Source organism: Acinetobacter sp. FB, assembly GCF_056033405.1.
Genome location: NZ_CM148502.1, coordinates 2536691 through 2594361 on the forward strand (window position 1 = coordinate 2536691; position 57671 = coordinate 2594361).

General features: G+C 37.4%; 58 protein-coding genes, 2 tRNA genes and 1 other RNA gene (2 of these 61 running past the window's edge). 23 read left to right on the forward strand and 38 right to left on the reverse strand.

The features are described 5' to 3' along the window. The 3 genes from AC0JIQ_RS12005 to AC0JIQ_RS12015 all read left to right on the forward strand — a co-directional run. On the forward strand, positions 1-2419 hold the 3' portion of the coding sequence (locus tag AC0JIQ_RS12005) for an AAA family ATPase (RefSeq protein WP_474201803.1). 1178 nt of this gene lie to the left of the window's left edge; the window shows 2419 of its 3597 coding nt (coding positions 1179-3597); its start codon lies beyond the left edge, outside the window; its stop codon occupies positions 2417-2419. Between the two features lie 27 nt (positions 2420-2446). Further along, entirely contained in the window at positions 2447-2719 is a 273-nt protein-coding gene (locus tag AC0JIQ_RS12010) for a hypothetical protein (RefSeq protein ID WP_474201804.1), read from the forward strand. A gap of 237 nt (positions 2720-2956) precedes the next feature. Further along, positions 2957-3529: a hypothetical protein gene (locus AC0JIQ_RS12015; RefSeq protein ID WP_474201805.1), complete on the forward strand. Its 573-nt coding sequence runs from the start codon at positions 2957-2959 to the stop codon at positions 3527-3529. Positions 3530-3553: 24 nt separating this feature from the next. Here AC0JIQ_RS12015 and AC0JIQ_RS12020 read toward each other — a convergent pair whose 3' ends face one another. Both AC0JIQ_RS12020 and AC0JIQ_RS12025 read right to left on the reverse strand, forming a co-directional pair. Then, positions 3554-4273, reverse strand: a complete 720-nt coding sequence (locus AC0JIQ_RS12020; RefSeq protein WP_474201806.1) for a hypothetical protein — start codon at positions 4271-4273, stop codon at positions 3554-3556. 183 nt (positions 4274-4456) lie between these two features. Continuing rightward, positions 4457-5149 carry a YggS family pyridoxal phosphate-dependent enzyme gene (locus tag AC0JIQ_RS12025; protein ID WP_474201807.1) on the reverse strand — a complete coding sequence of 231 codons (693 nt, stop codon included), beginning with the start codon at positions 5147-5149 and terminating at the stop codon, positions 4457-4459. Positions 5150-5273: 124 nt separating this feature from the next. On the opposite strand from AC0JIQ_RS12025, the gene AC0JIQ_RS12030 reads away from it, so the two are divergent. Together AC0JIQ_RS12030 and AC0JIQ_RS12035 are read left to right on the forward strand one after the other, a co-directional pair. Beyond that, the gene (locus tag AC0JIQ_RS12030; RefSeq protein ID WP_034601609.1) at positions 5274-6311 is read left to right on the forward strand and encodes a type IV pilus twitching motility protein PilT; all 1038 of its coding nucleotides are present in this window, start codon (positions 5274-5276) and stop codon (positions 6309-6311) included. A gap of 24 nt (positions 6312-6335) precedes the next feature. Then, positions 6336-7454 (forward strand): PilT/PilU family type 4a pilus ATPase, encoded by a 1119-nt coding sequence (locus tag AC0JIQ_RS12035; RefSeq protein ID WP_004663427.1) that lies wholly within the window; start codon positions 6336-6338, stop codon positions 7452-7454. A 94-nt stretch (positions 7455-7548) separates the two neighbouring features. Here AC0JIQ_RS12035 and fur read toward each other — a convergent pair whose 3' ends face one another. Next, positions 7549-7986, reverse strand: a complete 438-nt coding sequence (gene fur, locus AC0JIQ_RS12040; protein ID WP_004663428.1) for a ferric iron uptake transcriptional regulator — start codon at positions 7984-7986, stop codon at positions 7549-7551. A 111-nt stretch (positions 7987-8097) separates the two neighbouring features. Between fur and AC0JIQ_RS12045 the strand changes: the two genes are divergently transcribed. Further along, positions 8098-8496, forward strand: a complete 399-nt coding sequence (locus AC0JIQ_RS12045; RefSeq protein WP_004663429.1) for an outer membrane protein assembly factor BamE — start codon at positions 8098-8100, stop codon at positions 8494-8496. A 53-nt stretch (positions 8497-8549) separates the two neighbouring features. Here AC0JIQ_RS12045 and AC0JIQ_RS12050 read toward each other — a convergent pair whose 3' ends face one another. From AC0JIQ_RS12050 to AC0JIQ_RS12095, 10 genes are all read right to left on the reverse strand, one after another. Next, positions 8550-8870: an RnfH family protein gene (locus AC0JIQ_RS12050; RefSeq protein WP_474201808.1), complete on the reverse strand. Its 321-nt coding sequence runs from the start codon at positions 8868-8870 to the stop codon at positions 8550-8552. Then, entirely contained in the window at positions 8870-9952 is a 1083-nt protein-coding gene (locus AC0JIQ_RS12055) for a hypothetical protein (protein WP_474201809.1), read from the reverse strand. The genes AC0JIQ_RS12050 and AC0JIQ_RS12055 overlap by 1 nt, the downstream gene beginning before the upstream one ends. 247 nt (positions 9953-10199) lie before the next feature. Continuing rightward, the gene (locus AC0JIQ_RS12060; protein WP_004663432.1) at positions 10200-10655 is read right to left on the reverse strand and encodes a bacteriohemerythrin; all 456 of its coding nucleotides are present in this window, start codon (positions 10653-10655) and stop codon (positions 10200-10202) included. A gap of 277 nt (positions 10656-10932) precedes the next feature. After that, entirely contained in the window at positions 10933-11781 is an 849-nt protein-coding gene (locus tag AC0JIQ_RS12065) for a class II glutamine amidotransferase (protein ID WP_474201810.1), read from the reverse strand. Positions 11782-11878: 97 nt separating this feature from the next. Beyond that, positions 11879-12655 carry a GNAT family N-acetyltransferase gene (locus AC0JIQ_RS12070; RefSeq protein ID WP_474201811.1) on the reverse strand — a complete coding sequence of 259 codons (777 nt, stop codon included), beginning with the start codon at positions 12653-12655 and terminating at the stop codon, positions 11879-11881. Between the two features lie 114 nt (positions 12656-12769). Beyond that, positions 12770-13669, reverse strand: coding sequence for an acetylglutamate kinase (argB, locus tag AC0JIQ_RS12075; protein WP_004663435.1), 900 nt, complete (start codon positions 13667-13669; stop codon positions 12770-12772). A 13-nt stretch (positions 13670-13682) separates the two neighbouring features. Continuing rightward, positions 13683-15104, reverse strand: a complete 1422-nt coding sequence (locus tag AC0JIQ_RS12080; RefSeq protein ID WP_474201812.1) for a phosphomannomutase/phosphoglucomutase — start codon at positions 15102-15104, stop codon at positions 13683-13685. Between the two features lie 192 nt (positions 15105-15296). Next, positions 15297-15749 (reverse strand): dUTP diphosphatase, encoded by a 453-nt coding sequence (dut, locus tag AC0JIQ_RS12085; protein ID WP_004663437.1) that lies wholly within the window; start codon positions 15747-15749, stop codon positions 15297-15299. A gap of 23 nt (positions 15750-15772) precedes the next feature. After that, positions 15773-17812, reverse strand: coding sequence for a DNA helicase Rep (gene rep, locus AC0JIQ_RS12090; protein ID WP_004663438.1), 2040 nt, complete (start codon positions 17810-17812; stop codon positions 15773-15775). A 183-nt stretch (positions 17813-17995) separates the two neighbouring features. Further along, positions 17996-18661: a YiaD family glycine zipper/OmpA-like lipoprotein gene (locus AC0JIQ_RS12095; RefSeq protein ID WP_004663439.1), complete on the reverse strand. Its 666-nt coding sequence runs from the start codon at positions 18659-18661 to the stop codon at positions 17996-17998. A 389-nt stretch (positions 18662-19050) separates the two neighbouring features. Between AC0JIQ_RS12095 and AC0JIQ_RS12100 the strand changes: the two genes are divergently transcribed. The 6 genes from AC0JIQ_RS12100 to AC0JIQ_RS12125 all read left to right on the forward strand — a co-directional run bounded on the left by AC0JIQ_RS12100 (position 19051) and on the right by AC0JIQ_RS12125 (position 23455). Then, positions 19051-19968 (forward strand): acyltransferase, encoded by a 918-nt coding sequence (locus AC0JIQ_RS12100; RefSeq protein WP_046739530.1) that lies wholly within the window; start codon positions 19051-19053, stop codon positions 19966-19968. 24 nt (positions 19969-19992) lie between these two features. Next, positions 19993-21051: a hypothetical protein gene (locus tag AC0JIQ_RS12105; protein WP_005217838.1), complete on the forward strand. Its 1059-nt coding sequence runs from the start codon at positions 19993-19995 to the stop codon at positions 21049-21051. Positions 21052-21169: 118 nt separating this feature from the next. Then, positions 21170-21889 (forward strand): septum site-determining protein MinC, encoded by a 720-nt coding sequence (minC, locus tag AC0JIQ_RS12110; protein WP_474201813.1) that lies wholly within the window; start codon positions 21170-21172, stop codon positions 21887-21889. Between the two features lie 65 nt (positions 21890-21954). Beyond that, positions 21955-22767: a septum site-determining protein MinD gene (gene minD, locus AC0JIQ_RS12115; protein ID WP_004663447.1), complete on the forward strand. Its 813-nt coding sequence runs from the start codon at positions 21955-21957 to the stop codon at positions 22765-22767. Between the two features lie 2 nt (positions 22768-22769). Beyond that, positions 22770-23042, forward strand: coding sequence for a cell division topological specificity factor MinE (gene minE, locus AC0JIQ_RS12120; RefSeq protein WP_004663449.1), 273 nt, complete (start codon positions 22770-22772; stop codon positions 23040-23042). Between the two features lie 125 nt (positions 23043-23167). Then, positions 23168-23455, forward strand: a complete 288-nt coding sequence (locus tag AC0JIQ_RS12125) for a PA4642 family protein (protein WP_474201814.1) — start codon at positions 23168-23170, stop codon at positions 23453-23455. Positions 23456-23498: 43 nt separating this feature from the next. On the opposite strand, the gene rhtC is transcribed toward AC0JIQ_RS12125, so the two are convergent. Both rhtC and AC0JIQ_RS12135 read right to left on the reverse strand, forming a co-directional pair. Further along, positions 23499-24116: a threonine export protein RhtC gene (rhtC, locus tag AC0JIQ_RS12130; RefSeq protein WP_004663452.1), complete on the reverse strand. Its 618-nt coding sequence runs from the start codon at positions 24114-24116 to the stop codon at positions 23499-23501. 128 nt (positions 24117-24244) lie between these two features. After that, positions 24245-27337 carry a DNA translocase FtsK gene (locus AC0JIQ_RS12135; protein ID WP_474201815.1) on the reverse strand — a complete coding sequence of 1031 codons (3093 nt, stop codon included), beginning with the start codon at positions 27335-27337 and terminating at the stop codon, positions 24245-24247. A gap of 282 nt (positions 27338-27619) precedes the next feature. Between AC0JIQ_RS12135 and trxB the strand changes: the two genes are divergently transcribed. From trxB to AC0JIQ_RS12155, 4 genes are all read left to right on the forward strand, one after another. Further along, complete coding sequence (gene trxB / locus AC0JIQ_RS12140) at positions 27620-28570, forward strand: thioredoxin-disulfide reductase (protein WP_474201816.1); 951 nt, start codon at positions 27620-27622, stop codon at positions 28568-28570. A gap of 102 nt (positions 28571-28672) precedes the next feature. Further along, complete coding sequence (locus tag AC0JIQ_RS12145) at positions 28673-30229, forward strand: methyltransferase regulatory domain-containing protein (RefSeq protein ID WP_474201817.1); 1557 nt, start codon at positions 28673-28675, stop codon at positions 30227-30229. A gap of 87 nt (positions 30230-30316) precedes the next feature. Then, a complete protein-coding gene (gene aat, locus AC0JIQ_RS12150) occupies positions 30317-31048 on the forward strand; it encodes a leucyl/phenylalanyl-tRNA--protein transferase (RefSeq protein ID WP_474201818.1) in 732 nt (243 codons plus the stop codon). Between the two features lie 26 nt (positions 31049-31074). Continuing rightward, the gene (locus tag AC0JIQ_RS12155) at positions 31075-31890 is read left to right on the forward strand and encodes an arginyltransferase (protein ID WP_087537153.1); all 816 of its coding nucleotides are present in this window, start codon (positions 31075-31077) and stop codon (positions 31888-31890) included. Here the strand turns inward: AC0JIQ_RS12155 and rimI are convergent. From rimI to AC0JIQ_RS12195, 8 genes are all read right to left on the reverse strand, one after another. Next, on the reverse strand, positions 31876-32337 hold the full coding sequence (gene rimI, locus AC0JIQ_RS12160) for a ribosomal protein S18-alanine N-acetyltransferase (RefSeq protein WP_208727734.1): 462 nt from the start codon (positions 32335-32337) through the stop codon (positions 31876-31878). The two genes, AC0JIQ_RS12155 and rimI, sit on opposite strands and share 15 nt — an antisense overlap. A gap of 95 nt (positions 32338-32432) precedes the next feature. After that, positions 32433-33317, reverse strand: a complete 885-nt coding sequence (locus AC0JIQ_RS12165; protein ID WP_004663465.1) for a metal-dependent hydrolase — start codon at positions 33315-33317, stop codon at positions 32433-32435. Between the two features lie 222 nt (positions 33318-33539). Next, positions 33540-34421: a metal-dependent hydrolase gene (locus AC0JIQ_RS12170; RefSeq protein WP_346509445.1), complete on the reverse strand. Its 882-nt coding sequence runs from the start codon at positions 34419-34421 to the stop codon at positions 33540-33542. Positions 34422-34622: 201 nt separating this feature from the next. Next, entirely contained in the window at positions 34623-35813 is a 1191-nt protein-coding gene (gene tuf / locus AC0JIQ_RS12175; protein WP_004913952.1) for an elongation factor Tu, read from the reverse strand. A gap of 92 nt (positions 35814-35905) precedes the next feature. Continuing rightward, complete coding sequence (fusA, locus tag AC0JIQ_RS12180) at positions 35906-38044, reverse strand: elongation factor G (protein WP_075696218.1); 2139 nt, start codon at positions 38042-38044, stop codon at positions 35906-35908. A 178-nt stretch (positions 38045-38222) separates the two neighbouring features. Continuing rightward, entirely contained in the window at positions 38223-38693 is a 471-nt protein-coding gene (gene rpsG / locus AC0JIQ_RS12185; protein WP_004638185.1) for a 30S ribosomal protein S7, read from the reverse strand. A 173-nt stretch (positions 38694-38866) separates the two neighbouring features. Then, entirely contained in the window at positions 38867-39241 is a 375-nt protein-coding gene (gene rpsL, locus AC0JIQ_RS12190) for a 30S ribosomal protein S12 (protein ID WP_004638184.1), read from the reverse strand. Positions 39242-39411: 170 nt separating this feature from the next. Continuing rightward, complete coding sequence (locus AC0JIQ_RS12195; RefSeq protein ID WP_474201819.1) at positions 39412-40761, reverse strand: EcsC family protein; 1350 nt, start codon at positions 40759-40761, stop codon at positions 39412-39414. Between the two features lie 289 nt (positions 40762-41050). Between AC0JIQ_RS12195 and AC0JIQ_RS12200 the strand changes: the two genes are divergently transcribed. Continuing rightward, positions 41051-42280, forward strand: coding sequence for a beta-ketoacyl synthase N-terminal-like domain-containing protein (locus AC0JIQ_RS12200; protein WP_004663471.1), 1230 nt, complete (start codon positions 41051-41053; stop codon positions 42278-42280). 18 nt (positions 42281-42298) lie between these two features. After that, positions 42299-42751: a protoporphyrinogen oxidase HemJ gene (gene hemJ, locus AC0JIQ_RS12205; protein WP_004805133.1), complete on the forward strand. Its 453-nt coding sequence runs from the start codon at positions 42299-42301 to the stop codon at positions 42749-42751. Positions 42752-42824: 73 nt separating this feature from the next. On the opposite strand, the gene AC0JIQ_RS12210 is transcribed toward hemJ, so the two are convergent. Beyond that, positions 42825-44060 (reverse strand): diguanylate cyclase, encoded by a 1236-nt coding sequence (locus AC0JIQ_RS12210; protein WP_474201820.1) that lies wholly within the window; start codon positions 44058-44060, stop codon positions 42825-42827. Between the two features lie 460 nt (positions 44061-44520). On the opposite strand from AC0JIQ_RS12210, the gene AC0JIQ_RS12215 reads away from it, so the two are divergent. Beyond that, positions 44521-45039 carry a hypothetical protein gene (locus AC0JIQ_RS12215; protein ID WP_346511892.1) on the forward strand — a complete coding sequence of 173 codons (519 nt, stop codon included), beginning with the start codon at positions 44521-44523 and terminating at the stop codon, positions 45037-45039. A gap of 55 nt (positions 45040-45094) precedes the next feature. Here AC0JIQ_RS12215 and AC0JIQ_RS12220 read toward each other — a convergent pair whose 3' ends face one another. Continuing rightward, complete coding sequence (locus tag AC0JIQ_RS12220; RefSeq protein ID WP_171249221.1) at positions 45095-45265, reverse strand: hypothetical protein; 171 nt, start codon at positions 45263-45265, stop codon at positions 45095-45097. Between the two features lie 877 nt (positions 45266-46142). Between AC0JIQ_RS12220 and AC0JIQ_RS12225 the strand changes: the two genes are divergently transcribed. Then, positions 46143-47768, forward strand: a complete 1626-nt coding sequence (locus tag AC0JIQ_RS12225) for an NAD+ synthase (protein WP_336937731.1) — start codon at positions 46143-46145, stop codon at positions 47766-47768. After that, entirely contained in the window at positions 47761-48792 is a 1032-nt protein-coding gene (locus AC0JIQ_RS12230) for a hypothetical protein (protein WP_005217857.1), read from the forward strand. The genes AC0JIQ_RS12225 and AC0JIQ_RS12230 overlap by 8 nt, the downstream gene beginning before the upstream one ends. 218 nt (positions 48793-49010) lie before the next feature. Here the strand turns inward: AC0JIQ_RS12230 and AC0JIQ_RS12235 are convergent. The 5 genes from AC0JIQ_RS12235 to coaD form a co-directional block, all read right to left on the reverse strand. After that, positions 49011-49087: transfer RNA gene (locus AC0JIQ_RS12235), tRNA-Met, on the reverse strand. 194 nt (positions 49088-49281) lie between these two features. Continuing rightward, positions 49282-49358 (reverse strand) — tRNA-Met (locus AC0JIQ_RS12240). Positions 49359-49419: 61 nt separating this feature from the next. Continuing rightward, an RNA gene (gene rnpB, locus AC0JIQ_RS12245) (RNase P RNA component class A) lies at positions 49420-49775 on the reverse strand. 26 nt (positions 49776-49801) lie between these two features. After that, positions 49802-50065, reverse strand: a complete 264-nt coding sequence (locus AC0JIQ_RS12250; protein ID WP_004663486.1) for a YfhL family 4Fe-4S dicluster ferredoxin — start codon at positions 50063-50065, stop codon at positions 49802-49804. Next, the gene (gene coaD, locus AC0JIQ_RS12255) at positions 50066-50557 is read right to left on the reverse strand and encodes a pantetheine-phosphate adenylyltransferase (RefSeq protein ID WP_004663488.1); all 492 of its coding nucleotides are present in this window, start codon (positions 50555-50557) and stop codon (positions 50066-50068) included. A 128-nt stretch (positions 50558-50685) separates the two neighbouring features. Between coaD and smpB the strand changes: the two genes are divergently transcribed. After that, the gene (smpB, locus tag AC0JIQ_RS12260; protein WP_004663490.1) at positions 50686-51162 is read left to right on the forward strand and encodes an SsrA-binding protein SmpB; all 477 of its coding nucleotides are present in this window, start codon (positions 50686-50688) and stop codon (positions 51160-51162) included. A 51-nt stretch (positions 51163-51213) separates the two neighbouring features. Here smpB and AC0JIQ_RS12265 read toward each other — a convergent pair whose 3' ends face one another. The 8 genes from AC0JIQ_RS12265 to rluD form a co-directional block, all read right to left on the reverse strand. Continuing rightward, positions 51214-51894, reverse strand: a complete 681-nt coding sequence (locus AC0JIQ_RS12265; RefSeq protein ID WP_474201821.1) for a hypothetical protein — start codon at positions 51892-51894, stop codon at positions 51214-51216. 32 nt (positions 51895-51926) lie between these two features. Then, entirely contained in the window at positions 51927-52694 is a 768-nt protein-coding gene (locus tag AC0JIQ_RS12270) for a PDDEXK-like family protein (RefSeq protein ID WP_474201822.1), read from the reverse strand. 93 nt (positions 52695-52787) lie between these two features. Next, positions 52788-53444, reverse strand: a complete 657-nt coding sequence (locus AC0JIQ_RS12275) for a hypothetical protein (protein ID WP_474201823.1) — start codon at positions 53442-53444, stop codon at positions 52788-52790. Then, the gene (locus AC0JIQ_RS12280; protein WP_474201824.1) at positions 53437-54261 is read right to left on the reverse strand and encodes a WYL domain-containing protein; all 825 of its coding nucleotides are present in this window, start codon (positions 54259-54261) and stop codon (positions 53437-53439) included. The genes AC0JIQ_RS12275 and AC0JIQ_RS12280 overlap by 8 nt, the downstream gene beginning before the upstream one ends. 18 nt (positions 54262-54279) lie before the next feature. Continuing rightward, entirely contained in the window at positions 54280-54660 is a 381-nt protein-coding gene (locus AC0JIQ_RS12285) for a hypothetical protein (RefSeq protein ID WP_474201825.1), read from the reverse strand. 102 nt (positions 54661-54762) lie between these two features. Next, positions 54763-55329: a flavodoxin family protein gene (locus AC0JIQ_RS12290; protein ID WP_346511901.1), complete on the reverse strand. Its 567-nt coding sequence runs from the start codon at positions 55327-55329 to the stop codon at positions 54763-54765. An 83-nt stretch (positions 55330-55412) separates the two neighbouring features. After that, positions 55413-56153, reverse strand: coding sequence for a peptidoglycan editing factor PgeF (gene pgeF, locus AC0JIQ_RS12295; protein ID WP_474201826.1), 741 nt, complete (start codon positions 56151-56153; stop codon positions 55413-55415). 87 nt (positions 56154-56240) lie between these two features. Continuing rightward, positions 56241-57290: a 23S rRNA pseudouridine(1911/1915/1917) synthase RluD gene (gene rluD / locus AC0JIQ_RS12300; RefSeq protein ID WP_004663505.1), complete on the reverse strand. Its 1050-nt coding sequence runs from the start codon at positions 57288-57290 to the stop codon at positions 56241-56243. A 71-nt stretch (positions 57291-57361) separates the two neighbouring features. Between rluD and AC0JIQ_RS12305 the strand changes: the two genes are divergently transcribed. Continuing rightward, positions 57362-57671: the start of an outer membrane protein assembly factor BamD gene (locus AC0JIQ_RS12305; protein ID WP_004663507.1), read on the forward strand. 770 nt of this gene lie beyond the right edge of the window; 310 of the gene's 1080 nt are visible here — the first part of the coding sequence; the start codon lies at positions 57362-57364; the stop codon falls past the right edge of the window.

Consider the following 57671-nt stretch of genomic DNA (forward strand, 5'->3'; position numbering starts at 1 on the left):
AAACAAGAACGAAGCGCAACAACAGCCTTTGCTTGAGCAACAGCAACAGTTTGAACAAAGTCGCAACAGCCTATCCATACAACAACAAAGCTGTTCTGAACAACTGCAACAGAGCGCACAATTCTCCACTTTAGATAAAGGCTTGAATGCACATATTCAGCAGCTGCAGCAATTTATTCAGCAATACCAAAAAGTCGAACAGAATTTAGGTTCGATTCAACAGGCACAGTCCAAGCTTAAACAAGATCAGATCGTATTAAATGAGCTCATTCAAAAATTTGGCACACCACAACAGATTGAAAGCCAGCTTGAACAAAAACAAAAACTCAGAGAACAGCAACAAACCCGATTGAATCAACTGGATCTGATTCAGCAAAAGTTACAGCATTATTTTGAACTTAAAAAAGAACGTGATGAGCTAGGCGATAAGCTCAGTAGCACACAGCAACACCACCAGCAGCTTGAACAACAACTACAAACCAGCCACGTTGAGTTCCAGTCTGCCAAGAATGAACGAGAAAAATTGCAGCAGATGTTGCAACAACAACGTTTATTACATGCTGAAAATATTGAACATCTCCGTGCTGAACTCAAATACGGCGAAGCCTGTCTGGTCTGTGGCAGCACCGAACACCCCTACCGTGATGACGCCAGTCAGCTCTCCAAAGCCTTGTATGAGCTGCAACAACAGCAAGAGCAACAGGCGATTCAACAAGAGCAACAATGCTTTCAACTTTGGCAAAACACACAGCAGCAATTTACCCAGATTCGTACCGAACTGACGCAATTGCAATCTGCCATGCAACAAGCGGATAACAAATTCAAGCTGCAACATCAGGAATTAGTCAAACATGCAGCACAGTTCGAGAGCCAGTTAGATTTAACTCAGTCGCATGCGGAAATCAATACCATTCAACAGCAATACATCAGTGAGGCAACCCAGTTCAAACAGCAGATTGAAATTGAGTTACAGCAATTGCATCAGGCCAATAAAGACCACTATCACCTGACTCAAACGATTCAAAATATCCGCTATCAACTCGAAAGCGTACAGCAGTCACAGCAACAGATTCAGCATGTTGTGGATTGCCTGAGCAGCGATGAACAAAGCTTATGGCAACAGCAAACGCTGAGCTCTGCTCAACGGATAGCACAACGTTTTCAGCAACGTGTTCAACAGCTTGAACAAGCTGAAACACTCAACAAACAACAACAGCAGCTTGAACAGCAACTGAATCTATTAAAGTCCAATTTAACCAGCTTGATCACTCAACATACCGAGTTTAGCCAGCAACTTAAAGAGGTCGAGATTAAAGGCAAACAAAATACAGAGTCAGCGCATCAATTGATTGTGGCAATGACAGGTTTAACCGAACTCAAAGCCAATGAATGGTTAAACCAACACGATCAACAGCGTCAGCAACTCCAAAATCAATATCAGCAGATCAAGCAGCGTTTTGAACAGGCTCGTCAAAGTTTTGAACAGCAGAAAAATGAACTGGAACAGCTCAAAGCCCAACAGCAGCAACAACAATCTGCCCTTGCCCAATCTAAAACTGAAATTCGAGCCTGGTTAGACCAGCATCCTGAATTTGAAGAGCATCAATTAGCTGATTTACTTGCTATGCGAACTGAACAAGAACAGCACATTCGAACATCGCTACAACATGCAGAACGTTTGCTCAATGAGGCCACCTCTGCATTGAAAACGCTGCAACAGCAATTACAGATGCATCAGCAACAACAGCCATCCATCGAATATACCCAGTTGCTTGAGCATATCCATCTCAATCATGAAAACTTACAGCAGCAAGCTGAACTACGTGATCAGTTCAAACTAAAATTGGAACTACATCAGCAAAATGTTGCCAAGCAAAAGCAATTTGCCGATCAAATCCAGCAGATTCAGCAACAGGAACACCGTTGGAATAAAATTTCCAGTTTGATTGGTGATTCTAAAGGTAAGGATTTCCGTGATTTAGCACAGCAGTATAATTTGGATATTCTGCTTGAATATGCCAATCAACAATTAGCAATGCTATCGCAGCGTTATACCTTAAAACGTTTGGATAATTCGCTCAGTTTAGCAATTATCGACCACGATATGGATGGCGAAACCCGTTCGGTGGCTTCACTGTCTGGTGGAGAGTCCTTCCTCACTGCCCTTGCAATTTCGCTTGCAATTGCCAATATGGCTTCAGGTTCAATGAAAATTGAATCGCTATTTATTGATGAAGGCTTTGGCACATTGGATGCTTCTTCTTTACATATGGTGATGAATGCTTTAGATCAACTACAAAGCCAAGGGCGTAAAGTCATTTTAATTTCCCATATTCAAGAAATGCATGAACGTATTCCTGTACAAATTCAGGTACAACCACTTGGATCAGGTTCAAGTCGGATTGAAGTAGTGGGATAAATACAATCATGCTTATGGAAATGAAAAATGGAACAAAATGATCTCTTTCAACTTATACCAATATTCAAACGTATTTCCGATCAGCAACTTGCGGAATACGTTTGTATATATAACTTAGACACAAAACAATATGCTGTTCTATGCACTAATTTTTATAATTCTACTTCTTCAAATGATGATCATACTTATTTTAAAAAACTAACCATTGAGTTACTACTTGAGGAATCGCCTAAATCTCGTTGTAAATGGTTTTCTTCAATTCAAAAAGCGATTGAGCAACATGATTTAGATTTCAGCTAATTATTTTAATCAAATAACAAAAATCAGTTTCACTTCACATATTCATAAATATAATAACCGATCCAGCTACAAGTTATTATATCTTCTCATAAATCAACCAATAGCATTAGCACTGAATTAATTTAATTATTATTTTTAAAAACGACACCTCATGTCGTATTCACTTAGAAAGAGATTGTTATTTCTCATAATTTTGACTATTTTATCAAAAAACATCAATTTAATATGAGAATTTTTATGGCTGCAATTAAGCTGAGTGATGAGGAAGCTAGTCATTTTTTTACTGAACAAGTTGGTAAAAATCACCCTTTCACGATTCTTCATCCAGAAATATTAAAAGAACAAATTTATCAAGCTGCCCTATATTCCAAGCAAAACCAAGGTACTCATATCCCTGTGATTGTACGTTTTCGGATTGAATTTTCTTATTTTCAGCCTCGCTTAAAACGATATTTCAATATTCATTTATATATACGAGCTACGATAGATTATTATTGGAATAAAAAAAATAAAGGAGATGAAATCAGCCGGACTTATTTTACAACTGATTTTTATCTAAGAACCTATGATTTTTTTGATGTCCAAACTGAAAAAAAATATCATTTCTGTCTTAAAAACCCATTTGAAGTTCCAAATTTTTCCGCTACACCTACAATTTATCGCCAAGTGGATTCTTTGATTTATTTTTTAAAATATCGCTTACCAGACATTAATGAAAACTTGATTCATTTTATTGACAGTGAAAAATTCAAAACTACACTATTTCTTGATTTTGAACGTCCAATCAACCAACAAATTAATGCCTTGTAGGAACAAGGCATTATTGAAATTAAATTATTCTTTGTCCGCAGGAAAAGCTTTAGGTGGCGGTGCATATTTAGATGAATCTTTTATTTCATCTTTTGAATCGGGAGATTCAAGTTGATAAATTGCTGTTCCAATAATACCTGTATTCTGAGTTGAACCATGATCTGAATTTGTAGCATAAGCATCTTCTGGTGAACTGAATGTAAAAGAAGCAACCGCAGAATCACTCTTACGAAAACCTTCTATTTGAACTGTGCTATGTGGATGTAATACATAACCAGAATTATTGCGTGAAGCAATACTTCCATTTAGTACATCCATACCATCTACACTTGCGACCACTTCATAAGTGTTGTCGGTATGATTTTCATATTTTAATTGATAGCTCTGGCCATTTTTACCTGAAAGATAATAATTTTGACCATCTCTATATAAGGGAAGCTCTTGATTATTATCATTAACAACAGAAAAACTAATTTTCCCAGCTGCTAAAGAAATACTATTCACCATTTTGCCTTGATATTGTTTATTGGCATAACGAATTTCTGATTCAGCAATCGGCTGTTCAGATAAACGCGCCAAATTCACCTCAGTCACATGTGAAGTGACTTCATCTCCCCATTTTGTACCTAGTTTTTCATCTGCTGTAACTTGGGCATTCTGCTCTGTAACTACATCTTCTTTTTTACTGCAAGCAGCTAAAAATAAACATAAAATAAAAGATATTAAGAAATAGATTTTTTTCATTTTAAATTAACCCTAAATTGAGTTCTTATCATTATGAGCAAATAATTTTTAATCGCTTAATATGAGCATCATATAAGTGATCAAAGAATTATTTTAAATTAAGCCATTTTTTTCAACAGCGTATAAATTTTATATAATTGTAATTACCTCTCTATTCTCTGAACTAAAGAAGTAATTAACTCATTACTGAATATTTGAATAATCCCGTGCACCAAACAATGCCGTTCCTACTCTGACCATAGTTGAACCTGCTGCAATCGCAGCTTCAAGATCGGCAGACATCCCCATACTTAATGTATCCCAGTCTTGTGGCTGTGCATGCTGAGACTTAACTTCATCAAATAAGGCTTTGGCATCGATAAACGCAGCATAATTTTCAGGTGCCGGAATCACCATCAATCCACGTAAACGGATATTTGGAAGCTGACTGATTTGATGAACCAATTCTAAAACCTCATTTGGTTGGCAACCATCTTTAGAATTTTGCCTATCAATATTTACCTGAATACAGATATTTAACGGTTTTTGATTTTCTAAACGTTGATTGGATAAACGTTCTGCAATAATCAAACGATCGACTCCATGCACCCAATCAAATGTTTCTGCTAAATGCTTGGTTTTATTACGTTGTACATGACCAATAAAATGCCATTCAATATCTAAATCTTGTAATTCATCAATTTTAGTCAAGGCTTCTTGCAAATAATTTTCACCAAAACAACGCTGACCAACAGCATACATTTCTCGTAAGGTTTGGCTCGGATGAGTCTTTGAAACAGCCAACAATTGCACAGTCGAAGGATCACGTTTCACCTGCTGGCAGGCTTGCTCTATTTGATTTAAAACAGATTGACGGAATTGCTCAGATTTATTCATTGACACAGTTCTCACTTACAAAATCTTTTTTTCTCTTACATTCTATAATATGTTGGTAACACAGAGTGAAAGCCGTATATTATTCTATAAAAGAATGAGGCATTTTGATTGTTTCGGGGAAATCATGGATATTACAGAATTACTAGCATTTGCAGTTAAAAACGGTGCTTCAGACTTACATCTTTCATCAGGTATGCCACCAATGATTCGTGTAGATGGTGAAGTCCGTCGTATTAATTTACCAGCACTAGAACATAAAGATGTACACCGCTTAGTGTATGACATCATGAATGATAAACAACGTCGTGATTATGAAGAAGATCTAGAAACTGACTTTTCATTTGAAGTACCTAATATTGCACGTTTCCGTGTGAACGCATTCAACCAAAACCGTGGCGCTGGCGCGGTATTCCGTACCATTCCATCTAAAGTTTTAACCATGGAAGACCTTGGTTTAGGTTCAATTTTTAAAGAAATTTGTGATTATCCACGTGGTATCGTTTTGGTTACAGGACCTACGGGTTCTGGTAAATCAACTACGCTCGCCGCGATGATTGATTATATTAATGAAAACCGTTATGACCATATTTTAACAGTTGAAGACCCGATTGAATTTGTACACCAATCTAAAAAATGTTTGATTAACCAACGTGAAGTGCATCGTGATACTCATGGCTTTAACCAAGCACTTCGTTCTGCACTTCGTGAAGACCCTGACATTATTCTTGTCGGTGAGATGCGTGACTTAGAAACCATTCGACTTGCGTTAACTGCGGCTGAAACAGGTCACTTGGTTTTTGGTACACTGCATACTACCTCTGCAGCTAAAACGATTGACCGTGTCATCGACGTATTCCCTGCCGAAGAAAAAGATATGGTTCGTGCCATGCTTTCTGAATCACTACAAGCCGTTATTTCTCAAACATTATTGAAGAAAAATGGTGGTGGTCGTGTTGCAGCGCATGAAATCATGATTGGAATTCCAGCAATTCGTAACCTTGTACGTGAAAATAAAGTGGCTCAGATGTATTCTGCCATCCAAACGGGTGCAAACTACGGTATGACTACACTTGATCAAAGTCTTAAAACCTTGGTTTCAAAAGGTGTTATTAGTCCTCAAGTTGCCCGTACCGCAGCAAAACAACCTGAGTCATTCCTATAATAATAAACGGATTAGAGAAATATCATGGACTTTAATGATTTACTCAATTTAATGATTCAACAAAGTGCATCTGATTTATTTGTCACTGCAGATGTTGAACCCTCAATGAAGATCAACGGTCAAATTGTGCCTGTTTCAAAATCTAAACTCTCAGGTGAAGTCGTTGGTCAGTTACTTCATTCAATTATGTCAGATAAGCAGCGTAAAGAATTCGCTGAAACAAGAGAGTGTAATTTTGCGATCGTCAATCGTGAGAAAACAGCTCGTTTCCGTGTCAGTGCATTTCAACAACGTGATATGCCTGGAATGGTTTTACGCCGTATTGAAACTGTCATTCCAACCATGGATGAACTCAAGCTCCCTAGCGTGCTGAAAGAACTCGCCATGACCAAACGTGGTATCATTATATTTGTAGGCGCAACAGGTACAGGTAAATCAACCTCATTAGCTTCGATGATTGGTTATCGTAACCAAAATTCAAAGGGTCATATTATTACCATTGAAGACCCAATTGAATTTGTACATCAACATGCGGGTTGTATTGTCACTCAACGTGAAGTCGGGATTGATACAGATTCATTTGAAGTCGCACTAAAAAATACGCTTCGCCAAGCACCTGATGTGATCTTAATTGGTGAGATTCGTTCTCGTGAAACCATGGACTATGCAATTGCTTTTGCTGAAACAGGTCACTTAGTGCTAGCAACACTACACGCAAACAATGCAAACCAAGCACTTGATCGTATTATTCACTTCTTTGAAGCAGATCGCCATCCTCAATTGCATATGGATTTATCACTTAATCTCAAGGCGATGGTTGCTCAACAGTTGATCCCAACGCCAGATGGTAATTCACGTCGTGCAGCAATTGAGATTCTGATTAATACACCACTTTTGGCAGATTACATACGCAAAGGTGAAGTACACGAAATTAAAGATCTCATGAAGCGTTCTCGTGAGTTAGGTATGCAGACTTTTGACCAAGCATTATTTGATTTATACAAAGCAGGTGAAATTACGTATAAAGATGCACTGAAGCATGCTGACTCGCCAAATGACTTACGTCTCACAATTAAACTTTCAGAAGAAGGTACAGATCAGTTATTGAGTGCGAGCCGAAATATTACCTTTGATGGTCAATAATTCAAATTAAGCCATTAAAAAAGGAAGGTTTTTTATGACCTTCCTTTTTATTTGTTTAATTTTAGTAAAGTACTAAGCTTTAACTAAATCAAACTCATTTTTTACGATAAGCATCTTGGCATTCAGAATCACTACAATAGCCGTATAAGTTTAGTGAATGACCTGTTAAGGCAAAATTATGCTGATCTGCAACAGCATGTTGCTCTTTCTCAATAATATCATTTGTAAATTCAACAACTTTGTTGCAATTTAAGCAAACAAGGTGATCATGATGATCTTCTTGCATGATTTCAAAAACTGAATGATTATTTTCAAAATGATGACGTTGGATAATGCCAGCCGCTTCAAATTGTGTTAACACTCGGTAAACTGTTGCTAAACCAACATCTTCACCTTGTTCAAGCAAAGTTTTATAAATATCTTCAGCACTTAAATGATGTTGTTTTGAATTTTCTAACAATTCCAAAATCTTAATACGAGGAAGGGTGACTTTAAGTCCAGCTTTGCGTAAGTCTTGATTGGAAATAGGCATTTAAAAAGGTCTCTCAACAAATCTTAAGTTAGAATAGGCAATAGAGTTTAGATGCAGTATGATCTATCCTTGAACCAAATGCATCATCATTTATCAGGATAGTGTAGCAAAATGCAAAAAATCATGCTGGCGTTATTCGTCACTTCAGTACTTAGCGGTTGTTCAGTCTTTGGTGTTTATAAAGTCGATATTCCACAGGGAACACCATTAACTAAAGCACAAGCATCACAAGTACAAGTCGGCATGAGCTTTCAGCAAGTCCGTTTCTTACTGGGTAGTCCAACTGTTACAGATCCATTAAATCCATTACGTTGGGACTATATCTACAACTACACCCCAGGTACTTATGCTAAAAAAGCAAAAATACCAGCAGTGCGTGGTCAACACTTAAAAGTTTATTTCGATGCGAATGGCAATGTAGAACGTTTAGAAGGTTTAGATACGATTCCCGAATCACAACCTGGTTTACCAGCATCAAAAGAAGCAATTTTGACTGCGCCACCACTATAAATAGTTTCCAAAAAAAAGAAACCCCTCACCGAATCATTCGTGAGGGGTTTTATTTATGAACTTGATGGTCTAAAACGATTACCCTTAATAAAACGTCCTACGGGGTTCTTTGCGGCACGCTTGCGTCGAATATCTTTAGGATTAATCGTCAATGGACGATAAATCTCTACTCGATCACCCACTTGCAAAACAGTATCTACCTCAATCTTGCTACCAAATACACCAAGATTTAAAAGCTCTGGAAGTTTTACCTGTTCTGCTAAACCACTTGCATCAATCGCTTGTTGTGCAGTCATTCCTTCATAGAATGGAACGGCAATCATAAATTGCTGTTCAGGTGTCGCAAATGCAACCCAAACATGTTTCTGTTCCATTATAAAACTTGCCCAATAACTGCGACAATCGCAATCAAAATTGAAAGCGGTAAAACTAAACGTACCGCAATACGCCATACGTTATAAAATAATTCATTACTAAAACCCATTGCTTTACGAAGATGGCTAATCTTCATAATCCAGCCTGCAAAAACTGCATAAATCAAACAAATCACTAGTCCCCAAATCATCAGTAGAGTATTAAAAATTTGGTCAACTTGTGGCACAGCCCAAACTGCAATTGCCACGAGAATAATGCCCCATTGAATAATGATTGCAAGTTGGCGTTGTGCTAACTGCTCTTTAGCAAATTGGATCAATAATGCAGCAGACATTATGGCAGCAAAAACCCACGCTAGTGCTGGAAGTTGCGCTTGGATAGAAAAGAAACCAAATGCAATGACAGCAATAAGCTGCGCGGCCCAGATCGGAAATACTGAACTTGTGACCGCTTGTTGTTTTTTCACTGTCGCTAAGCTACTTTGCCAATACAATCCTAGACCTAGACCACTTGCGACTAAAGCAAGCACTGTAGCATTGCCCCACTCTTTAAACTCAATACCTGTCCAGTGCCAAGTCGTTAACTGAGTTCCCATCACATTTGCGCCAATGAAAGCAGCAATGACTCCAATTGTTGTAAGTCCAATTAAAAATTGGCGTGGTATAAAAGATAAACCGAGCGCTATAACGGCAAAAATAGCGAAAAGGATTTGAACAGGAAGACTTAATGCAAGCTGCTCAGTCACAATGTGAGCAGATGTATTTATCATACTTCCTGCAAAGAAAGGAACAAAAACAACAGCAAACCAACCTACTAAACGCCATTTCGGGGAAGCATCAGCATCACGTGTTAGAGTAGAAAGTGCTTGTAACGCGGTCATCTGTGAACGTTTTGCTAAGGCAATTTCAAGAAAACCTATCGGTAATGCTAATAAAAGCATGGTTCCTAGCCACAATAACCAAAAATCAAATTGACGATCAATTTGAATACCTACAGTTGGTGCTAATGTGCTAATCATGACAAAAGATAAGCAAAACGCCATCACTGGTGTAAGCCAGCGTGACAGAGTTGTGTCCTGCATACTGCATTCCTTAAAAAGCTTTGAACTCATTGTGCTTCTTTATGGAGCTTACAATGAAATATTCAATCTATTTTGCCTTTGTCACGTCTGAAAATCAAAACAAAAGATATCGAAAGAAAAAGGCAAATCACCATAAAGATGACTTGCCGCGCCTAGTTATTATTATATTAAGTTGACCTCTTATTTTTCACTCATACTCACCTTATTATTTTTTATAATAAGAGGTCTTATTATTTTTATTATTTCATTAAGCAAAGAATCTTGAGAACCAATTCTTTCCTTTTTTCTTTTCATTTTCTTTAATAATTCCAATCATATTTTCTCTTACTGCACCTACATAATCTGCATCATCATGTCGAATATGATTAATTAACCATTTAGAGAGAGCTTCATGCAATTCTTTATCAATTTCATGACCCAGTTCAAAGCGCTCACGATAAGCCTCTATTTTTTTAATAAATAAGTCATGCACACGCTTGTGAGGTACACGATACTTATAGTTTGCTTCTTCTTGTAAACTTTCTTCAAACGTAAAATGTGATTGTGTATAGTCAATAATATTATCTAACACACTTTTCATTTTTACACGATCATGGGAATATTTTAAATCAGCGATTTCATTAATATAATCCAGAATACGTCGATGTTGATCATCGATTACCTCTATTCCTGTATTATATTCGGTAGACCATTTCATGCCCATATCGATTCCTAAAACCAATGTGATTTATTGAATAAGGACATAATATCGACTAAGTAATTAAATAAAAACACAGCATTTTTGTCAGATTTTAAATATTTTCAATAAAATAAATTAACCTATTGTTTTATATTTATTTAAATATTTTACCCAATCAAAACACTCAAGTATTTTTTAACCAATTTTAAAACCAAATTCAAAATGGAATTTAAATATAAAAGTTAAGGAATTCATATTATAAAAAAGGTATATATCATGTATTAATTTTGATTATACCTAATTAATATTGATCTGCTTTGGTCATTCGTTTTAACAGCGGATTGTCTGCTTCTCGAATTAAACGTTCAACACGTGTGAGTGCATATTTAATGGGTTTCCCGTGCTGAAATAAAATCATTTCGCCTGGCTGATATGCAGTCCATGATTCATTATGTGTGAGCGGTTCCGTCGTGATAACAGCAACACGATCTTCAGGTGTCGTTACCTCGCTAAAATCCACTTTGACGTCTAAATCAATTAAATGCGCAGGTTGAAATGGATATTCTCTTACTAACCAATGCAGTTTAGTTGTCGCATAACTAAATAATGCTTGCCCATTGGATAGGCAAAAATTAAACGTACCATGCTCAGCAATTTCAGGAGAAATTCTTTCTAAAAGAGAAAAAACTTTCTCTATACACGGTTCTGTATATCCAAACGCTTCAACCATTTGATCTAATAAATAACAAAAAGCACGTTCGCTGTCTGTATTACCGACAGGTTCAAAGCGACCATTAAGCTGAGGATTAAAATCGTGTAGATCACCGTTATGCGCAAAAATCCAATGTCGCCCCCATAACTCACGTAAAAATGGATGTGAATTTTCTAGCGTAATTTTGCCTTGTGTTGCTTTTCGGATATGTGCAATCACATTACGAGATTTAATAGGATAATTACGAATTAAATCTGCAATTGGTGATTCAACTGCGGATTGATTATCAACAAATAACCGACATGCTTTGTCTTCAAAAAATGCGATACCAAAGCCATCACAATGATCAGACGTAACGCCAGCTCGTTGTGAAAATCCACGAAAGGAAAAAGTAATATCTGTTGGGGTCGCGCAATTCATTCCTAATAGCTGGCACATATCTTCTAACTGTCTAACATCTAAGCCTATTGTGCATGAGGTTTAGATATCTTGTAAATCTCAATATGTGCTCAGTATTAGCCTAACAATGATATAACTATCGCTGCACCATTTTATTCATGACAAAAGAAGTCGCGATCTTATTAATTTCTAAGAAAACAAAATAATCTAAACATTTGAAATCTTCATCATAAAATGCTTGTTTGGAGAGCTTAGATTGCATACCTAAATATGTATCAAATAATTTTGGCATCCGTTCATCTTGTGGGAAGCTATATTCTGGTCTCTCAGGTTCGAATGCACGTTTTGAGCGAATATCAATAATTTGATGATCACCTAATTGTTGAATCTGACGATGAGTGTAATAGGCACGCGCTAAATTATCTTCAAGATGAATACTGACACATCCCATAAGGTACTTAGCACGCATTGACCACAACACCTTTGGCACCAAATTTAACCAAAGCATTGATAAAGCTTTTCCAGAACGGAATTGTGGATGTACGCAGGTACGACCTATTTCTAGAATACTTGGCAAATGCGAAAAGTTAGGTACAACATCAAACTCTTTAGCGCTATAGCTTTGCCCAATCTCATGCCCCTGAAATAATTTAAGCCGTGTATAGGCAACAATTTCACCAGTCCATTTCTCACGTAATACAGCATGCTCGCAACCAAAGTCATAGAGATCTTGATCGAGACCATCTTCAAAAGAGATACCAAATTGATGAGAGAATTGATTTGCTCTAAATCTTTGTACTTCTTGTAATTCTTTTAGGTTGTCCACCCACCCAAAACGAAATTGATTTTGTGATGGTTTTTGGCGTAAAGGTGAAGTTAATGTCTGACGATATTGATTTAATTTTTCTAGCATAATGAAAGCTCCTTATGTCTAGAGTTAACTTAAATCGATTAAATGACATTGAAATGACTATAACGTGAACAGATCATGACGAAAAAAAAGACCTCAATGAGGTCTTTTTAATCTTTAGTGCTTTGCACGATTGGTAATCAGCGTTCCAACCCCATGGTCAGTAAAGATCTCTAATAATGTTGCATGAGGTACACGACCATCTACAATATGTGCACTCACGACACCACCTTTGACCGCGTCTAATGCACAACCGACTTTAGGAATCATGCCACCGTAGATAACGCCTGTTTCAATTAAACGATCTACTTCTTGTGTACTTAATCCAGTTAATAAGTTTTTATTTTCGTCTAATACACCTGTAATATTAGTCAAAAGAATCAATTTCTCAGCGCCTAATGCTTCTGCAACTTTTCCAGCGACGAGATCAGCATTGATATTATAAGTATTCCCTTCTTCATCAACACCTAATGGTGCGATCACAGGAATAAAATCCCCTTGGGTAAACATTTCCAGTACATCGGTTTTAACACCAGTCACTTCACCGACCATACCCAAATCAATTTGAGAAATTGAACCATCAGCTTCTTGTTTTTCCATAAGCAGTTTACGGGCACGAAGTAAATTACCATCTTTACCTGTTAAACCAATTGCACGACCACCATGTTGGTTAATCAGATTGACGATCGATTTATTGACACTACCACCCAACACCATTTCTACCACTTCCATCGTGGCTTGATCAGTAACGCGCATCCCATCAATACGATCGGACTCTTGTCCTAAACGTTTCAATAAAGAATCTACTTGTGGACCACCACCATGTACAACAATTGGATTTAAGCCCACGGTTTTTAATAGCACAATGTCACGCGCAAATGAGCTTTCAAGCTCTGGATCAGTCATTGCATTGCCACCATATTTTACAACCAACGTTTTACCTGCAAAACGCTGAATATACGGCAAAGCTTCAATCAAAATTTTTGCTTTATCAATGCCGATATGCTCATGTGGCATGCGTGTCTCCTTATTAAGCTTGTGCGAGTTCTTGTGCAATTTGCGGATATTGCTCTTGCATCATAGAAACAAATTCTTGGCGGATTTCACTTAATCGGCTTGGATTATCTGCATCAAAACGAACTGTGAAATACTCACCCGTATTAGATGCTCGAATAATGCCAAAACCATCATCAAAATCAAGTCTTACACCATCTATTTTACTTAAACGAGCACCTAAACGATGACTTTGAATTTCAATATCATTTAAAACTTGTTTAGGGTTTATATCATGGGTACTGATATAGGTATCTTCAGTACAATAACGTTCAGGGTAAATTGCTAATAAAGCAGAAAGGTTTGCTTTGTCTGATTGAGTTAGGTATTCCATGACTCTTAGCGCCGCATATAGACCATCGTCATAACCAAAACCACGACCATCATTAAATACATAATGACCTGCATACTCTCCACCAAATACGGCATTGCCTTTTGATTGAGATAAATATGCGCGCAAGAAACTACTTCCTGTACGAATCATTTTGGCTTGACCATGAAGCTTTTGTACCGTCTCAGCCACCATTTGTGAACATTTCACATCAAATACGATTTCTTTTTGAGGATGCTGTTTTAAACAAATTTGTGCGAATAAAGACAATAAGCGGTCTGGACTAATAATATGGGCAAGCTCATCCAGAATAACGACTCGATCGCCATCACCATCCAAGGCAATACCAATATCTGCTTTTTCCAAAAGGATAGCCGCTTGCAACTGTTTTAAATGTTCAGCATGTGATGGATCAGGTGCATGGTCTGGGAAAGCGCCATTTGCCTCACATCGAATCGCAATAACTTCGCAGCCTAACTTCTCTAAGACGAGTTTTGCACAACGACCTGCTGCACCATGTAAACCATCTAATGCAACTTTTAAAGGGCGTTTTAACTGAATATCAGCTAATAAGGATTGTTGATATTTTAAACAAAATTCAGGAATAATATGATGTGATAATTCTTGTAAATCACTATTTTTTTCAATTTTTCCTAACGCAAATTGAGCTGCTAAACCAACCTGTTGAATAATTTCAGGGCTAGGTGGTTCTCCTTGTAAAATCCATTTAATCCCATTATCAGATTTAGGATTATGGCTTGCAGTTACCATAATTCCGTTCCCACCAAAATCACGCGCAATATAGTACATCATGGGCGATGAACAACATCCAATGTTGGTGACTGTTAAACCCTGTGTTTGAAAAATTTGTTGAATAATATTGGCATAAGTCGGACTGGTTAGACGTGCGTCATACCCAATAACGACTTGATATTGCCCTGCATTTTTATATTGTTGTGCTAAAGCATAGCCAATTGAATGAATTACATGAGGTGTTAAATGATTTAATTTTCCGCGAATATCATAAGCACGAAAAATATTCAGAGGAAATGTATATTTTGTATTCACAGTGAACCCCTATTTTTATAATCATTAGCTGATTCAAAAAAACAGAACTATTAAGAAATTAGTTAACCCTTGTTCAGAAAAATTAAAATAATTTGTCAGCTGCTTTTTAATACAAATCCAAAGAACAATCAATATCAAAAATGCAATGCTTTTAAGCAAAGCATTGCATTTAAATTGATAATGGAAGCAGTATTAGTGTTGGCCTGTATGTCCAAAACCACCTGCACCACGTTCAGTCGCAACAAATTCTTGCACTTGTTCAAATTCAGCTTGTACCACAGGAACTAAAACGTATTGAGCCAAACGTTCACCCGGTTCTAATCGGAATGTACTTTGCCCACGATTCCAAACAGAAATCATCAATTCACCTTGATAATCGGAATCAATCAAACCGACCAAGTTTCCTAATACAATACCATGTTTATGACCAAGACCTGAACGCGGTAAAATTAAACCTGCAAAGTTTGGATCTTCGATATAAATTGCTAGACCTGTTTTGACTAAGACCGTTTCACCAGCCGCAATATCAATTGCAGTATCTAAACAGGCACGTAAATCTAAACCTGCTGAACCCGTTGTGGCATAAGAAGGCAATGCCCATTCTTGACCTAAACGAGCATCTAATACTTTAACTTGAACTTTCATTACAACTTCCTACTTACTATTTCTTAACGTTTCAATAATGCTTTTAAATTCGCAAGATATTGCTGAGCTTGCTCTTTTGGATCAACATTCGGTGCGAGTTTCTTTTTACGACCATGCCACTCTAGATCATCTTGTGGCAATTCGTCTAAAAAACGGCTTGGTGTCATTTGACGCATTTGACCACCGTTTTTACGCTGCTCAGCAAGTGTCAAGGTTAGCCCTTGTCGAGCACGGGTAATACCCACGTACATTAAACGGCGTTCTTCTTCGATGGTTTCTGAAGCAATCGAGTTTTTATGTGGTAATAGCTCTTCTTCCAAGCCAATCATATACACATAAGGAAATTCCAATCCTTTTGCAGCATGTAGCGTCAATAAGTTCACTTTATCCGTGTCCTCTTCTTCTTGCTGCTGCTCTAACATATCAAGCAATACCAGTTTACGAATTACACTTTCAATATTCTTTTCATCGACATCATCAGTACGATTAATCAAGTTTTGGATACTGGTATAGAGACTCTCAATATTATCGATTTTGGTTTTTTCTTGAGCAGGTGTTGCTGCTTGCTCACGCACGTAATCGATATAACCCGCTTCGTTGATCATTTGACGGACTTTAGGTACAGGCTCATCATCGTCTAACAATTCACGGGTAAATGTTGCGATAAAATCAGCAAACTCATGTAATTGAGTGGCAGCTTTCTTAGGCAATACCATCGACAATCGTTGATCTGAAGAAGCTGTTAATAACGATAAGGTATTTTCTTGTGCAAATAGTCCCAGTTTCTCTAAGGTGACAGGCCCAATTGCACGCTTCGGTGTATTAATAATTCGTAAGAAAGCACTATCATCTTCAGGATTAATAATGAGACGTAAATAGCTCATCACATCTTTAATCTCAGCACGAGCAAAGAATGATTGCCCACCCGATAATTTATAAGGGATTTGCATTTGACGTAGCTGCGTTTCTAATACGCGTGCTTGGAAATTACCACGATATAAAATCGCATAGTCTTTCCAATTTTTACCATTCATCAATTTATGCGTGATGAGATCTTTAACAACACGTTCCGCTTCATCATCATCATTCAAACATGTGATCACACGGATATTTTCACCATGTCCTTTATCACTCCACAATTTTTTATCAAAAATATGTGGATTATTTTCAATTACAGCATTAGCCGCTTTTAGAATACGACTGGTTGATCGGTAATTTTGCTCAAGTTTAATCACTTTTAAATTATGAAAATCTTCTTTTAATAAAGCCATATTCTCAGGCTTTGCACCACGCCATGCATAAATAGATTGATCATCATCACCTACGGCGGTGAATTGCCCCATCACACCAACGAGAAGTTTTACAAGGGTATATTGTGCAGTATTGGTATCTTGATATTCATCTACCAGTAAATAGCGAACCCGATTTTGCCATTTGTCTCTGACTTCAGCATTCTCTTGCAGCAAACGCGTTGGCATCACAATCAAATCATCAAAATCAACAGCGTTATAAGCGCGCAGATTACGTTCATAGAGTTGATATAAATGTGCTAACTGTACATCGTCAACTGTTTCACACGTTGAATGAGCTTGCTCTGGTAAAACTAAGTCATTTTTCCAATCAGAAATTTTCTTCATTGCTTTAGCGATGAGTTCTTTACTCTCTGCACCCGACATATTATCGCGCTGCATTAAGTCCATCAGAATTCGTTTGCAGTCGTCAGCATCTAAAATCGAAAAATTGGCTTTAAGTGGTAAGTTTTTTAATTCTAAACGCAATAAATTTAAGCCAAAGGTATGGAAAGTCGAAACTGAGAGTCCTTTTGCTTCTTCACGTGACAATAACTTACCGACACGCTCCTTCATTTCACGTGCGGCTTTATTGGTAAAGGTCATGGCAGTAATACGATGTGCTGGAATACCACATTGCTGTACTAAGAAAGCAACTTTTCGTGTAATAACTGAGGTTTTACCTGAACCCGCACCTGCGAGCACCAACAATGGCCCTTGAACATATTTCATCGCTTCAAGTTGCTTGTCATTGAGTTGACTGGCAGATGACATCTCGTAATACCTCTCACGTTTTCGAGCATGATTATAGACATCTCTGTTTTAGAATCCCAATAGTAAATCTTGGGATATGTATAAATTATGATGCCTTATACAAATGACACGCCATAGCTTGTCGCAAGCTGTTCGACACAATAAAAAAACCACCCGAAGGTGGTTTTTCTAAATCAGTAATAATTACTGTTTTGCATAAATGCTAATTTCTACACGACGGTTTTGTTCTTTACCAGCAGCTGTTGCATTTGAAGCGATTGGATTAGAAGAACCTAAACCTTGCGCATCAATACGGCTACCTGAAACACCTTGACCAGCTAAATAATTTTTAACTGACTGAGCGCGTGCTTGAGATAATGGAATATTGATTGAATCATTACCTGTATTATCTGTATAACCTGTTACAAGAATCGCACTCTTGTTATCTTCAGCCAACACTTGTGCAACTTTGTTTAAAGTACCGTAGAAGTTAGGTTTAATATTTGATTTATTGGTATCAAATGTAATGCTACCCGGCATGATCAATTGAACAGAACCATCTGGATTACGACCTACATCAACACCTGTACCTGCCATTTGCTCACGTAATTTTTTCTCTTTGTTATCGAGATATAAACCACTTGCACCACCAAGAATCGCACCGATTGCAATTGCACGGTTGTTTTGGCTGCTGCTACCGTTGTTAATACCTTTAGAAACACCGTAACCAGCTGCCGCACCAATTAAAGCACCTAGAGCAGATTTGTCGTATGAAACACCACCAATATCGTTACCTTGGCCACTCATTGTTTGGCAACCAGAAAGTACCAATCCAGCCCCTACTAATGTTGAAATTACTAATGCACGCATTGCGTAGCTCCTGTCTATGTATTTTGTTGTCTGAACAAATAATGAATGAGAAAATCAAGCCAGACCATTGATATTTTGTTAATAATAAACAGTTTATTTATATTTTTGTAATATTTTGATGCACTTTTCTTGATCTTATACTCACATTCTCTCCACTGTTTATTGTTTTACATAAAACCACGTTTATGAGATATGTGTCACATTATTGAAAATTAAGTAATCATCTAAGTCTTGTATGTTAAAAATTTTAATTTCCCAGATTCTGTATCTATAATTACTGGAATATATGAAAATTGTGAACATTTAAAAATATACAGTTGTATTTAAATATCTGTTGTTTATAGTTAAAAGGACTGTTTTATCGAAAATTAGCACTCAAGGTTTGATTTATGTCTACCACAAATAAAAAAGCATCGTTATTAGAAAGGGTAAGTAAAGGACTTACTGTTGGTTCTGTGATCACCGGAAGTACTTTTTTACATGGTCCTCCTGTTCTTGCTCTTGGTTTTACAAAATTATTTAAAAAATCAAAAAAAGTCGATGAAACCAATATTCAGTTGGCGAATAGTTGGATTGGCGTAAATAATCAACTGATTGAAAAAGTCTTACCAAATCTTAAATGGGAAATCAGTATTGATGAAAAGCTCGATCTGAATTTAAAAGGTCGTTATATAATGATTTGTAATCATCAAAGTTGGGTTGATACCACAGTAAATCAATATTTTGGTCTCACACGTATGCCACTCACCCGCTTCTTCACCAAGTGGGAACTCATCTTTATTCCTTTTGTTGGGCAAGCCTTTAAGATTTTGGGTTTCCCAATGATGAAACGTCACTCAAAGGAACAAGTGGCTAAAAACCCAGAACTGAAACATCGCGATATGTTAGAAGCACGTAAAGCCTGCGAACAGCTCTTAAGTCAGCCTTTTACACTACTCAATTATCTTGAAGGCACTCGCTTTACCGCAGAAAAACAAGCAAAACAGCAATCACCCTACCAAAACTTACTTAAGCCAAAAGCAGGTGGGTTGGCATTGGCTTTAAACATCTTAGGCGATAAGATTGATGCTTTGGTTGATATGACAATTGTCTATCCTGATGGTGCACCAGATTATGGTGATTTCTGGCTAGGCGATGTTTCACGTATTGCTGTGGATTTGCGTAAAATAGAAATTCCAGATTGGGTGCTTGGTGGAAATTATGAAGATGATCCAATCTACCGTGAACGCTTCCAGCAATGGGTCGACCAAATTTGGACAGAGAAAGACCAACTGATTTCACAGATGAAGTCTAAATATTATCAATAGTCTGATTAGGAATTGACTAACCACATGACTCAGCAGGACTCACAACAGAACTCTAAATATAGCCTTGTAAATCCAAACAGTAAGTTTTTCAAACTGTTTCTTGTTTATGACATTTTCATGGTTTTTATTATAGTTTTTAATTTGTTCTGCTTAGGCATGAACTTTTTTCTAATGAGTAATATTGGAGCGTGGTTTTTCAATACGATCCATTTAGCCAGTGTACTTGAATTCTATCGTAGCTATTTGCACCCTTGGGTGATTACCACCGAAGCATGGTTTATTATTTTTTTAATCACTGAACTTGCCGTGCGATGGGCAATTGCGATTGTGAATAAACACCATGCTCGTTGGTGGTTTTTTCCATTTATTCATTGGTACGAAATCTTAGCGATTATTCCCCATTTACGTTTTCTACGCTTATTCCGCGCAGGTATCATTGCCTATCGTTTACATGAATTAGGTTATAAAGTTGTTCCAGATAATATTCGAATTAAGGCACTTTTTTATTACAGTGTCGTTATGGAAGAATTGTCAGATCGTGTGGTGATTACAGTTATAGATGGCGTTCGACAGGAGTTGGAAACCAGTTCAAGTCATAAAGATATTATTCATGACTTAGTGGATCATCATCGTCAATTATTTACTGTCGCCCTTTCTTCCCTATTGCAAGAATCTTTAGCAAAAACGCTCCAAGCACAACAACCGATCATTACGCAAAAAGTAGGCATTATTGTTAATCAAGCAATTGAGGATACGCCTGAGCTGACTCAATTATTACGTCTAATCCCAATCGTAGGTGGGCGAATTGAACAGCAAATTCAAAGTATAGGCCAACGTTTGGGTGAAAATATCAGTGCAGGTTTAATTGAGCCGTTTACCAATGGATCTGTAAATCAACCCAATGAGAATTATTTATTTATTGCAGAAAAAGTCAGTGAATTGAATATTGATAATAAATACTTAGAAGAATTGGTCGAATCAGTAGTATTTGAAAGTCTTGCAGCCATACGAAAACAAGTCAAAGTCAAACAATGGCAACAAACTTTACGTGAATATGATCAATTGGATAAAAAAGCAGAATGATTACAAGAAAATTTACCAATCTAGCTAGAGAATTCCTGTAATTTGTTCTAGCATTTGCTTTTATTTACAACATGCTTTAACACAATAGAGTGCTTAAAAAAGCCCTTAAGGATAAATTATGGCTGATATACGGATTACGGGCAGAATGGTGAATTTTAGTCGATTAACATTCGACACAAATGACCATAATGCGATCCGCCAGCAACTTACAAGCACCCTCAATGAAGGTTTCTATCTGGGAACCTTAGTCATTATTGACAGTACCGTTGAACAAGAACTGATTGCCTTAATTCAATTGCTGATTGATCTTGGCTTACAGCCAATGGCGGTAATTGATGGAATTTTAGGTGATGAAGCTCGGGCGATCCAATTTCCTGTACTGCCTGCTGATCAACCTTTACAGCGTATCAAAGCATCAAAAGAGCAAGTTGTTGCTCAAGCACCTGAAACAAATACTGAAACTCCAGAAATACAAACACCACAAAAACAAACACCGACCACGCATATCACCTCGTATCATGATGAGATTTTGCGTACTGGACAATGTTTGGTACAGGATCAAGGTGATATTATCTTGAATGCAGGTATGAATAGTGGCTCTGAAGTCATTGCGTCTGGAAATATTCACATTTATGGCAATGCTCGTGGTAGAGTCATTGCAGGTGCAGGTGGACACACTTCAGCTCGAATTTTTTGTCATTCATTAGAAGCAGAGTTAATCTCGATCGCAGGGACATATTGTGTCGCAGATGATATTCCTAAAGATCTGATCAAAAAATCCGTACATATTTATTTAAATAACAAGCAAGAGCTTGAATTTGAAGCCTTACAGTTTTAATTTAACTTATTAAACACCCAAAAAGCCCTTTTAGGGCCGTATGACCATAAATAGGAGTGGATTCGGTGGCCAAAATTGTTGTCGTAACGTCAGGCAAAGGTGGTGTAGGTAAAACTACAACAAGCGCATCTTTTGCAACAGGTTTAGCCCTACGTGGTCATAAAACTGTTGTGATTGATTTCGATGTAGGTTTACGTAATCTTGATTTGATCATGGGCTGTGAACGCCGTGTCGTTTATGACTTTGTCAATGTCATCAATAATGAAGCTCGCTTACAACAAGCCCTGATTCGTGATAAAGAAATCGAAAACCTATACATTCTTCCAGCATCTCAAACACGTGATAAAGATGCTTTGAGTGATGAAGGTGTTGCACGTGTGATTGATGAACTATCTCAAGAGTTTGATTACATCATCTGTGACTCACCAGCAGGTATTGAACGTGGTGCAATTTTAGCAATGTACCATGCTGATGAAGCAATCATTGTGACAAACCCAGAAATTTCATCAGTTCGTGACTCTGATCGTATTATTGGTATGCTTGATAGCAAAACTAAAAAAGTAGAACACAATGAAGGGCGTATTCGTAAACATTTATGTATTACACGTTTCAATCCAGAACGTGCTGATAAACAAGAAATGTTAACGATTGATGATATTTCAAAAGATATTTTACGTGTTCCGACTTTGGGTGTTATTCCTGAGTGTCCAAGCGTACTTCAAGCATCGAACGAAGGTAAGCCTGTTATTCTTTATGACGAAGCAAAAGCTGGTCAAGCCTACGATGATTTAGTCGCTCGTTTCCTTGGCGAAGATCGTCCTTATCGACACATTGCAGTACAGCCAAAAGGTTGGTTAGCTAGACTATTTGGAGCGTAATTATGGCAGGATTCTGGAGTAAACTTTTTAGCAGTGATGAAAAACCATCAAGTGCACAAACTGCCAAAGATCGCTTAAAAGTTATTGTTGCATCTGAACAAGGTTTAGGTCGCCGCTTGAGCCAAGACAAAATTGACCAAATGAAAAAAGAAATCATGCAAGTGGTCAGTCGTTACGTTCGTGGTGTAGATGAACAGCACATTCAAATGCAAGTTCGTTCAGAAGCAAATATCGAAATGTTAGAAATGAATATCAATTTACCTGAAGATCGATAGAAGTTTTTTCATTAGCGATTTTTCGCAAATAAAGGCAAAATACATTGCGACTGAACAAAGCCATGCTTTGTTAATTATTCAGTCCCGTATTTTGCCTTTATTATTTTAAGACTGAGGAGATTGTCATGGCATTATCACAGCCAGCAACTTTCAATGAAGAATGGTCAGATGAGCGTGTTTTTGCCTACCTCAACCAACTTCCACCAGCAGATGTTAATGCTGACTTCCATGTACTCTATCATGCTTTCAAACATATGCGCCCTTTCGACTATGAGCGCTTGATTACCAAATTTTTAGCTGATGGTCGTGATTTACATGCGACTAATCCTGAAGGACAGCGTATTCATGATGTGATTGCTCAATTTCCACGTCAGAAAGATGGTTTCTTAGAAGTCTTAGCAAAATTTGCTTAAGATAAAAAAGCCTGCTTAAAGCAGGCTTTTTTATCTCTTTATTTTATCGACTACCAATCAAATAAACGCCCAGTAAGGTAAAAATCCCACCAGAAATACCATCAATCCATTTTGCAAAATTTTGATATGCGGTTCTGAATGTAGGTAATGAGAATACAAAGGCTACCACTAAGAACCATAGCAAGGTCTCTATCGCAATAATAATAAAAAGCAAAGAGTGATGCTGATCAAATAAAGGATTGGCTAAGAATAATGAAAATACACTACCAAAATAAATCACTGCTTTAGGATTCGATAAGTTAGTCAGTAGACCTTTCATAAAAAACAAATAAGGTGACTGTGGTAATACTATCTGTTTGATGCTTTGCTCACCTTTTGAAAAAGCTGAACGAAGCATTTGGTATCCCAACCAACATAGATATAAACCACCAGCAACTAAAAGGCCTTGTTTTAGCCAAGCCATCTTTTCAAAAATAATATTCAGTCCCATCAATGCTAAAAGTGACCAGACCATTGCCCCCAAGCAAATACCAAATGCAACCAATACCGCATCCTTACGAGAACGGCTGACAGCAGTTTGAGAGACTAAGAAGAAATCAGGTCCTGGAGTGATAAGCGCACAAAAATGAATAAAAATGAGTGTACATAATGCAACAAACATGGCTCACCCTTTAGCTTGAATTTTTAAACAATAAGCTTAAATAAAAAACGTGATTATTACCATATAAAATTGATAAACCTATAACAATAAAGCCCCTAAAGAGGGGCTTTATTAGTGGAATATTCTTATTAAACGAGAATATCACGTTTGCCGTTAGCTCCCATTGAACTTACGATCCCGTTCTCTTCCATTTGATCAATAATTCGTGCAGCTCGGTTATACCCCAAACTAAATTTACGTTGTAATGATGATGTTGAAGCCTTGCGCGTTTCAAGTACAAAAGAAACACACTGATCATAAAGTGCATCACGATTAGGATCACCATCACCATCTTCAAAACCACGTGAAGTCGGTTCTTCATCAAATGGGGTTAAGATTTCATCAACATAATCAGGCTCACCACGTTCACGCCAAGCGTCACAGATGCGGTTCACCTCATCATCACTAATAAACGCACCATGCACACGCTCAGGCTCAATTTTACCCGGCCCTAAGAATAGCATGTCACCGTGCCCTAATAGATCTTCTGCCCCGCCTGCATCAAGGATTGTTCGAGAGTCAATTTTACTATTTACACGTAATGCAACACGTGTTGGGATATTCGCTTTAATCAAACCTGTGATGACGTCAACTGAAGGACGTTGTGTTGCAAGTAGTAAATGAATACCTGCCGCACGAGATTTCTGTGCAAGCCGAGTAATCATCTCCTCAGCTTTTTTACCAACTTGCATAATCATGTCAGCGAATTCATCTGCAACAATCACAATCGATGGTAAAGGAGCTAATCGTGGTGCACGCTCCCCTACAACTGAATCACTGGCTTTCCAAGTTGGATCAATCAAATCGTCACCATTGGCAATCGCTTCTTCCACTTTGCGGTTATAGTCAGCCAATTTACGAATTTTTAGAAAAGACATTAGCTTATAACGACGTTCCATTTCATTTACACACCAATTCAATGCGCTTACAGCATCTTTCATATCAGTAACAACAGGTGTTAATAAATGTGGAATATCATTGTAGTTAGCTAATTCAAGCTGTTTTGGGTCGATTAGAATTAAACGCAATTGATCAGGCGTGTATTTTAACAACATCGATAAAATCATTGAGTTAACAGCTACTGATTTACCTGAACCAGTTGTTCCCGCAACTAACATATGCGGTGCTTTGCCCAAATCAGTAATCACAGGATTACCTGAAATGTCTTTTCCCATCGCCATCGAAAGTAAACCCGCTGGGTCTTCAAATGCAGGTGTCTTTAACAACTCAATCAGTCGAACCATTTCACGGCTGCTATTTGGGACTTCAATGCCGATATAAGGTTTTCCAGCAATCACCTCAACCACACGAACAGATGCCATTGACATTGAACGTGCTAGATCGCGTGAAATATTGGTCACTTTAGATGCTTTTACACCCGGTGCAAGATCTAGTTCAAAACGTGTCACGACAGGCCCTGGTTGAGCCTCTACCACTTGAGCTTTGACGTTAAACTCTTGTAATTTAATTTCTAGAAGTTCAGACAAACGAGCTAATTGTTCAGCTGTAAAGTTCACCTTTTTATTCGGATCTACCTCGTCCAATAATTCTAAACCTGGCAAAGTTGGTAAATCACGACGTTTTTGAGCCACTTGCATCGCACGAGACATTGGGCGACCAAATGAATCTGTTAACGGCGCGTCTAAATCAAAATCATCTTCGATATCAAAATTTTCTTCAACTTTACCCGCAGTTTCTTGCCATGCTTCAATAAATGCTTCTTTTGATAAACTTTCTTTAGGTGTTTCAATCTCAATAGGTGCTTTTACAAAAGCCGAAGACTGCGCGTAGCTCGAGCTCGGAGTTTGCAATACAGATTGCTGTTGTTTGTCTTCAATTAACAAATCATCAAATTCATCAAAACTTTCATCCAAAATACTTTGCTTATCATCAGAGATCATGTTTTTGATCATATGATGCGACTGAACTGCCGTTGCTTGCGGTACAGATTGAATTTCTGTTGAATCTAACTCAATATCAAAGTCAATTTCATCACTTTCAATTTTTGCCGTTGATCGCGTTTCTTGAATAAATGGCTTATGTACATCCGTAGCCGTTTTACTATTAGGAACAGCAGCCAATAATTCATCAAATATTTGGTCATCATTCCAATCGACTGGACTCTGATGAGGACGTTGTGCTGCCGCAGAAGAAACTTCCGTTGCTGCGTGTACATATTGAGATGAAGGATTTATAGCATCATCTGCCGCTCGCAAAAGTGCATCAATTTCTTGTTTATGGCTCGCATCATCATGTTGTAATGCACGCCATACTTCACCTGTTTGAATTAAACGCTGACTATCGGCTTCAAGTTGATGTGCTTGTTTTAAAGTTTGCTCAAAATCTTCTGTTGATAATACTTCTTGTGATTGAACACTTTGCTGCTCTTTGGCAACAACATCAGCAAATAGTTTTTCAGCTAATAATTGATGATGTACATTGTCTGTCGATGCTGTTTTAGCTGCAATGCTCTGCTGTGCATTTTGGGCTGTATCATTCGCCTCTAGAATATTTGAATCAGCCGCTTGGACTGGAGCTTTTTGCTTTATAGCTGGTGTTTCTGTTGAGGCTAATTGTTCAGTCAAATCATAAGCAGATTCGTGTTGAGGTATATTTTTATAGAACAAATCTTGTAAATATGCTGGCGTATTTTTTAATGTTGCCCAAGTTTTATTCCATTGAATACCAAAAGCTAAAGTGAATAATAAAATACTAAAAGCAAGTAAAAAAAATGTTGCACCATAAATGGTTAAAAGTTGAGAAAGACTCTGACCTAACTCATAACCAATAATGCCACCTGCTGCATTTTCTAAAGTATCTGCTGGAACATTCCAATGTAGATACAACAAACTAGAAATGGACAGAATCAAGAAGAACTGTGCTGCATAACGAAATGGACGATTTAGAAAACTTCTAGGCCACCACACTTGAATTGCTTCGATAAATAGAAATAAAGGAATGAACAAACTTGCCCACCCTAAAAAACCGAATAACAAGTCTGCGATCCAAGCACCAGCGATACCACTTGCATTTGAAACCTGTTGCGTATCACTGGAAATATGCATCCAACCTGGATCAAAAGGTGTGTAGGTTACTGTGGCAAGAAATAAATAAATGCCAAAAGAAATCAAAAATAATGTCATTAAAAAGCGTTGCGCATAAACACTTGACACCGCAGTCATATACAGTCCTGTAACCCAATTCGTTATTTGTTTGTATCTTTTAAGGCTTAAGCTACCTTAATCAATAAGTTTTACATTATGCACTCGTTCTTACAAAAAAGATGCACGATTGTTTACTGTTGTTGTTAACATCGACGGTTGATGCAAAACATCAATGAAAGATTAGTAAAAACTAATTATCATATAGCCCAATTCGATTAAGTATATCAATATTATCCAACCCACTCCCCTGTGGATTCACGTATAATTTTAACAGTTTCAATATAAAAAGGATGTTCTTTAATGAGCGCTCGTCACTCACGGTTAATTATTTTGGGTTCTGGTCCTGCAGGTTATAGCGCGGCAGTTTATGCAGCGCGTGCCAACCTTAAACCGACACTGATTGCAGGCTTGCAATTAGGTGGTCAATTAACAACGACCACTGAAGTTGATAACTGGCCTGGTGACCCTGAAGGATTAACTGGTCCTGTGTTAATGGAGCGTATGCAAGCTCATGCAGAACGTTTCGGTACAGAAATTGTCTATGATCACATCAACGAAGTAGATCTTAAAACTCGCCCATTTGTCTTAAAAGGCGATATGGAAGAGTACACGTGTGATGCGCTAATTATTGCTACAGGCGCAACAGCACAATATTTGGGTCTCGACTCTGAAGCTGCATTCATGGGGCAAGGTGTAAGTGCTTGTGCGACTTGTGATGGTTTCTTCTATAAAAACCAAAATGTCATGGTTGTAGGCGGCGGTAATACTGCTGTTGAGGAAGCGCTTTATTTATCGAATATCGCTGCTCACGTTACTTTGGTTCATCGCCGCGATAGCTTGCGTTCTGAAAAGATCTTACAAGATCATCTTTTTGCTAAAGAAAAAGAAGGTAAAATCAGTATTATTTGGAATCATCAAGTAGATGAAGTTCTAGGTGATAAAACGGGTGTAACTTCTGTTCGCATTAAGTCTACACAAGATGAAACAACACAAGATATTCAAGTACAAGGTCTATTTGTCGCAATTGGACATAAACCGAATACAGGAATGTTTGATGGTCAATTAAACCTACGTGATGGTTATATTCAGGTGCACAGTGGAACTGCTGGGAATGCTACAGCAGCTTCAATTGAAGGTGTATTTGCAGCTGGTGATGTAGCAGATAGTATCTATCGTCAAGCAATCACTTCAGCAGGATCAGGCTGTATGGCAGCGTTAGATGCTGAAAAATATCTCGACAATTTGAAGTAATTTTTAAGAAACAAAAAACCACCAATTCTTTGGTGGTTTTTTATAAAAACATCCATACAATCAAAAACATGATAATTTAATAATAAGATTGGTGGTTTTCGAATGACAACAACATGGACTAATGGCTATCAAACAGAAGTAAATTACACTTATGGTTATTACCGAGATCTCAGCCCTAATTTTCAAAAGTTTTGCTTACTCCTTAATGGAATAGAAAGTCCTGAAGCTCAAGAGAATCAAACGCATTGTGAACTTGGCTTTGGTCAGGGTGTCAGTATTAATATTCATGCTGCAAGTAATGAAGCGCTCTTTTACGGCACTGACTTCAATCCAGCGCACGCCGCCCATGCCAATCAACTCGCCGAAAAATGTAAAACTGAACATTATTTTTATGATGATAGTTTTGAGGAGCTACTCCATCGTTCAGATTTACCAATGTTTGACTCTATCAGTCTACATGGCATTTGGAGTTGGATTAGCTATGAAAATCAATATATTATTTTAAAGTTTATTCGAAAATTTTTAAAACCGAATGGTATCGTTTACATCAGTTATAACTGTGTTACAGGCTGGGCAGCAAATATGCCGATTCGTGAACTGTTTCATAGCCATTTTAAATTCAATAGTAAAAGTACCAACCCACTACAAAAGGTGAATGAAGCACTCAAATTTAGTGATGAGTTGCTTAAACAAAATCCTATTTTTGCACAAAGAAATCCAAATGCTCTACAAAAAGTCGCAGATTTAAAACAACAAAATCCAAACTACTTAATTCATGAATATTTAAATCAAGATTGGCAATGCTTCTCCTTTCAACAAATTGTCAGAATTTTAGATGAAATTAAGCTTTCTTATGCGGGTTCGACAGATCTCAGTACTCATCTTGATAACATTAATTTTTCCGAAGAACATCAACAATTTTTAGCTGAGATTGAACATCCTATTTTTAAAGAGCAATGCCGTGATTATTTTGCTAATACGCAATTTAGACGAGATCTTTTTATTCGAGGAAAAAACAATTTAACACCACTTCAAATACAAGAACGACTACGTAATAAAGCTTTTGTCTTATTGATAGCCAAAGAAAAATTACCGAGTAATATTACTGGGCTATTAGGTACCTTTAATTTAATTGAAGACATTTATCATCCAATTGGTAATAAGTTTGCGGAGAAAAATTATCATCCTTTAACAATTACTGAATTGGAACAGAGTTTTCCTGAATTAAGTTATGCAAAAATCCTGAATGCGTTAGTCATACTCTGCCATTTAGGTTTAGCTCAACCCTGTCAAACACTGACACCTAATCATGAAATCATATACAAATGCCATGAGATGAATCACTATTTATTAAGCCAAGCGAGTTTTCATCAAAATTATAGTGTGTTAGTAAGTCCACTAACCGGAATTGGAATTCCTACAGAACATTTTCATCAATTATTCTATCGTGCATATTTTGTAGATGGTTTAGAAACAGCTGCTGAATTTGCAGATTACGTTCAAAATGTAATTACTCAACTGGGTTGGCTGGTTTTGGATAAAGATGGCAATACCATTACAGATAAAGACCAAAGCATTCAAATGATTCAAACCAAAGCACAGCAATTTCTAGATAGCCAAAAACTTCAAATTGCAAAACAACTACGCTTATTCAATTAATGACAGTGTCAGGATGGGAATCGCTAGAGATTGCCATTCTGATGGAGTTCAGTTAGTTTAGAATTATTGTTATTTGCTCTTTTTGCTATGCAACAGCTTCCTTTATCACAATATATTTTTCCAAACCCTATCGAAGCTGATCCTGAAGGACATGGCTTTATTTGTATTGGTGCAGACTTATCACCTGCTACATTATTTGAGGCCTATACACATGGTCTCTTCCCTTGGTTTAACGAAGATGAACCGATTTGTTGGTGGAGTCCTGAACCACGCTGCATTATTGAGCCTCATGCATATAAACCCAGTAAATCACTAATTCGAAATATGAAAAAACATGATTATCGGATTACAGTAAATCATGCTTTTGAAGATGTAATACGCTCATGTTCACTCCCCCGCAGCTATGCCAATGAAACATGGATTAGTGAAGATATTATCGAAGGCTATTGTTCTCTATTTAAGGCGGGTTATGCCTATAGCATTGAAGTCTGGCAACAAGAAAGATTAGTTGGTGGACTATATGGCGTAACGATAGGTAAAGGCTGTTTTGGTGAATCGATGTTTAGTACAGAAACAGATGTCTCTAAAATGGCTTTCTATACACTTATGTTGATCGGTCAAGAAAATCAGCTTCCTTGGATTGATTGCCAACTAGTCAATGATCATCTTTTAAGCTTAGGTGCGCGTACACTTTCTCGCCAAGTCTACCTAAAATCGTTACAAGATGTAATTATTGCACCCTCTATCAATTGGAAAAGTTATCAAGAACGTGTATTTTCAAGTAAAACAATAGCAGTTTTTGCAAAATTAGACGGTTAATGGATTAACACCTTGGAGGGAGATTAATGAAATCATACCAACCCAAGTCCCTTTTAAATGACTTACAGTACTATATAACACCGCCACACGACTGCAGTTATCTCGATAACAAATCAGCTCGAATGGTATTTTTAGATCCAATTCACCGTATTGATGTGGTGACATTGTCTGAACTTTCACGTGTCGGTTTTCGACGTAGTGGCGATTTTGTCTATCGACCAGAATGCCATTTATGTCGCCAATGTTTATCTTGTCGCGTTCCAATTCAAGAATTTAAAATGAATAGTAGCCAGAAGAAGGCATGGAAACGTAATCAAGATTTAAAAATGAGTATTTTGCCAACTTCGCAAGCCACTCAACAGCATTATGATTTGTATGAGCGTTATATTAACGAGCGTCATGCAGATGGCGATATGTATCCAGCAACATTAGATCAGTTTGAAAAATTCCTCGTTCACAGTTGTACAGAAAGTTTTTTCATCGAACTTTGGGATGATCAGAAACTTATTGCCGTTTCTACTTGTGACTTAATGGATGATGGTCTCTCTGCTGTATATACTTTTTTTGATCCTCAAGAACAACGTCGTTCACTTGGTGTTTTTGCGATTCTTAAACAAATTGAATATGTCAGCACTTTAAATTTAGATTACTTATATTTAGGTTATTGGGTGCCTCACTCAGCTAAAATGAACTATAAATCACAATATACGCCACTGGAATTATTATTAGATGGACAATGGCGTCGCCTTAACCGCCCACTCTCAGAAAAAGAGATTCATCAACTTGGAAACTCATTAATGACGACACTACCATCGGAGTGGGATAACTTAATTATTAAATAAAGCAGCAAAATCATCAGTGCATGTTTTGACCATAATCACAGCATGCTCTTTTGTACCATCTAAATTTGGATAATAATTTTTGCGTAAGTCTATTTGATGAAAGTCCGTTTTTTCATACAAACGAATTGCAGCAAGATTGCTTTCACGTACTTCTAAAAAAATTTGAATCGGATTATTTTTTAAAAGTTGAATTGAATAATCTAGCAACTCGTATCCAAGACCTTTGCCCTGTTGGCTTGGATGAATCGCCATCAGTAATAAATTGGCCTCATCTAGAACAGGCTGCAAAATACAGAACCCAACGACCTGATTCGACTGCTCATAGACCGTGCACTGATACGAAGCTAAAGATTCTTGAAATTGTTGTTTCGACCAAGGATGTGTTTGTACTAAGCGCTCAATTGCAACAACACTCTCTACATCGCTCTCTTGCATCAATCGAATCACGATCTATCACTCTATAAAATATTGACGCAGATTATCAGCAATTTGATTGTAAATTTGAATAAAAAAAAATGGGCAATTTTAATTGCCCATTTTAGTTAACTCATATTAAAGCCTAATTCGGCGCGCCATTTATTCAATAATGCTGTTGTATCATCATCATTCGGATGGAATTTTGGTCTTAAAAATGCCAATAACGTTGGAATTTGACGTGTCATAAAACCTTTGTAGCCATACATGAACTTGAGCATATATTTGGTATCTCGCCATGTAAGTTTACCATCAGTTTTTAAAAGAGTCGCAGTGAAATATGACTGGGTAATAAAAATTAAACCCATTGCAATCACTAAAGCTAATGAACGCATAAAATAAGCTTTAAATCCTTGCCCATACATCGCTTCATAAACGTCAAATGCCACCGCTTTATGCTCATTTTCTTCAACTGCATGCCACATCCATAAATGGTACATGGTCTCATCCATAAACATGGATTGAATATCTGGGTTGGACAATAATTCTTCAGCAATCGTTGATGTAAAATGTTCCAAAGCACAAGTACCCGTTAAACCGATCATCTCTTTTGTAAAACCAAATGGTTTTAATAATTTAGTACTTATAGCAACTCCATACTGAATCACTTTACCTGTTTGCGCCTCCAATTTACGCACATCATAACCATAAGCTTGAGCAGCTGCATTAAAAGCCAAGTGTTCCTTTGAATGCATTGCTTCTTGTCCAATAAAAGCACTAATTTCTTTTTGTAATCTAGGATCAGCAAGTTTTGGATCATTTCTAACTGCACGGGTACTATTCACAAAAAATTGTTCACCCTCTGGAAACAGTGCTGAAAGTGCAGTCATAAAATGAGTTAAAGCAGCATCTCCATTTGCCCAATACCGTGGAACTTCGCCAAACTCAAAATCCATTCGGCGTACAGGAAAACTAGCGCCAGCGCGGTTTGAAATATTGACCTTAGCATTCATACCTTCTTCTCCTACCCAATGGATATATTTGCTTAAAAATTATCTATGGTTTATTTATACGCTTCTTTGAACGCATTAAATAAGTGCAGATAAGGTCAGAAAAGCATCATCTTAGGACATGTCAGTATGATTTTAAAAAGTCTATTCAATGTAATATTCAAAATAAAAAAAGAGCAATTTTATTGCTCTTTTTACATAGATTTAACTAATGGAGGTTTTAAGTTAAAAACCTAATTTCGCCTTCCAATCTTTAAGTAATTGTACGGTATCTAAATCATTTGGATGAAAACGTGGTCTAAAATAAGCCAACATTTCACCCGCCATACCTGTAATAATCCCTTTTGATGGGCTATAAGCATATTTGTAAATCATGCCTAATTCTTTCAGATTTAGTTTTTTATCTTGTTGAAGCAGACGTAAAGTAAAATAAGATTGAAGAATAAAGATCAAAGCCATAGCAAATACAAGTGCTGTAGTACGTAAACTATATGCTTTCAATCCAGTTCCAAATACTGACTCATAAACATCGTAAGCCACTGCTTTATGTTCATTTTCTTCAACTGCATGCCAGAACCACATATATGACATGGTCTCATCTGTCATTAAATCTTGGATGTGTTTATTGCGTAATAATTCAGAAGCAATCGTTGCAGTAAAATGTTCTAGCGCTGTTGTTGCCGTTAGATCAACCATCTCTCTGGTCATACCAAACGGTTTGACGATTTTTGAAAAATTCTTAAGCGCGAATTGGATATAACGTCCCGTAATCTGCTCTAAAGATCTAACATCATGACCATACTTTTGTGCAGAAGCATTAAAATTTACATGCTCTTGAGTGTGCATTGCTTCTTGACCAATAAAAGCACTGATTTCTTTTTGTAGTTCTGCATTATCTTTAATAGTTGGGTGATAACGTACAGCACGTACAGCATCAATAAATAATTTCTCGCCATCTGGGAATAATGCAGACAAACCAGTCATGAAATGAGTTAAGCCAGCCGAACCATTCATCCAATATTCTGGTACTTGATCAAAATCAAAATTCATACGACGTACTGGAAAACTTGCACCTGCACGATTTGAAATATTTACTTTAGCATTCATGCTGCTGACTCCTTTTAAATGGAAAATTTCCATTTAGTACTTTTGTTCATTTTCTTGTGTTTTATATTACGGTTTTATTGCGATGAATTAAGTGCAGTTTAGGACAGCAAGGTATCAGTTTAGGACACTATTAAGGATAGATTGTCGAACAATAGACATAAAAAAACACCCCAAAGGGTGTTTTTTTATCACTCTAAGCGATTATGCAGTTACTTTAGCAACAACACCAGCACCTACAGTACGACCACCTTCACGGATCGCAAAACGTAGACCTGGGTCCATTGCGATCGGGTGGATTAACTCTACTGACATCTCAACGTTGTCACCAGGCATAACCATTTCTACGCCATCTTGTAATTTGATCGCGCCAGTTACGTCAGTTGTACGGAAGTAGAACTGTGGACGGTAACCGTTAAGGAATGGAGTATGACGACCACCTTCTTCTTTAGAAAGTACGTATACTTCTGCATCGAATTTAGTGTGCGGCTTGATTGTACCTGGTTTAGCAAGTACTTGACCACGTTGTACGTCTTCACGCTTAGTACCACGAAGTAAGATACCACAGTTCTCACCCGCACGACCTTCGTCAAGAAGTTTACGGAACATTTCAACGCCAGTAACTGTAGTCGTTTGAGTATCACGGATACCAACGATTTCAACAGACTCACCAACTTTGATGATACCAGCTTCTACACGACCAGTTACTACTGTACCACGACCAGAGATAGAGAATACGTCTTCGATTGGCATCAAGAATGCTTTATCGATTGCACGCTCTGGTTCAGGGATGTAAGAGTCAAGCGCTTCTACAAGTGCAAGAACAGAAGCTTCGCCGTAAGGGCCGTCGTTACCGTTTAATGCTTGAAGAGCTGAACCACGGATGATTGGAGTGTCATCACCTGGGAAGTCATAAGTAGAAAGAAGTTCACGAACTTCCATTTCTACTAATTCAAGTAATTCTTCATCATCAACAAGGTCACACTTGTTTAAGAATACGATGATGTAAGGTACACCTACCTGACGAGAAAGAAGGATGTGTTCACGAGTTTGTGGCATTGGACCATCAGTCGCAGCACATACAAGGATCGCGCCGTCCATCTGAGCAGCACCAGTAATCATGTTTTTAACATAATCGGCGTGGCCCGGGCAGTCTACGTGAGCGTAGTGACGGATTGGAGAATCGTATTCTACGTGTGAAGTATTAATTGTAATACCACGTGCTTTTTCTTCAGGAGCAGAGTCGATTTGTGAGTAATCTTTCGCTTCACCGCCGTAAGTTTTTGCACAGATAGTTGCAATCGCAGCAGTTAAAGTTGTTTTACCATGGTCAACGTGACCAATTGTACCCACGTTTACGTGTGGTTTATTACGTTCAAACTTGGCTTTAGCCATGATGATCTTCCTTTATAAACTGCTCATGAGGGTCGCTCATGAGCGCTTGGTTTTTAACTAAATTTTAGTTGGGTAATATAGTAATCGAAAGATTACTCGTCGTCACCTTTTTTACCGCCAGCTTGGAACTTAGCGATGATGCCTTCAGCCACGTTACGTGGAGTTTCAGCGTACTTAGCGAATTCCATAGAATAAGTAGCACGACCTTGAGACATAGAACGCATTTGAGTAGCGTAACCAAACATCTCAGCTAATGGAACTTCTGCTTTAATTGCTTTTGTTCCACCAGGAAGATCGTCCATACCTTGAACCATACCACGACGACGGTTTAAGTCACCCATGATATCGCCCATGTAGTCTTCTGGAGTTTCTACTTCAACTTTCATGATAGGTTCAAGAAGAATTGGATCTGCTTTCATGAAACCATCACGGAACGCATAAGAACCAGCCATTTTGAACGACAATTCATCAGAGTCGACATCGTGGTAAGAACCGTCAAAAAGAACAGCTTTAACGCCTACAACTGGGTAACCAGCCAAGACACCATTCTTCATACGCTCTTGAATACCTTTATCAACTGCACCGAAGAATTCTTTTGGTACTACACCACCAACAACTTCTTCAGCGAATTCGTATTCTTTACCAGCAGCTTCAACATCAAGTGGCTCTAAACGAACATATACATGACCGAATTTACCTTTACCACCTGTTTGACGTACGAATTTACCTTCTTGCTCAATAGTTTTCTTAATCGTTTCACGATAAGCAACCATTGGTTTACCGATATTCGCTTCAACACCGAACTCACGTTTCATACGGTCAACGATGATGTCAAGGTGAAGCTCACCCATACCAGCAATAATTGTTTGACCAGATTCTTCGTCAGTACGTACACGGAACGATGGATCTTCTTTCGCCAAACGACCTAAAGCAATTGACATTTTTTCTTGGTCAGCTTTAGTTTTTGGTTCAACAGCCAATGAAATTACTGGCTCAGGGAATTCCATACGCTCAAGTGTAATGATGTTTTTCTCATCACATAATGTATCACCAGTTGTAACGTCTTTAAGACCTACACACGCTGCGATATCACCTGCACGGATTTCATCAAGATCTTGACGCTCGTTCGCATGCATTTGCACGATACGACCGATACGTTCACGCTTAGACTTAACTGGGTTATATACTGGGTCACCTTGTTTAAGAACACCAGAATAAACACGTACGAAAGTTAAGTTACCTACGAATTTGTCGTTCATGATTTTGAACGCAAGCGCAGAGAACGGAGCTTCGTCAGATGCTTCACGAGATGCTTTAGTTTCAGCTTTATCGTCAAGGATACCTTCGATTGCTTTAACTTCTGTTGGCGATGGTAAGAATTCAATCACAGCATCCAACATACGTTGAACACCTTTGTTTTTGAACGCTGAACCACAAAGCATAACTTGGATTTCAGATGCTAATGTACGAGCACGTAAACCTGCAACGATGTCTTCTTTAGAAAGATCACCCTCTTCAAGGTACTTGTCCATTAACTCTTCAGAAGCTTCAGCAGCCGCTTCAACCATGTTAGTACGCCATTCGTTAGCAGTATCAACTAGGTCAGCAGGAATCTCACCATATTCAAACTTCATACCTTGAGATGGTTCATCCCAGATAATCGCTTTCATTTCGATAAGGTCTACAACACCTGCAAATGTATCTTCTGCACCGATTGGTACAACGATAGGTACAGGGTTACCGCCTAAACGAGTTTTAACTTGCTCTACAGCACGGAAGAAGTTTGCACCAGTACGGTCCATCTTGTTCACGAATGCTAAACGAGGCACTTTATATTTGTTAGCTTGACGCCATACAGTTTCAGACTGAGGTTGTACACCACCTACAGCACAGTAAACCATGCAGGCACCGTCAAGAACACGCATAGAACGCTCAACTTCAATTGTGAAGTCAACGTGTCCCGGTGTATCAATTACGTTGATACGGTGTTGTTCGAATTGGTTGCCCATACCAGACCAGAAACAAGTCGTAGCAGCAGAAGTAATGGTAATACCACGCTCTTGCTCTTGTTCCATCCAGTCCATTGTTGCTGCACCGTCGTGTACTTCACCAATTTTGTGAGATACACCTGTGTAGAACAAGATACGTTCAGTTGTAGTTGTTTTACCTGCGTCAATGTGCGCAGAAATACCAATGTTACGGTAACGAGTAATCGGGGTTTGGCGAGCCATGATGTCTTACATTCCTAAATGTTATCTTTAAAACAGGACGCATCAATTAAATTGATGCGCACGAATATCCAAGCAGGCAACTTAAATACCCGCAAAGCTCCCACTTTGATAAAGAGCGATGTTGAATCGAGCTGCTGTACGCATGAATATTCTCCTGATTAGGGACTGTTTTATCCGTTTAGAAACGGTAGTGAGAGAAGGCTTTGTTGGCTTCAGCCATACGATGCACGTCTTCACGTTTTTTGATCGCTGCACCTTTACCTTCAGCTGCATCAAGCAACTCACCAGCAAGACGTAAAGCCATCGTTTTTTCAGAACGCTTAGCAGCAGCATCTACTAACCAACGCATTGCTAAGGCAGTACGACGGGATGGGCGTACTTCCATAGGTACTTGATAAGTAGCACCACCAACACGGCGTGCTTTTACTTCGACCATAGGACGAACTTTTTCAAGAGTAGTCTCGAAAAATTCAACTGGGTCTACTTTATTTTTTTCTTGAACACGCTCTAAAGCACCGTAAACGATACCTTCAGCTACAGATTTTTTACCATCTTGCATTACGTGATTCATGAATTTAGCGATTGTTTGGCTGCTAAATTTTGGATCTGGAAGGATCTCACGAGCAGCGACTACGCGACGTCTTGGCATTTTAATACACCTAATATTATGACACTTCAGGATGACCCAGCAGTTTGTACAAGTGCCATGTACGCTACGCTGGCCTTACTATACGTCGCTTGAATTACAAATCTATGAAGAATTCAAACAAGCGAAACGCTAAAGGGTTGTGGTGTTAATGTTTTCACATTAACTTCCTAGAATTACTTCTTAGGACGTTTAGCACCGTATTTAGAACGTGACTGGTTACGATCTTTAACGCCAGCACAGTCTAAAGAACCACGAACGGTATGGTAACGTACACCTGGTAAGTCTTTAACACGACCACCACGGATAAGCACAACACTGTGCTCTTGTAAGTTATGACCTTCACCACCGATATAGCTTGATACTTCAAAACCAGAAGTTAAGCGAACACGGCAAACCTTACGCATTGCTGAGTTAGGTTTTTTAGGAGTAGTCGTATATACACGTGTACATACACCACGACGTTGTGGACAAGCCTTCAACGCAGGAACTTTTGATTTTTCAATCAAAGTTGTACGACCCTTACGGATCAACTGATTTGTTGTTGCCATTTGGCAATTCTCCCGTTATTAAACAACCTTAAAAAGAAAAACACCTCTTTTTAAGGGCACATAATTGTAAGCTAAGAAGTAAAAATGGTCAACAATGCAAGATAAAGCAACTGTTGACCATTTCTATAATTTTGTTGTTTTATTGATGTCTAAATCACACCAATAAATAATTAACTGTGTTTCGTTGATGCGGGTTCTATATCAATTGTTTTTGGTTCAGTAGATAGTTCAGCTTCATCAGAACTGAGTAATTCATTTGATTGCTCTTTCAAAGCAGGCTGCTGTTCAGTATGTTCGTGCTTGACCACATGCCCTGATGCAAGCTGTTGAATACCCTGCTCAACGTTTTCATTCGTCTGAATTTCTTTGGCAGCATGATCCTTAGATTGCACAGAAACATTGGTAATCACATCATTTTTGCTTTCATCAACACTACTTATTGCATTTGTCGTAGTCTCTGTTGCATTTAACAATCGTGAATTTGGCTTTCTTAATAATGCTTCCGCTTTGTAATAGGCTTCTAAGGGTGAAAGATTTTCATTCGGATATTCATTCAAATAAAAACGAGCTGCCCCGAAAACAGATTGTGCCTTGTGCCCAACATCTTCGAGTAAACGCCAACTATAAAAACCACCTAAAGCAGCACCAGCAACTGGTGTTAATTTACCAATCACAGATGCTTGAGGGATATGATTTAACCACCCCCATTTAAACTGCCCTTCCTCATCAACTAACCATTTCTTTACAAGCTCAACATCGTTGCTCGATCCAAGCAACTGCTGAAACTGTTGTAAGTCATGGGTTTCTAACATCGACTTCAACGCTTTTAATGCAATCAATAATGTTTGTTTTTCAGCAATAATACCCAAATCAATTTCTTTAAAAATAAAGGCAACCACTTCTTGATCTGCCTCATCGGCTAAATCAAACCCGTGAGAGCGACCCGTTTGATAAATTGTTCTTAGTGCTAAAACAATCGAGGCAGGAATATCAACAGCTGCACCCCAAACTCCTGTAGCACCCGTGATAACGCCTTGCACAGCGGCTAATAATTTATTTTGTTCGATTAATGCCTGACTTAAACGTTGAGAACGCCCCGTATCTTGAGTGAGTTCGGTAATATCTTTTACCCCTGCTTCTTCCAGAATCTTTTCTGTAAGTGAAGTATTGGAACTAAATTCATTCAACCACTGAAATAAATAATCAGAAACTTTTTCGCCCATGTCAGGTGAAATGAAAGATGCAACATTATTTACTTTTGTGTAATGGCGACCCAAAAGTTGATGGGACAATTTAGGTAACTGTTGACGTAACATATGTTGTGGGCTTTCGTATTGCTCAATCTCAAATGGGCTTTTAAAACGCGCCTTCCCTTCGATCACATTAGATGAATCTGTAGATCCAGTTGCTAATGTTTTAGGAGCAGTTTGAAGTTTTTGTATTTCTGAACTGAGCTTTTTAGCCACTCCAAAGGCTTGGGTAAATAAACCTGAAGATTGCTTGTTTTTAGATTTTGTCATCAAGTACCTCTGTTCTATAATCTGTGCATCTCTAGGTAAATACTAGGTTGAATGCAAATTTATCTCAACTTTTATCTGTGTTCTTTCATTACCTTTTGTCTCAACTGCATTTATATTTACGAATATTTACACAACTAGAAATAGGCATAAAATTTGCCATAAGAAATAAAAAACCTTTCTGCTATGATGGTGTCATTCACTCATAAGCCATTTAAATCGTTATTTTCTCCTGATTTGTACTTATAGCGATATGCACAAGGCTTCGTATTACCATAAAAGGGATCTGTAAATGAAACGTGTTGTAATCACTGGTATGGGCATTAACTCATGTATCGGTAACTCTTTAGAAGATGTCACTCATTCTTTAAAAAATGGAATCTCAGGAACACGTTTTAATCCAACTTATGCCGAATTAAATTTTAAAAGTCATGTCAGCGCTGCTGCTGAACAGGATTTTGATGGTATTGATCGTAAAATCAAGCGTTTTATGGGTGTATGTGCAATGTATGCTTATAACGCAGCGATTGCAGCGGTAGAACATGCTGGTCTAAAACAAGAGGATCTAGCAAATAACCCTCGTTATGGTATTGCAGGTGGTAGCGGCGGTAACTCAACTGCATCAGTTGCAGAGATGGTTAAGCTATTAGAAGAAAAAGGCGCACGTAAAATTGGCCCTTTCTTTGTTCCCCGTAATATGAGTAATACCATTACTGCCAATGTCGGCGTTGCGCTAAAACTACAAGGTATTGCTCATTCAATTACCAGTGCCTGTGCAACTTCTGCTGATGCAATTGGTTATGCTTACAACTTAATTCAATTGGGTAAGCAAGATCTGATGCTTGCTGGTGGCGGTGAAGAAGATCACTGGTCGCAAAGCTTACTTTTTGATGCAATGGGTGCATTGTGTTCTAAATATAATGATACTCCCGAATCTGCATCTCGCCCTTACTCAGCGGATCGTGATGGTTTTGTTATCGCTGGTGGTGGTGGTTTCGTTATTCTTGAATCACTTGAACATGCACAAGCACGTGGTGCGAACATCTTAGCTGAAGTTGTTGCTTATGCAGCGAACAGCGACGGTGCAGATATGGTTGCACCAAGTGGTGAAGGTGCTACACGCTGTATCATCATGGCATTAGATGAAGCAAAACAACACGGTGTAGAACAAATCGATTATGTCAACACACATGGTACATCAACACCAGCAGGTGACGTGACTGAGCTTAAAGCAATGGAGCGCGCATTTGGTGAAGGACAAGTTCCACCACTTAGTTCAACCAAATCAATGACGGGTCACAGTTTAGGTGCTGCGGGTGTTCAAGAAGCGATTTATTCTGTATTGATGATGCAAAATGACTTTATTGCTCCAAACATCAACGTGACTGAGCTTGATGAAGGCGCACAAGGTTTCGATATTGTACTTGAAAAACGTGATGCAAAACTGAATACTGTGATGAGTAACAGTTTCGGCTTTGGCGGTGTAAACGCCTGCCTTATTTTCAAGAAGTGGGATGCATAATCCCACCTAGGATTATCGATGGATGCACCTTCTGATGCTTTCTTGTGGGTAAAAGCATTACATATTATTGCCGTGGTTTGCTGGTTCGCTGCATTGTTCTACTTACCCCGGCTTTATGTCTACCATGCTATGAGTGAAGATGCCGTTAGTCATCAACGCTTTGAAGTGATGGAACGTAAGTTATATCGAGGAATTATGTGGCCGTCTATGATTGCCACACTCATTACCGCCCACTTTCTAGTTGATTGGGGTGATGCAACCCGACACTACCATGAAGCTTTATGGTTCTATCTTAAAGTCGGTCTGGTGGGTTTATTGGTCATATACCACTTTGTTTGTGGTTATTATCGCAAAAAATTGATTGGTAATGCTCATTACAAATCACACAAGTTTTGGCGTTTTTTTAATGAAATGCCGACTCTCATCCTATTTGCAGTCGTGATCCTTGTTGTTGTGAAACCCCAGTTCTAATTGGGGTTTTTGCTTTTTAATGGATCATCAAATTAAGATTATATATTAGATTTAAAACTATGCTTTTTTAAAATTACCATCGCACTTGATGACGTCCCTTAAATTTTGCTTGATATAGTGCAGAATCTGCTGCTTTGATTAAATCTTCTGCCTGCATCGATTTCAAAGGAATACAGCTGGCAACACCTATACTAACTGAAATATTTTTTGCAACTAAAGAACCTTGATGCGGTATTGCAGCCTTATCAACTATTTTTAATATTTTTTCAGCAATATGGATTGCACCATGTAATCCTGTACTCGGTAATAAAACTATAAACTCTTCCCCACCATAACGAGCGACTAAGTCAGCAGGACGAACCACGGCGGAACATAATGCCAAACTTACTTTTTTGATACACTCGTCTCCAGCCAAATGCCCATAGGTATCGTTATAGAACTTAAAATAATCAATATCGATAAAAATGACAGATAAGCTTGTTTTTTCTCGTAGGCTACGCATCCATTCTTGTAGAAAAATCTGATCAAAATAACGGCGATTCGCTAACCCAGATAAACCATCAATTTGAGCAAGTAATGAAAGTTCATTATTCAGTTCCTCCTGTGCCCCAACCTGCTGTAAAAGTACAACTTGATGCAAAAACAATAATTTGTCCTGCCTTTCCATCAATAGAGAAATCGTTCCGCAAACAATTACTGTTGGGAAAAAATAAAGGTAAACATAAAGATCATAAGAACTTAAGGTTTTATATGCTGTCAGCCAAGCAAGAAAGCCACCCATGACACAAGAAAACATAGATACCATGGCTGTTAAGCGTAAAGCTAGTATATCAATTACAACAATCATGATGGTTGCACCCATATGATATTGTATAAGTTGAATATTTTTAAGTGATAAAGCGATATACAACTTATCCCACAGCACAACAATAATTAACAATCCCAACCAAAGCTGAAAACTTGATGCCAGTTTAGGAATATGTGCAAACACGACACCTGCAAATAAAATAATTGCACAAAGAAAAAAGTGATTGTCCCAAATTATATGGTCGTGACCTTGTAAATTTCGACTGTAAAAAACGTGTGCAATCGTCATTTCTCCAATCAGCATACATAACAGCAGTGGCCAGCCAAATTTTGCAATAGTTGTAAATTGTTTTTGTCGTTCAACTAAAAAGAAAGCGCGTAATTCTTTAGGTAAAAAAATTAAAAACGGAGATCTACTCAAAACTAATTGTGCGTCTGTCAAAGTTTGTTTCTTTAACGTAGTATGAAATGAATTCTGATCCTTCCGAGCTAAAATACTCATGTTAATATCCTGATTTTATTAGAATCAATCCGATTCAGCATAGGTATCTTAAAAAATTAATATTGACTTATCTCTCCATCACAACCGATCGCAGTTTGGTTTTGAAGCCCCTAATGTAAAAATAGACACTCAATTATTTTTATCGAAATATTAAGCATTTTTACAAATAAATGTTAATTATTAGGCATTTTTAACAATCTTTCAATCAATAGTCGAATTTTCAACAACAATTACAACCATTCAAGATCATGTTTTTTAAGAAAAAACAGATGGTAAAATTACTATTAATATGATTATAAAGAGAAAAATGTAATAAATTTCATCTTAAATTTTAATGAACTAAAATCAATAAATTGAATCGCATCGCAACAATTACAAAACTAAGCACAATCAAAAATTGGTTTTCTAATTAAACTATTTGCTATGGTATTAAACAAATCATGAATTGAATTTGAATCAGATGAAATTATTCGAATCATTCCACGCTATTCCCTCTCTGCTCATATCATTTCTGATTGTTTTTCTTAACATGAATGAATTTAAATGGCGTGGCTTAACTGATGGCGAAGTTGCACTCGCTCAATCTGTATTCGGTGATCTGATTAATTATCATGCAGTAAAAATCTTTAATATTCCGTATTTACCGTGGCAACCATTGAATATTTTTATGGCGCCAAACGGCAATCTATTTGTACATAAACAACATTTTTATCAGGATTATTCAAAATGTTCATTAGATCTTCAGGCAATTTTTATTCATGAACTCGCCCACATCTTGCAATTTCAGCAAAAAACCAATGTCATCTTAAAAGGAATGTTGTTACAGACAGGCTACTATCTTAGTTTTAAAAAGTATAATCCCTATCATTATCGCTTTATTCAAGCCAAGCCTTTCACCAGTTACAACATTGAACAACAAGGTGATATTGCACGAGATATTTTTTTAAAGAAAATTCCAAATATTATTTTGAACCAATAAAAAAGCCCTGTGAAGTAAATGACAGGGCTTTTAAGTTAGAAATTCGCAATCTGCTTTATGCAACAGAACCTTTGCGCATTTTAGATTTAAGTTCATGGCGAGTGTCCATATTCGTCGTAAAATCCGTATCTTTGCGTATATCATCCATGATAATTGTACCAATACGCCCCACACCAATTGCCAATCCAAAGGCAATTACTGGAAATAAAATTGTTGAAATCATCATCACTCTAACCTCTTGAATATAAGAAATTCTTAACTGACTGATTAAATCTAAAGTTTATTTGTCTTGCTCTTGAAACATCACAGTACCAATGCGACCCACAACGACAGCTAAACCAAATGCAACTACAGGAAATAATAAAACTGACATATTCGTTACCTCTTCAATTATCAATAAATGTTTATTTACAATTAGGCTTGTTGGTCTTGCTCTTGGAACATTACGGTACCAATACGACCCACAACGACAGCCAAACCGAATGCAACTACAGGAAATAATAAAACTGACATATTCGTTACCTCTTTTTGTATGTTACTCACATACTTGATTTAAATAACAGTGTACATGTGTTCACATTAATTAGGATAATAGCAGTGCACAAATGTACACTCAAGTAATAAATAGATTTACCCGACGAATGGTATAAAAAACAATCATAAAAACATAAGGTATTGAATTTATTTATTTTAAAAATAATGAATCACTCAATAAATTAATCTTTTTTTGCGAATTTTATCGGTGATTGAATAGATCTAGCGTATTAAAAAATCTGTATTTACTGTAATTAATCTGTCACCAGAGTATGAAAAGATGAAATGAAAAATTATACAAAAGCACTAAATTTTGAAATTTTTGCCCAATAGATTGATATGAATAACTTCAAATACACAGATTGATCCATAGATCTTCGTATTTTATACAGAAAAACTTGTTATTTTTACGCAGAAAAATGTGCATTTAGTATATATTAGTGAACTTGTCATTTTTCTTTAAGATGCAGAATGTTTAGCACCATGATATACAAACGTTTTTAAAACTATACTTATATAAATCAAAATCTTGTATATCAGCACTTGTTAAGACTTAGGATTAGGTTTGAATGAAAAATTTTAAAATTGCCCTTGCTCAATTTTCTCCGCATATTGGCAATATTGACGCAAATACTCAAAAGATGGTTGAGCAAGCAAATTTAGCGAAACAACAACAGGCTGATCTGATCATCTTCCCTGAACTTTCTACGCTAGGTTACCCAGCTGAAGACTTATTACTTCGCCCAAATTTACAAAAACGCACTCAAAAAGCGTTCGCTCAATTAAGCGAAGTAAAAGATATCGTCATGGTATTCGGTTTCGTACATCAAACTGAAGATGGTCACCGTTACAACTCAGCCGCCGTGATTAAAGATGGACAAGTTTTAGGAATATACAACAAACAGAACTTACCAAATTATGGCGTATTTGATGAAAAACGTTATTTCCAAGATGGTCATCAACATCTCGTTTTTGAGTATTTAGGTCATAAGTTTGGTGTACTGATTTGTGAAGATGTTTGGTCACTGAATACCGTCAAACAACTTAGCCAACTGAATGTTGAAACTGTGCTTGTCTTAAATGCTTCTCCGTATGAAGTCGGTAAACCGCAGCATCGCATCCAAACATTAAATGAACTCGCAAAACAACTGAATCTGAATATTGTTTATGTCAATCAAGTTGGTGGACAAGACGATCTTATTTTTGATGGTTCAAGTTTTGTCAGTAACAAAAATGGCGAACTTGCATTACAAGCACCGAGTTTTCAAGAATCTGTTTATGTGACTGAATATGATGCAGAGCAAAAACAGTATAAAATTGCTAATGCAATTCCAACTTTAGATACTTTTGCTGAAATCTATCAAGCATTGGTCATGGCAACACGTGACTACGTGCAACGCTCAGGTTTCCCTGGTGTGATCTTGGGCTTATCGGGTGGAATCGATTCAGCCTTGACACTTGCTATTGCTGTTGATGCGATTGGTGCTGATAAAGTACAAGCCGTGATGATGCCTTATACTTACACCTCTCAAATGAGTGTAGAAGATGCAACAGAACAAGCACGTCGCATGGGCGTAACTTTCGGTATTGCAGAGATTCACCCAATCGTGAATAGCTTCATGCAGACCCTATTCCCGTTCTTTGGCAATACGCCAGCGGATGCAACGGAAGAAAACTTACAAGCGCGTACCCGTGGTACGCTGCTTATGGGTTTATCAAATAAGTTTGGCAACCTTGTACTTTCAACCGGTAACAAGTCTGAAATTTCAGTCGGTTATTGCACACTGTATGGTGATATGGTCGGTGGCTTCTCTGTATTAAAAGATGTCTATAAAACCATCGTCTTCGAATTAGCAAAATACCGTAACACATTAAGTGAAACACCTGTGATCCCTGAGCGTGTCATTACTCGCCCACCTTCAGCAGAGCTGCGTCCTGATCAAACAGACCAAGACTCTTTACCTGCTTATGATGTACTTGATGCAATTCTGTACGCTTATATCGAAGAAGATCTTAGCCAAGCAGACATAATTGCAAAAGGCTACGAAGCTGATGTGGTTGAAAAAGTAATACGCTTAGTTGATCGTAATGAATACAAGCGTCGTCAGGGTGCAATTGGCCCACGTATTAGTTCACGTGCTTTCAGTCGCGAACGACGCTACCCTATCGTCAATGGATGGACCGCGAATGACTGAAAAAATTGTTTCTGAAAAGTCACAATTACTTGCTCAAGCACTTATGCTTGAGCAAGTGGCATTTTATAAAAATCAGCTTACTACACAGCTTTCTCCTGAGTTCTTTCAGCAGTTCATTCAGTTGTTTCTACAACATGCGCCAAATATCAAACTGAAAGAAGTGATAGAGCTTGAACAAATCCAAGCAGTTGTTAAGCGTTATGCCTTTGAAATGCAGCTTGGTGCTGGACTATTAGAGTTTATTGGTGAAATTGCTCAACGCTTGCATGTTTTTTCTTTACAGTCTTCAGCACATTTAGAAGATGTTTTTTCGGATCACCAATTTGAAATGTGGTTATCTAAATTTCTCGAATTAGAAAATATTCGACATTATTTAAACCACTTCTTGAAAGAAAGTCCTTCAATTCAGCAATTATGCCAATATATTGCAACCACAACTTTACAAAATAAATTACCAAAATTATTTTCACAATCTGACGAAGAACAAATTTCTGAAAGCAAATATCAGTGGCAGCAGAAACTAAAGACTTTTTCACATCGTCAACAGCAACGCATTGAACAGAAAATCGAAGAAAGTATTGCTCGCTTTATCCAAGAACAACTTGCCGATCTAAGCTTACTTTCAAATGATGACTTAGAAAGTCTGGCGCGTAATATTTGGGAAGATAACAAAGCTAAACCTTTATCTGAATACACCAAACAAGTCACACCTCTGGATGTTGAAGAATTCTTTGTCATGATTTATGAATACTGGAAAGAGCTACGTCAGTCTTCCTATATTCAAGATCTTATTCTATACGGAGTAAAAGTCTTTTACGATTTTTATGAAGACGAAAGCTTAGAGGATGTATTTGCTGCGATTGGGATTGAAGAATCAGATCTTCAAAATGAAGCTGTACGTTTTTATCCTAAAGTCGTTGTAGCCTTAGATGAACATGGTGTATTAGAACCTATTATCACCATGATCGTAAAACCTTTTTATGAAAGTCATCAAACTCTAGCGACAATTGAAAAGCATTTATAATTATTATTTTTCTGCCGAGATATATTGAGGCTAAATCAATATATCTCTTTAATTTTCTAATTCAATCACATTAAAGCTAATTAACTAAAGCCATCAGAAAACCTGATGGCTATTCTTTTTTATCTTAAATCTATAAATAATATTCGGTTGATGCTTGGTAGGTTGAGTAGCCAATAAAAGTACATAAAAAAAACCACGCAGGAGCGTGGTCTATAAAATGGTGGCTATGACGAGACTTGAACTTGTGACCCCCGCATTATGAGTGCGGTGCTCTAACCAACTGAGCTACATAGCCGTAAACTGTGTGCGCATTATCTAGTGTTCTATACAACAGGTCAAGTGTATGACATTGAAAACATGAAACATATGAACAGTTTTTGTGCTTTTAATTTTTATTTGATTACTTTTCAACAAATCTTCTCTCAAACAAAAACATTAATTAAAAAAGTTCAAATAAAAAAAGACCACGCAGGAGCGTGGTCTATAAAATGGTGGCTATGACGAGACTTGAACTTGTGACCCCCGCATTATGAGTGCGGTGCTCTAACCAACTGAGCTACATAGCCGAAAACTGTGGGCGCATTATCTTAACTTTCAATAGACACGTCAAGCACAATTTCAAAAAATTTGAGAAGTGGGCCTATAAGCCGGGTTCTGTCGAGGACGATCATTCCTCTAGGCGTACAATCACTCATACGCTCAAGCGACCTACCCGAATCCAGCACGGGCCGTGCCTCAGGATTCCTATTTGGTCTTGCTTCTGGTGGGGTTTACCTTGCCGTGAACTGTTACCAGACACGCGGTGCGCTCTTACCGCACCCTTTCACCCTTACCTCACGAATGAGGCGGTCTACTCTCTGCTGCACTTGCCGTCGACTTTCGCCGCCCAGGCGTTACCTGGCACCTTGCCCTATGAAGCCCGGACTTTCCTCCCCTGTTTCAGTCACGGAGACCTCCACAGCAGCGACCGTCCAGCCCACTTCGTGGCGCATATTATCAAAGTTAGAAATTAATTGCTCGCATTTTTTTGTGCAGTTAATTTTTTATATTTTGCCATCAACTCATCTTGTGACTCGACATGCTGAGGATCAAGCGGAATACAATCAACTGGACAAAATAACTGACACTGTGGCTGATCATGATGCCCAATGCACTCTGTACAAAGTGCAGGGTTAATTTCATAAATCAATTCCCCCATATAAATGGCTTCATTGGGACATACTGGCTCACAAACATCACAGTTAATGCATTCATCAGTAATATAAAGAGACATCTACCAACCTTGCTGATGTTTACGTTCAAATGCCTCAACAACAACAGCGGGCACAAACTTATTCACATCACCTTTCAATCGAGCAATTTCTCTTACCAATGTTGATGAAATAAATGAATATTGCTCTGATGGGGTTAAAAATACTGATTCGAAATGAGGATCAAGTTGGCGGTTCATATTTGCCAACTGAAATTCATATTCAAAATCTGAAATTGCTCTTAAACCACGCAGTACCGCTGTTGCACGTTGTTCACGAAAGAAATTGACCAATAAACCATCAAAACCAACAAACTCTACATTAGACAAATGGCTTAATGAAGCTTTTGCTAATTCTACACGCTCTTCTAAACTAAACACTGGATTTTTATGATGACCAATTGCAATTGCAACAACCACTTCATCAAACATTTTTGATGCTCTTGCAACCAAATCAACGTGCCCGTTGGTAATTGGATCGAAAGTCCCCGGATAAATCACACGTGTTTTAGACATGCGTTGTACTCTAGTTAATGAGATAAGGTACATATTTTAACAAATTTAGCTCTAAACGCGAAATTGCTAAACGATGGAAAAAGATTGCATTTTACGGCACAATATATGTAATTGTGGAAGTTTGAATTATGGCGCAAGCAACAGTAGTAAAAAAACATAATGGTGGCACGATTGCTCAAAATAAAAGAGCGCGTCACGATTACTTTATCGAAGAAAAATTTGAAGCAGGCATGTCCCTCCAAGGTTGGGAGGTTAAGTCTTTACGTGCAGGTCGTATGACTCTGTCCGAAAGTTATGTCATTTTTAAAAATGGTGAAGCCTTCTTATTCGGTTCGCAAATTCAGCCGTTATTATCGGCATCAACGCATGTGGTTCCTGAATCTACACGAACACGTAAGTTATTACTTTCTCGTCGCGAACTAGAAAAACTTTTAGGTGCCGTCAATCAAAAAGGCTATTCATGTGTACCTTTAGCATGTTATTGGAAAGGTCATTTGGTTAAGCTAGAAATCGCACTTGTTAAAGGTAAGCAATTACACGACAAACGTGCAACTGAAAAAGACCGTGATTGGCAAAGAGATAAAGCACGAATGTTGCATAAGTAATTTTCTAAAAAAAGAGCTTTGTATCAAACAAAGCCCTTTTTAAATAATAACTTATACAACTTCTTCTATTTCAATACGTCCAAATTTTGCAATTGCAGCTTGGACAATTTGATCAAAATATGGATGGGCTTGTTTAACTTTCTCCAATGCTTCTGTAATCGGTGTCAAAGCATCTTCTAAAGTATCGTTTTCATAATTTTTAATAACAGCTTGTTTATCTAAACTTGCAATCGGCAAATACCAATTTCCCTCTGGATTAAATTTAAAGCCAAGCTGTTCAAGTTGTGGATAATCCTGATTTATTTTAGCAACAAATTCTTTCCAGTCTTTTGCAGACATTTTATTAATATTATGTTTCCAAATTTCAAAATTAAAGACCATTCGATCAACATCATTTTCAAGAAAATCGGTTAAATAATAGTTATTCTCTTCGTCATTCGCGCCTTCATTCCACAATCGATAAAGTGCATATACATTTTTCCACTCCTGTGCACTTTGAGGATTCCTCGCTTCCCCTACTTTCCATTTAGGTGAAAAAAACCAAGTATCTGCTTCTTCGCAAAAATTATAACCAGCAATCATTTTTTCATCAAAACTCTCAACTGATTGTTTAATTACTGCATCCACAGCATTAAAAAACTTTTCACCTAACTCCCCCTCAAGTAAGTTTTTCATTTGTTCAATTAATTGAATATTCTCAATAATTAATTTTGCTGCATTAATATTGCTCATTGTTTTCTCCTAAATAAAGCAATTAAATTTATTTAAAATATTTTAATATGATCAGCAAATTGTTTTACTAACCACGCACTACGATTATTTATTTCACTCTTTTTTGTATATGTAGACAGAATTTTAGAAATTTCCATCCAAGACATGCCCTGTAGATTCTTATAAGCCTTATACTTTTCAGGTAATTTTCCATCTCTTGTTAAATAGAAAATCAACCAATCCCGATTTTTGGCTTTAGCTTGGGCAATATCAATATAACGTTGTAATTGATCTTGACCCTCAGTTGCATTAATTTTTATTTCAATAAAAAGTAAAAACTCATCTGCATCAATTTCAATATCAACCCGACTTTCCTGATTGCCTAAAGGACAACATTCCTCTGTAGTAAAATAACGTTTAGGTTGATATTTTTCTAATAGAGGCAGTTCCCTTAACAGTTGCAATAAAATTGCATTACCCTGCCCATGATCGCCTCGACAATCTAAAAACCATTTCAATACTTTACTATGACGCACTTCATCAGTTTTTAAACCTGCGGTTTGCCAAACATTCACAGCCAATCCTTGCTGTTGTGCTGTAAGAATTGGAGCCTGTACTTCATTTGACTGGTATTGAGCAAAGAAACGAGCTAGTTGCTTATCATTGATAAAAAACTTTCGCCAATCCTTAAAAAATTGCTCTAGTTTTTCTTCAAAAGAAAGTGGTTGCTGTACCTTTTCCTGTTGTTGCTGTTGTATTCTTTTCCAATCATTAAAGAAGTTTGCTAATTGAATAGAAAACTTTGCTACAGCCAACTCCATATTTTTACCTCCCCATCACTTTTATTCAGCTATTTCGATTTCAGTCACTAAAAGCCTACCATTTTCAGTTGATTAATTTATACATTCACTGATTTAACCTGCGATAGCATACAAAACAAAGATTTCTTCTAGAAAAATATCACCACAATCTTTAACTTCGTACAGAATATCACCCCAATGTCTATCAACTAATTTTTCCCCAACAATGCTCATTACTTCATTCATCTTTTCAAACTTTAAAGACTTTAAATTCATATGAATAATAAATGAAGTATTATATTGAAAATGATCAAATTCCATTTCATCCAAAATTTTCGTACTAAAAGTAATATAATCAATTTTTAAATACTGACCTTGTTTAAAACATAATATTTTCTTTACATCCTGTATATCTATACTGTAATCTCGGTCAAATATAAATGAGATCAGACTAATAAATATTTCTTCAATCGAAATCTGATGTGATTCATTTTCCGTATATCTATGAACAATAGCATTATATAAATGAGCATTTAAGGGCATCATAATTTTTTCTGAAATAATAAAGATCAAAAAATTAAAATGATCCGCATTAATTTTTTCTAAAAAACCCTGATTTTCCGTCACAATAATTGTAACTGTATCTTTAGACAGAGTTGGCAATACATCAATCAATGAAGTGGTAACACGTAAATTTCTATAATAAAATCTGGTATGATCTAAACAGATCATCTTATCGGCATCAGTATAGATAGAAATATCTTCACTCATGATCTAGCTCAACTGAATTCTGAGCTATACCCTCGATTTCAGCATTCGATTCATCATCAAAAAATGAATCAACATCACTTTCTTCTTTTTCATCAACTCGATATTCTGCTAAATCATCATAGTCCACGTCATAATAATTTCGTGCAGCCAAGACATGTACTTTAACTTTTTCAAATAACTCTTGTGGTTCAATCACTTGTATGGAATGTGATTTTTCAACTAACCAATTTAAAACACTGGTTGTAATAATACTTTTTGCCTCAAGGATAAAATAATCTTCATTCTGATCAATAATATGCTGATATTCATCAATTGGATAAGACTCTAATTCGTCTCTTAAATAATTTTCACAACGGAGCTTGATTGAAAGATTTTCTCTTTCAAAATGAGCATCTTCATATTCTTTTTCTTCAACCAAACAGTCCAAGTCATATGAATCAATATCTATACTAATAGATTGTGGTATTAAAGTAACTTGATCAAATCTTTGCATATTAAACGTACGCAACTCATTTTTTTGATCTATAATTTTACTTGCCATCAAATACTGTTTATCCCCATATTGAATAATTCCATGTGGTTTCAATGTATAAATATTTTGTTTCTTTTCTCCCTCTTTACGATATAAACACTTTATCCACTGTTCATTATCCAATAATGCAGTATAAATATTTTTAACTTGATCTGTAATATAATATTCTATATTCATATTATGATAGCCTGTAGGTACAAAGCGAATCCTTTCCTGCCAATCTTGCAATAAAGTATTTTGTTCTAATTGCTTAGTGGCAGACTCAAAAAAACCTACAACATTCATATAAACCTGTTCAGGTAGTTATTGATGTAAATAATTACTCGCCATCACTAAAACCAAAGCCAATTCAGTATTCATTTTTTCAATTGCTGCATCTTCACTAAGATAATATTCGTTAGGCTGATTACCTTTTTTTGAAATACAATGTACCGTTCCCGTTACTAAAATCTTTTTAAGTTTATCCAAATCACGTTTAATTGCTTTACGGATAGATTGCTCATCAATTTCATTATTATACCAAGACTGTAGTTCTGTCTTTAACTGATCCATCGGACAAGCTGCTTGTGGTGAACGTGGTAAATGATGATAAAGATTTAATATTCTGTTGACTTGATTTATATCAGCATCTAAGCGATATTTATGATGGTTTTTAATAAAACCTTTTGCTTTTGTTGTTTTCATATTCCAATCCAACCTTAACTGTAATTAAGATCAGAATATCATCCTTGTCAGACATATAATGTCTGACAGAAAATTTTTATTATTTACCCTAAGATATTGATTTTAATTATTTTTAACCTTCAGTTCAGCCAAATATTTGCCAAACTTGCGTGCAGTTTCTAAATCCCCTTCGGGCGGTGTAACTTCAACGCTAGCATTATCGGACTGCGTCATTAAACCCAGAAAGCTCGACATCCGATTAATATCCAATGGGCTTCTTCCTGTTGGCATAAATGGCAAACCAGCCCATAACATGCCATGTTGCATCGCAAATAAATTAATTTGCTGTAATACGGCGAGCTTATCGCCACTCAGTCCACCACCATTGGTAAAACCCGCAGCCAATTTCCCCTGCCATGTACGTGCCAACCAGCGTTTAGAAGAATCCTCCATGAACTGTTTCAATGCTGATGTAAGACTCCCCATATAGGTTGGACACCCCATCACGATTACATCTGCTTGATCTAATAAATCCCATTGCGGTGCAGCCACAGAAAGTAGATGCACTTCGGCTCCCGCTTGTTCAGCGCCTTGTGCGATATATTGTGCAACCTTAGCTGTGTGCCCATAAGGACTATGGTAAATCACACAAACTTTGATTTGGGGAGTAATTTGCTCAATAACAGACATGGAAAATTTAAAAACCAATGAATTAAATCAAGTTTAACATTTTTGAATGTCACAAGGTGAATCAACAATACTCCAAATATGATTTATTGCATAAATACAAAGGTCGCCATCCGCCCCGTTTTTGCATCACGTCGATAAGAAAAGTAATCTTGGTCTTGTTGATACGAGCATTGATCACCACCCAATACTGTTTCTAAACCTAAACTGTTTAAAATAAATCGGGCAATTGCATACAAATCAGCCTGATATTTACCTTCAATTTGACCTGAAATAAAAGCAACAGCTAATTCAGGATATTTCTCACAGAAAATGGCTTTTACTTCAGTCCCGACTTCAAAGCAAGGTTGGCTGATCGCAGCGCCTAACCACGCCCAAGTTGGCTGAGATTTCATTTCAGTCACGGTATTTTCGATAATTCCATTAGCCAAACCACGCCAACCTGCGTGCAGATTAGCGACTTCTGTACCTTCGTTATTACCCAAAACAATAGGCAAACAATCAGCAGTCATCATCATTAAGGCATGACCTGCGCGCTGTGTGACTAAGCCATCACCTTCAAGTGCAATAAATGGAATTTGCTCGTTAATCGTATGACAAATGCTGCTATGCGTTTGTGTCATCCACGTGATTTTATCTACACCAAATGCAGACAACTCATTCAATAATAGCATTCGATGTTGCTGAACACGTTGTGCATCATCATTCACATGCAAAGCCAGATTAAATCCTGATAGATTTTCATTCTGAGTTACAATCGTTTGAGGATGCTGAATACCTGTTTGCCCAACATATATTCCTTTGGGCAAACCTTGTACAAATTCCATAAAAATCCGTCCTTTTACCAGAATATATCCCTTAGCTTTTGAACGGGAGAAGCCGAACACATCCCCCTTTATTTAAAGAAAACTTTTTTAATACGCTTCATTCTCTTGGCGAAGTACTTCAACCAATTGAGTGAAATCCTCTGGCCATGGCGCTTCAAACATCATTTCTTCACCAGTACGCGGATGCACTAAACCTAATTTTGCTGCATGTAAAGCTTGGCGTTTAAAACTGCGTAACATGTCAATTAAGACTTCTGATGCACCAGCAGGGAAACGTACACGATTGACATAAACAGGATCACCTACCAAACCATGTCCAAGATAACTAAAATGCACACGAATTTGATGAGTACGCCCTGTTTCAAGTTGAGCCTGAATACGAGTAAAGTCGCGGAAACGCTCTTTCACATTGTAATGCGTTACTGCATCACGTCCGCCCGGTAAGATCGCCATTTTGACACGATCGACTGGGTGACGTTTAATTGGCTCATCAATCGTACCACCCGCAATAATATTTCCATATGCAACTAAATCATAAACACGATAAACTGTTTTTTTCGCAAGTTGTTTACTGAGAGAAAATTGGGCTTCCAATGTTTTTGCAACAACCAATAAACCGCTGGTGTCTTTATCAATACGATGTACTAAACCTGCACGTGAAAGCTCAGCTAGTTTCGGTGCATGATAAAGCAAGGCATTGACTAAAGTACCTGTAGGATTGCCAGCACCTGGATGAACCACCATGCCAACTTCTTTATTAATCACAATAATATCATCGTCTTCATAGACAATATTGAGGGGAATGTTTTCAGGTTGACTCGAGGTTTGGGCTTCTAACTCAACATTCAGCGTAAGCAACTCATTGCCTTCACAACGATATTTAGGTTTTACAATGTTACCATTTACCAACAGATGCCCGTCTTTCATCCATTGCTTGAGCTTTTCACGAGAGAACTCGCTCCAAACCAATGCAGCAACCTGATCAATACGCTGACCTAGATACTCTTCATCGAGTTGAATTTGCAACGATAAACGTGTTGCAGTTGCATCAGAATTATGATTATCTGCATCGACAGAATCTTCAAGTAAGAAATCTGTCTCAGAAAGGTTTGAATTGGAAGATTGTGTTGAAGTCATTTTGATGATCGATACAAAAATGGTTTAATAGCACCATTGTAGCTTATTGTCCCAAAAGCAGAGGAATTTTTATGTCGCTACCCCATTATAAAATTACCATATTGGCTTTATCTTTAGGCGTAGCGTCTGTATTTGTTGGTTGTAGCAGTAATCCAAGCAAAAAAGAAGTGGTTGATAAAGGCCCACAGTCAAGTGAACAAGTCTATTTTGAAAAAGCACAGAAATCACTTGAACGTAATCAATATACTGATGCTGTTAAATCACTTGAAGCGATAGATACGTATTATCCAACTGGACAATACACTCAACAAGCACAACTTGAACTCCTCTACGCCAAATTTAAACAAAAAGATTATGAAGGTACGATTGCACTGGCAGATC

Coding starts and splice junctions, on each gene's coding strand:
- pgeF (WP_474201826.1), bottom strand. CDS start 56,153: ATGGAATTTGTACAAGGTTTGCCCAAAGGAATATATGTTGGGCAAACA.
- AC0JIQ_RS12155 (WP_087537153.1), top strand. CDS start 31,075: ATGAAATCATACCAACCCAAGTCCCTTTTAAATGACTTACAGTACTAT.
- fusA (WP_075696218.1), bottom strand. CDS start 38,044: ATGGCTCGCCAAACCCCGATTACTCGTTACCGTAACATTGGTATTTCT.
- AC0JIQ_RS12195 (WP_474201819.1), bottom strand. CDS start 40,761: ATGACAAAATCTAAAAACAAGCAATCTTCAGGTTTATTTACCCAAGCC.
- coaD (WP_004663488.1), bottom strand. CDS start 50,557: ATGTCTAAAACACGTGTGATTTATCCGGGGACTTTCGATCCAATTACC.
- AC0JIQ_RS12225 (WP_336937731.1), top strand. CDS start 46,143: ATGAAAAATTTTAAAATTGCCCTTGCTCAATTTTCTCCGCATATTGGC.
- AC0JIQ_RS12105 (WP_005217838.1), top strand. CDS start 19,993: ATGACTCAGCAGGACTCACAACAGAACTCTAAATATAGCCTTGTAAAT.
- minC (WP_474201813.1), top strand. CDS start 21,170: ATGGCTGATATACGGATTACGGGCAGAATGGTGAATTTTAGTCGATTA.
- AC0JIQ_RS12070 (WP_474201811.1), bottom strand. CDS start 12,655: ATGCTAGAAAAATTAAATCAATATCGTCAGACATTAACTTCACCTTTA.
- rpsL (WP_004638184.1), bottom strand. CDS start 39,241: ATGGCAACAACAAATCAGTTGATCCGTAAGGGTCGTACAACTTTGATT.
- AC0JIQ_RS12025 (WP_474201807.1), bottom strand. CDS start 5,149: ATGAATAAATCTGAGCAATTCCGTCAATCTGTTTTAAATCAAATAGAG.
- tuf (WP_004913952.1), bottom strand. CDS start 35,813: ATGGCTAAAGCCAAGTTTGAACGTAATAAACCACACGTAAACGTGGGT.
- rep (WP_004663438.1), bottom strand. CDS start 17,812: ATGTCATCTGCCAGTCAACTCAATGACAAGCAACTTGAAGCGATGAAA.
- AC0JIQ_RS12010 (WP_474201804.1), top strand. CDS start 2,447: ATGGAACAAAATGATCTCTTTCAACTTATACCAATATTCAAACGTATT.
- AC0JIQ_RS12045 (WP_004663429.1), top strand. CDS start 8,098: ATGCAAAAAATCATGCTGGCGTTATTCGTCACTTCAGTACTTAGCGGT.
- AC0JIQ_RS12200 (WP_004663471.1), top strand. CDS start 41,051: ATGAAACGTGTTGTAATCACTGGTATGGGCATTAACTCATGTATCGGT.
- rluD (WP_004663505.1), bottom strand. CDS start 57,290: ATGACTTCAACACAATCTTCCAATTCAAACCTTTCTGAGACAGATTTC.
- fur (WP_004663428.1), bottom strand. CDS start 7,986: ATGCCTATTTCCAATCAAGACTTACGCAAAGCTGGACTTAAAGTCACC.
- AC0JIQ_RS12290 (WP_346511901.1), bottom strand. CDS start 55,329: ATGTCTGTTATTGAGCAAATTACTCCCCAAATCAAAGTTTGTGTGATT.
- AC0JIQ_RS12135 (WP_474201815.1), bottom strand. CDS start 27,337: ATGACTGCGGTGTCAAGTGTTTATGCGCAACGCTTTTTAATGACATTA.
- AC0JIQ_RS12280 (WP_474201824.1), bottom strand. CDS start 54,261: ATGAATGTTGTAGGTTTTTTTGAGTCTGCCACTAAGCAATTAGAACAA.
- rhtC (WP_004663452.1), bottom strand. CDS start 24,116: ATGTTTGTTGCATTATGTACACTCATTTTTATTCATTTTTGTGCGCTT.
- AC0JIQ_RS12020 (WP_474201806.1), bottom strand. CDS start 4,273: ATGAAAAAAATCTATTTCTTAATATCTTTTATTTTATGTTTATTTTTA.
- AC0JIQ_RS12285 (WP_474201825.1), bottom strand. CDS start 54,660: ATGAAAACAACAAAAGCAAAAGGTTTTATTAAAAACCATCATAAATAT.
- AC0JIQ_RS12030 (WP_034601609.1), top strand. CDS start 5,274: ATGGATATTACAGAATTACTAGCATTTGCAGTTAAAAACGGTGCTTCA.
- AC0JIQ_RS12170 (WP_346509445.1), bottom strand. CDS start 34,421: ATGAATGCTAAAGTAAATATTTCAAATCGTGCAGGTGCAAGTTTTCCA.
- AC0JIQ_RS12165 (WP_004663465.1), bottom strand. CDS start 33,317: ATGAATGCTAAGGTCAATATTTCAAACCGCGCTGGCGCTAGTTTTCCT.
- AC0JIQ_RS12060 (WP_004663432.1), bottom strand. CDS start 10,655: ATGGGCATGAAATGGTCTACCGAATATAATACAGGAATAGAGGTAATC.
- AC0JIQ_RS12055 (WP_474201809.1), bottom strand. CDS start 9,952: ATGCAGGACACAACTCTGTCACGCTGGCTTACACCAGTGATGGCGTTT.
- AC0JIQ_RS12125 (WP_474201814.1), top strand. CDS start 23,168: ATGGCATTATCACAGCCAGCAACTTTCAATGAAGAATGGTCAGATGAG.
- AC0JIQ_RS12230 (WP_005217857.1), top strand. CDS start 47,761: ATGACTGAAAAAATTGTTTCTGAAAAGTCACAATTACTTGCTCAAGCA.
- AC0JIQ_RS12220 (WP_171249221.1), bottom strand. CDS start 45,265: ATGATGATTTCAACAATTTTATTTCCAGTAATTGCCTTTGGATTGGCA.
- rpsG (WP_004638185.1), bottom strand. CDS start 38,693: ATGCCAAGACGTCGCGTAGTCGCTGCTCGTGAGATCCTTCCAGATCCA.
- argB (WP_004663435.1), bottom strand. CDS start 13,669: ATGCCACATGAGCATATCGGCATTGATAAAGCAAAAATTTTGATTGAA.
- minE (WP_004663449.1), top strand. CDS start 22,770: ATGGCAGGATTCTGGAGTAAACTTTTTAGCAGTGATGAAAAACCATCA.
- AC0JIQ_RS12210 (WP_474201820.1), bottom strand. CDS start 44,060: ATGAGTATTTTAGCTCGGAAGGATCAGAATTCATTTCATACTACGTTA.
- AC0JIQ_RS12145 (WP_474201817.1), top strand. CDS start 28,673: ATGACAACAACATGGACTAATGGCTATCAAACAGAAGTAAATTACACT.
- dut (WP_004663437.1), bottom strand. CDS start 15,749: ATGAAAGTTCAAGTTAAAGTATTAGATGCTCGTTTAGGTCAAGAATGG.
- AC0JIQ_RS12100 (WP_046739530.1), top strand. CDS start 19,051: ATGTCTACCACAAATAAAAAAGCATCGTTATTAGAAAGGGTAAGTAAA.
- AC0JIQ_RS12035 (WP_004663427.1), top strand. CDS start 6,336: ATGGACTTTAATGATTTACTCAATTTAATGATTCAACAAAGTGCATCT.
- AC0JIQ_RS12065 (WP_474201810.1), bottom strand. CDS start 11,781: ATGTGCCAGCTATTAGGAATGAATTGCGCGACCCCAACAGATATTACT.
- AC0JIQ_RS12275 (WP_474201823.1), bottom strand. CDS start 53,444: ATGAGTGAAGATATTTCTATCTATACTGATGCCGATAAGATGATCTGT.
- AC0JIQ_RS12250 (WP_004663486.1), bottom strand. CDS start 50,065: ATGTCTCTTTATATTACTGATGAATGCATTAACTGTGATGTTTGTGAG.
- AC0JIQ_RS12215 (WP_346511892.1), top strand. CDS start 44,521: ATGAAATTATTCGAATCATTCCACGCTATTCCCTCTCTGCTCATATCA.
- hemJ (WP_004805133.1), top strand. CDS start 42,299: ATGGATGCACCTTCTGATGCTTTCTTGTGGGTAAAAGCATTACATATT.
- trxB (WP_474201816.1), top strand. CDS start 27,620: ATGAGCGCTCGTCACTCACGGTTAATTATTTTGGGTTCTGGTCCTGCA.
- AC0JIQ_RS12050 (WP_474201808.1), bottom strand. CDS start 8,870: ATGGAACAGAAACATGTTTGGGTTGCATTTGCGACACCTGAACAGCAA.
- aat (WP_474201818.1), top strand. CDS start 30,317: ATGCAACAGCTTCCTTTATCACAATATATTTTTCCAAACCCTATCGAA.
- AC0JIQ_RS12095 (WP_004663439.1), bottom strand. CDS start 18,661: ATGCGTGCATTAGTAATTTCAACATTAGTAGGGGCTGGATTGGTACTT.
- AC0JIQ_RS12265 (WP_474201821.1), bottom strand. CDS start 51,894: ATGAGCAATATTAATGCAGCAAAATTAATTATTGAGAATATTCAATTA.
- smpB (WP_004663490.1), top strand. CDS start 50,686: ATGGCGCAAGCAACAGTAGTAAAAAAACATAATGGTGGCACGATTGCT.
- AC0JIQ_RS12270 (WP_474201822.1), bottom strand. CDS start 52,694: ATGGAGTTGGCTGTAGCAAAGTTTTCTATTCAATTAGCAAACTTCTTT.
- AC0JIQ_RS12015 (WP_474201805.1), top strand. CDS start 2,957: ATGGCTGCAATTAAGCTGAGTGATGAGGAAGCTAGTCATTTTTTTACT.